The following is a 55193-nucleotide window of genomic DNA, read 5'->3' as shown; positions in this document are numbered from 1 at the left end:
GAAACCGAGCTTATGTCACGCGACACGCAAGGCTCTCCCGGGAAAAGCCCGCAGCCGCCGCTGGTCGAGCCGGTGAAGTCGCCATTGCCCCAGTAGTCGGCCGTGATGTCGGCACGGAAATAATTGTTGAACTGGTAACCGACACCACCACCAATCACCCAGGAATCATCAATATCGGCGGAGTCGAAATCCGCGATCGAGCCGCTCGGCCCCCCTTGGTAGAAATTTGCGCCGCGCAGGTGGTTCCAGGCGTAACCGACATCGCCGCGCAGGTACCAGCCGCTGGTCTGGATGACCTCGACGGCCTGCTCCGGCACCGGCTCCATAGGCGGTTGGTAGACATCCGCAGCAAAAGCTGCCGTGCCGCTGAGCAAAATTGCAACAACGCCACTCAAAATTCTCTTCATGGCCCACTCCAATACATTCCGTTGCTTGGTTCACCATGAAACCGGTGTCCAAATCCCGATGTTGGTTATGGATAATGAGGAGGAAAGGTTAAGTTCCGATTAACTACAAACGTTTACCGAGATTGTTAAGAAACCAGCCTATTCTTACGGTTGTTACGCTGCATTATTGTCCGCCGTCGAGTTCCCTTAAGGTAGAGCTAAATAAACCGGCAAGACAACGTACTAGCTCGCCCCTGAAAGACAGGAACGCTCTCCACTGCAGCCCCGCGCGTCTTATCAGACGCGCGAAGGTCGCTGTAGCACTTTCAGTTGCAGCAGGTTTTTGTCCTTTAATCGGCTACGAATAAAGGAAACATGCAGTAGGAATTCCAGTGTGGGGAATGGCCTCGTAAGATGCCTTCGCTTTCGGCGGCGGTGCCCGACAGCAGGACAAAAAAGAGGCCGATGCATCGCACCGGCCCTGGAGGGAAATCAGTCGCAGAATGCGTCAGGCAGCGTTGCGGACACTGCCGATGACATTGACCAGCTCATCGACAATACGCTCTACCTGTCCGCGGTCGTCGCCTTCCGCCATCACACGGATCAGCGGCTCGGTGCCGGAGGGCCGGATCAGCAGGCGGCCGGACTTGGCAAGCTCTGCTTCCGCGTCAGCGATCGCCTGGCGTACCGCCGCATCTTCGAGCGGCTTACCGGCAGAAATACGAACATTCTTCAGCACCTGCGGCACCGGCTCGAACCGGTGGCACACCTCGCTCACCGCCTTGCCCTGGCGCTTGACGACCGCAAGGATCTGCAGAGCGGCGACGAGACCATCACCCGTCGTGCCGAAATCGGAGAGCACGATGTGGCCCGACTGTTCGCCGCCCACGTTCAGGCCATCCTGGCGCATCTGCTCGACGACATAACGGTCGCCAACCTTCGTGCGCCGCAGGTCGATGCCGCGCCCTTTCAGATAGCGCTCAAGGCCAAGATTGGACATCACGGTCGCGGCAACGGCGCCGCCACGCAGCATGTCGTCTTCGGCCCAGCTGTCGGCGATCACAGCCATCAGCTGGTCGCCGTCAATCACCGTGCCGTTCTCATCGACAATCAGCACACGATCGGCATCGCCATCAAGCGCAATGCCGATGTCGGCGCGCACTTCGTGGACCTTTTTCGACAGCGTCACGGGATGGGTGGAGCCGCAATCGAGATTGATGTTGAGACCATTCGGTTCCGTCCCGATGGTGACGACTTCCGCGCCCAGCTCCCAAAGCGCCGTCGGCGCCACCTTGTAGGCCGCACCATTGGCGCAGTCGACGGCGATGCGCAGGCCCTGAAGCGTGACGTCACGCGGCAGCGTGCGCTTTGCGTGTTCCAGATAGCGATAGATGTCGCCATCGACGCGCTTCGCCCGGCCGATGTCTTCAGACTTTGCCAGTTGCCCCGAGAGATCCTGGTCGAGCAGCGCCTCGATCTTCTCTTCGATATCGTCGGAAAGCTTGTAGCCGTCAGGACCGAAAAGCTTGATGCCGTTGTCCTGGAAGGGGTTGTGCGAGGCGGAGATCATCACGCCGATATCGGCGCGCAGCGAGCGAGTGAGCATGGCAACGCCCGGCGTCGGGATCGGCCCGAGCAGGAAGACGTCGAGACCCGCAGCCGTAAAGCCCGCCACCATCGCGTTTTCGAGCATATAGCCCGAAAGACGGGTGTCCTTGCCGATCACCACCCGGTGACGGTGGGCACCGTTGCGAAAGATCGTCCCGACCGCAATGCCGACCCGCATCGCCAGATCCGGTGTCATCGGAAACATGTTGGACTGGCCGCGGATGCCGTCGGTGCCGAAATACTTTCGCTTCATAAGAACTCCATCGTTCTGCCGGGTCAGGGCCGGCTTGGCCAGCTCCGCCTGTCTGCGTTTTGCGCGACTGGGTTTCATTGACCGGACCTCATTCATGCCTTGGATGCCGTCTGCTTGGCGACCGGCATTCCGTTCAAGGGCAGCCATCGCAAACACGTCATGTCTTCTTTGACATAAAAGCGCAGCAAGCGGCAGCGAGCCTAACATCAGAAATCATTACATCCCGTTACCAAATGCCAGAGGCCAGGAGGCAACGAAAAGCCGCCGTTCCACTTAAGGAGCGGCGGCTCGGATCCATTGCCGACCGTGGCAGCTATTGCGGCTGCGGCTCGAATCCACCTTCGGATTCTTCGCCCTTGTTGCTCGCCGGGCCTTCCTTCTTGGAACCTGCCGAAGGAACGGCCGAGCCACGATGCGGCGGCGTGTCGTCGCCAAGGTCGCGTGCCGGTTTTTCGCCGCGGATCAGCGCCTTGATCTCGTCACCCGTCAAGGTTTCGTATTCGAGCAGGCCTTCGGCAAGCGCCACGAATTCGTGGTTCTTCTCGGTCAGGATCCTGCGCGCCGTCTCATAGGCCTCGTCGATCAGGCGACGGATCTCGTTGTCGATCTTCTGAGCGGTCGCTTCGGAAACGTTCTTCTGCTGCGCGACAGAGTGGCCAAGGAAGACTTCCTGCTGGTTCTCGCCGTAGGAAACCTGGCCGAGCTGGTCGGAGAAGCCCCATTGCGTCACCATCGCACGGGCAAGCTTCGTTGCCTGCTCGATATCCGACGATGCGCCCGAGGTGATGTTCTCCTTGCCGAAGGTCAGCTCTTCGGCAACGCGTCCGCCCATCATGATCGCAAGGCGCGAGACCATCCACTTGTAGCTCATCGAGTAGCGGTCGCCTTCGGGCAACTGCATGACCATGCCAAGCGCCCGTCCGCGCGGAATGATCGTCGCCTTGTGCAGCGGATCGGCGGAGGGAACATTGAGCGCCAGGATCGCGTGACCGGCTTCGTGATAGGCCGTCAGCTTCTTCTCGGCTTCGGTCATGGCCGAGGAGCGGCGCTCCGCACCCATCATGATCTTGTCCTTGGCATCCTCGAATTCGAGCATGGTGACAAGACGCTTGTTGCGGCGGGCGGCCATCAGCGCCGCCTCGTTGACAAGGTTCATGAGATCGGCACCGGAGAAACCGGGCGTACCGCGTGCGAGCACCTTGAGGTCGACGTTCGGCGCCAGCGGCACGTTGCGTACGTGCACCTTGAGGATGCGTTCGCGGCCGTTGATATCCGGGTTCGGCACGACGACCTGGCGGTCGAAGCGGCCCGGACGCAGCAGTGCCGGATCGAGAACGTCGGGACGGTTGGTCGCCGCGATCAGGATGATGCCCTCATTGGCTTCGAAGCCGTCCATCTCGACCAGCAACTGGTTGAGCGTCTGTTCGCGCTCGTCGTTGCCGCCGCCGAGACCGGCGCCACGATGACGGCCGACGGCGTCGATTTCGTCGATGAAGATGATGCAGGGCGCATTCTTCTTCGCCTGTTCGAACATGTCGCGCACACGGCTGGCACCAACGCCGACGAACATTTCGACGAAATCGGAACCGGAGATGGTGAAGAACGGCACGTTGGCTTCGCCGGCAACGGAGCGTGCAAGCAACGTTTTACCGGTACCGGGAGGGCCGACGAGCAGCACGCCGCGCGGAATGCGGCCGCCAAGGCGCTGGAACTTCTGCGGATCGCGCAGGAATTCGACGATTTCTTCGAGGTCCTGCTTGGCTTCGTCGACGCCGGCGACGTCGTCAAAGGTGACGCGGCCATGCGCTTCCGTCAGAAGCTTGGCCTTGGACTTGCCGAAGCCCATGGCTCCACGCGAACCGCCCTGCATCTGGCGCATGAAGAACAGCCAGACGCCGAGGATCAGAAGCATCGGGAGGAGCGTACCGATGTAGCTCAGGAAGCCGGACGAGCCGTCGGTTTCCGGGCGAACCGTGACCGTCACGTCCTTGGCTTCGAGGCGCTCGGTCAGCGCCGTATCGACCGATGGCGCGTAGGTCTGGAAAGTAGCGCCGCTTTCGGAATAGCTGCCGATCACTTTCGGGCCGGTGATCACGACTTCCTTGACGCGGCTCGCATCCACGTCCTTGAGGAATTGCGAGAACGGAATCTCGCGCGAGCCGGTGCGCTCCGTCGGCTGCTGGAACATGCTGAACAACGCGATCAGCAGAAGCGCTATGATTGCCCAAAGGGCAAGATTACGAAAATTAGGGTTCATCGAACTCCCCGGAACCTGTCACGACCCACGCATTTCGCCGGGTCGCTGTCTTGCTCCCTAACATAGGGTTCTGGCGACGCATTGCCAAGGCAAACCGCCGTCTACCATTCCATTTCTGTCAATAGACCGTGAACCGGTGGCGGCAGGTAAGGCTGGCGTCCGAACAATCCGGCGATCCTGTTTGCCATGATCCTGTCGAAACCCGGCAAAAAGGTGTCGTACAGACCGATCCGCGGCTCGACTGTGATAGGTGCGACACTTTTGACGTCGTCGTGGACGACGCGTGGCGCCGACAGTGACACCCGACCAGCAACGCCCGGTGGCAGACCTGCGACAATAAGTCTCTGCTGTTGTGGTCCGCGACCGCCTTCCACCGTCACCACCAGGGGACCGTCGCCACCATTGCGGATCAGGAAGCGGCCGTCCCAGACAGCAGTTTGCCCTGCCTGCAAGGTCAGGTCGTCGATGCCGCGCGCCTCCCGATAGAGATAGAGCCCGGTCGAGCGCCGGTCGAAGACGACGCGTCCCGCGGTCAGCCGGCCCGGCGCCCCCTGCTCCAGGGCATTCACCAGCCGCTCGACGGTGCCTGCCGCCGGCAGATGTGTACGGCCGCCGAGAACGGTCGCCAGCGTCAGCAGCGCCCGTTGCCAATCGATGTCCCGGACTTGGTCGGCCATCGCGGGAGGGATTTCCGCGACCAACCCCGCATGCACCCTTACGTGCCGTTCGAGCAGGGCGGCGGCAGCGGCCGACGATCGCGCCCGCGACCGGGCATCCCAGACGTTGCCACCGGTCGCCGGCGATGACGCCAGCGAGGCCCGCGCGCGTACTCGCTCGAAGCGAGGGTTCGTATTGCTCGGATCGTCGAACCAGCCGACATTCCTAGCCTTGAGAAAAGCGCGAATGGCGCTGCGTTCGACCGTGAGGAAAGGTCTAAGCACCCAGATGCGACGGTCATAGAGCGTGGCCTCCGCCATGCCCGCGGCACCGGGTCCCTCCCGCCGCCGTGTGCGCATCAGGATCGTCTCTCGCTGGTCGTCGAGCGTGTGACCGGTGACGATCGAGGATGCTTCGAAGCGTTGCGCAGCCTCCGCCAGCAATGCATAGCGCGCCTCGCGTGCCGCCGCCTGGATGCCGGTTCTGGGCTTCGGCCCGTCCCATCGGGTGACGAGATGCGGCACACCCAGGCGCTCGCAGAACAACGCGACACCACGCGCCTCTTCGGCTGATTCCGGCCTCAACGCGTGATCGACCGTGCAGGCGGCCAGGGAAAATTCTGTGGGCTTGGTTGCCTCGATCGCTTCCTTGAGAGCGAGAAGCAGTCCCTTCGAGTCGCTCCCGCCGGAGACGGCCACGAGGATGCGCGCTGGTCTATCGAAGGAGGCAAGAAATCGTTTTGCCGTTTCGACAACGGCCATTGGCGGGTGGGCCTCAGCAGCCAAAGCGGCTCTGCTCGCTCGTCACCTTTGCCTTTACCGCCGGCGAAGCCTTCGGGTAGCGCTTGTTGACCTCGCGCAGCGTCGCGCAGGCAGTTTCCTTGTTGTCGAGCGCACCGAGCGACATCCCGAGTTTCAGCAGCATCTCCGGCGCCTTCGGCGACTTGCCGTGGGCCTGGTGCGCGTTCAGGAAGGTCTTGGCCGCGTCGCTGTACTTGCCCTGCGAGTATTGCGCCTCGCCCAGCCAGAAGCTGGCATCGGCGGCCTTGTCGCCCTGCGGAAACGCCGCCAGATAGTCGCCGAATTCCTGCTCCGCCGTGCTGTAGTCGCCAGAAAGAACATGGCCGTAAGCCGACTGGTAGAGATCGCCGGGGTTGTCGAGCGAAGCCGTCTGCTGGTTGCCCGGGTTGCTGTTGAGGCCACCATCGTCGGCGGGCAGTCCGGCACCGGCGTCGACGCCCGGAGGTGTGGCGTTCGCGCCGGGTTGAGCATCGGTCGTGGCCGCAACCGGATTGCCGTTCTGGTCGAAGACGATCTGACCGAGCGTGGTCGGCGCCGCGCCGCCGGAACCCTGGCCACCACTGGACGGGAGCCCGGAGGAAGCAATATCATTGCCCCCGCCGGCCGGTGCCGTCGCCTGGCTATCCGTCACCCCGGGGGTGACGGACGCCTGATCGCTGGTCTTCGGCGTCTGCAACGCGCCGCTCTTCTTCGGGGAGGCCTTGCCGCTTTCCAGATCCTGGAAGCGGAATTCGTTGTCCTCCTGGAACTTCCGGATCTGCTCCTGCATCTGCAGGAGCTGGAAGCTCATTTCTTCGATACGCCCGTTGAGCGAGCGGATCTGTTCCTCGAGCTGGCCAATCCGTGCGGTCTCGGCCGACTGCACCTTCACCACGGGCAGCTTCGACTGCGCGCCGGCTTGCGTTTCAGTCGTTCGGGCCAGCAGCCCTGAAAGCGGCATGGCGTTCGCCGTCTGGCCCAGACCCACAAGGGCCGTCAGACCGATCAGTCCCGCCACGACAAATTTCTTCATTTCATTTGTCCTGTTCGAATACCGGTTGTCCCACCCTTGATTCGGGGCCCGCAATACATCTCGCCGAGTCAACTGGGTGATTGCCGCACAGTTTTCCAATTGCCCTGAAAAAGCAACGGAGTTCGGCCAAAGTGTGGTAAAAAAGCAAAGGGCGGCCGAGAGCCGCCCTTATATTTTAGCAGTCCGTGATTTCAGGAACACGCTTGTGTTCCCTGGAACACGTCATGCTACCCGACCGAACCAGGCCCGGCCGTGAGAATTACATGCCGGCGCCACCGAGAACGGTGACGGCACGACGGTTCTGCGACCAGCAGGAGATGTCGTCGCAGACGGCGACCGGCTTTTCCTTGCCGTAGGAAATCGTCTTCATGCGGTTCGCCGGAACGCCCTGGCTGATGAGGTAGTCGCGGGTGGAGGCCGCACGGCGGGCGCCGAGTGCAAGGTTGTATTCGCGCGTGCCGCGTTCGTCGGCATGGCCTTCGATCGTGATCGCGTAGTTCGGATACTTGGCGAGCCACTGGGCCTGGCGGGCCAGCGTCTGCTGCGCGTCGGCACGGATCGAGGTGGAGTCGGTGTCGAAGAAGATGCGGTCGCCGACATTGACGGTGAAGTCCTGCTGCGAACCCGGCGTTGCAGCGCCAGCGCCGCCGAGGCCGAGCTCGTTGGCGTTGTTCGGCAGGTTCTTCTTCGATGCACAGCCAGCAATAGCAAGCGTCATGACCAGAGCGATCATGACCGGGTTGCGAGCGATGGTCTGCATGCGGCCTGCGGCCGGGGTGTCAATTCGGCTCATACGCCGGTCTCCTTGGAAGTGTCTGAATTCACGGTTGCCAGACTGTAACCGGAAGCGGTTAATCGCTTTTCAACAGTTATGGTTAACAAATCGATAATTTCGGCTCGGCGCCTGCTAGACCAGCACTTTGCGGCGAGAAAGCGGCATCGCTGCCACATTTTCCCGCCGCATATTGGATCAGCCTACTCGAGCAGCGGCGACCAGGCCGGGTCGGATGCGAAGCCCTGCGTCGGGATCGCCTGCTCGTTGTAGCCGCTTAGATCGATCGAATAGAGCTGCGGACCACCGGCACCGGCGTTCTGTCGGAAGAACATCAGCACGCGGCCGTTCGGCGCCCAGGTCGGGCCTTCGTTGTGGAAGCCGGTGGTCAGGATGCGTTCGCCGGAACCGTCGGTCTTCATCACGCCGATCGAGAACTTGCCGCCCGACTGCTTGGTGAAGGCGATGAGGTCGCCACGCGGAGACCAGACCGGCGTCGAGTAGGAGCCGTCGCCGAAGGAGATGCGGCGCTGGCCGGAACCGTCGGCGCCCATGATGTAGATCTGCTGGCGGCCGCCGCGATCGCTTTCAAAGGCGATCTGGCTGCCATCAGGCGAATAGGACGGTGCCGTGTCGATCGCGGCGGTGTTGGTGAGCCGCGTCGTCGTGCGCGAGCGCAGATCCATCGTGTAGATGTTGGCGTTACCGTCCTGCTGAAGGCTCATGATGACGCGCTGGCCATCCGGCGAGAAGCGCGGCGAGAAGGTCATGCCGGGGAAGTTGCCGACGACTTCACGCTGTCCGGTTTCCAGCTGCAGCAAGTAGACGCGCGGCTGCTGGTTTTCGAACGACATGTAGGTGACTTCCTGGCGGTTCGGCGAGAAGCGCGGCGTAAGAACGATGTCGTTGGAATTGGTCAGTGCCCGGGCGTTGAAGCCGTCCTGGTCCATGATGGCGAGCTGACGCTTGCGCGCCGTCTTCGGGCCGCTCTCGGCGACGTAGACGATGCGCGTGTCGAAGTAGCCCTTTTCGCCGGTGATGCGCTCATAGATCGCGTCGGCGATGATGTGGGCGACGCGGCGCCAGTTTTCCGGCTGGGTGAAAAACTGCTGGCCGGTCATCTGCGTGCCGCCGAACGTGTCCCACAGCCGGAACTCGGCCTTCAGCCTGCCATCGCCTTCCTGCGTCACGCGGCCGGTGACGATGGCCTGGGCGTTGATGACCTTCCAGTCCTCGAAACGCGGCGTCGCATCCGGATTGCTGATCTTTTCGATGAAGGCGCTCTTGTTGATCGGCGCGAACAGGCCCGACCGCTTCAGGTCGGCGGCGACCACGTCCGAGATCTTCTGACCGAGCTCGCCCTGAAGGAAGTCGGTGATCGCGATCGGCAGGGGCTCGACGTTACCCTTGTTGATGTTGATTTCGACGACGGCGTTCGCCGGCGTTGCCGCCACGAAGGCGACGAACATGCCCGCGGCCACCATCAGGGCACGGAAAAGAGAGACCTTGATCATTGAGACAAGCCTTTCAGCTTAATACGAAGGGTTTGTGCGGTGTGTTGGCTATCCGGCATGGGTTCCAATCCCGGCAGCTCAGAGTGCGAATTCCGAGGGGTCGAAGTTCAGCACGAGGGTATTCCATCCTTTTTCGCCATCATATTTTTCAGGTGGCAGGTTCTGTAGCGGCGACGAGCGGCGGAGCGCGCGCAGCGTGCTGCTTTCGACAGCGCGACGCGTTCCTTCAGGTCCGCCGGTTGCCGTCACTTCCGGCGTGCCGACAATGTTGCCTGCCGGATCCAGCTGGACCTTGATCGTCACCCGGACTTCCTGAACGCCGGTGAGGCCGGGCGTCAGCGACCAGTTGCCCTGGATCTGACCCTTCACGCCGTCGATCTCGTTGGCGCTGAGGCCCACGCCGATCGTCTTCTTGCCGCCGAGAGCCGCCTCTTGCGTCGAGCGCTTGGCGCCACCGGCGGACGGGTCCTGCCGGTTGAGCAGCGCGGCAATCTCGTCGGCGTTGAACTTGCTTTCTTCGGTGGACGCCGCCTTCTTCTGTTCCTTCGGCGTTGCCTCGTTCTTGCGTTCAGGCGTCTTGGCACTCTGGGCCGGCTTTTCGACCTTGGGCTTTGCGGCCGGGGTCGGCACCTTTTCGGGCAGCGCCTCGGCTTCCGGGTTCTCGGCCGGCTTTTCTTCGGCCGGCGCCGGATCCGGCTTCGTCTCCGGCTTCACTTCCTGCTTCGGTTCCGGCAGCGCCGCAACTTCGGTCGCGGGCTCGGAAGCCGGCTTGGTCTCTTCGACCTTCTTGATCTCCTGCTCGACCGGATCCGGCGTCGGCTCGGGCTTTTCGTTCTTTTCCGGCGAGGCCGTGGCTTCGCTCTTCGACGGCTTGGCGTTCGGGGTCGGCGGCGTCTTCAGGTCGGTGTCGTTGTCGCCGACGTTTTCGGCAGGCTGGTTCGTCTCCGGACGCTTGGTCGGAACCGGCGACGAGGTCTCCTTCTTTGGCGCCTTCTTGTCGCCCTGCTGAACCTGTGTCATTTCCGAATAGGGAACGATGTCGACAGGCAAAGCCTCGACGTCGGCGACCTGGAAGTCAGCCGGGCTGCCAAGCGACACCAGCGCCCAGGTCAAGACCATGGCGTGGAGGACAGCAGATGTAGCGAGACTGCCCTTCATCGTGGACGATCACTTTTCCTGTTCTTGCAGCGTGACGAGGCCGAGATTCTTGAAGCCTGCGGCGGAGATGCGGGCCATGACCTTCATGACCGTGCCGTAGTCGGCATTGGTGTCGCCGCGCACGTAGATGCGTTCGTTATAGCCGGTGGTGGCGATCGCCTCGAGCTTCGGCACGACCTCATCGATCGCGATCGGCGTTTCCTGCAGATAGATCTCGCCGGAAGGATTGACCGAAACGGTGATCGGCTGCGTATCGGAATTGAGCGCCTTCGCCTGCGTTTCCGGCAGGTCGATCGGCACGCCGACCGTCATCATCGGCGCTGCCACCATGAAGATGATCAACAGCACGAGCATGACGTCTACGAAAGGCGTGACGTTGATCTCGCTCATCACGGCTTTCTTGCCGCCGCGGCGGCGACGTCCGCCGCCCGAACCCTTGGCTCCGCCAACCGACATACCCATCAGCGTGGTCTCCGTATCTCTGGCGATTATTGCGCGGCCTGGCGCGGGCTCTGCAGCTTCTCGTCGATCTGCCGCGACAGGATGGCCGAGAATTCGTCGGCAAAACCTTCCATGCGTGCCGACAGCTTGCCGGCGTCGGCCGAAAACTTGTTGTAGGCGATAACCGCCGGGATAGCGGCGAGCAGGCCGATAGCGGTGGCGAGCAGCGCTTCGGCAATACCGGGCGCGACGACCGCAAGGTTGGTCGACTTCGAGCCGGCGATCGCCTGGAACGAGGTCATGATACCGACGACCGTACCGAAGAGACCAATGAAGGGTGCGGCCGAACCGATGGTTGCGAGCGAACCGAGGCGCGCTTCCAGCGATTCCGATTCACGGGCGAGCGTCACGTCCATGGCCCGGTCGATACGCATCTGCAGGCCGATCGGCGACCGGGCACCGCGCTCGAAGCTCTTCTTCCATTCGCGCATGGCGGAAACGAAGATCGCCCCCATGCCGGCAGTCTGCCTGTCGGCCAGCGTCCGGTAGAGCTCTTCCAGCGATTGGCCGGACCAGAACACCTGCTCGAAGTTGTCGAGCTGACGGCGCACGCGGCCGTAGTTCAGCGTCTTGTCGACGACGATCGCCCAGGTCCACACCGAGGCGGAAATCAGCCCCAGCATGACCAGCTTCACGACAAAGCCCGCCTGCATGAACAGCGACCAGAGGGTCACGTCGTGCGTCGCAGCGGCCAATCCAACCTGTTCCATCGTCTTCAGTCCCCGAATCCAAACACCCGGCAAGAGCGGCTCATGCTCGTGACCGGGTAGCCCAAACGTCCTGTTTGCAAGAATGCCCGGCACCGCCGTAGATCGCACCATCGCGACCTTAATTAGCTTTAGGTTGCCTTCTTGCCGTCAATTTTGGTCAAAGGATGACGTGCACTGCACAAATCCTGATGCAGTGATTAAGACACCATTATGGTTAAACAACCGTTACCATACTGTGTCTTTGCGGTATCACCCCGCGGCCGGAACTTACCTTGGCCGGGCACGTTTCTTCGGCATGGGCCAGCAGACGACACGACAGCGCGACAAACGATCTTCCTCGCCGCATTTTGATCCGCGGGACCGGTTGATCCTTGCGCTTTATGCCGAGCTCAAAGCCGAGCGGGAGACGCGGGCCGCATTGGAGGACGCCCTTGCTCATGGCGTGCTGTCGACCGATGTCCTGCAGGCGATCATTTCCGACCCGATCCCGGTCGTCACCGGCGAGGACATCGCCCATATCGAGCGCGCTTTGGCCCAGGACAGGGCGCGAGCAACCGTAGTCGAAGATACGCCAAACATTCGGCGCCTGCGTGGAGGCCGGTGATGGCGGCGCGCGCCCTATGGAAGGGGCAGCTTCGGCTCTCGCTGGTGTCGATACCCGTCGAGCTCTTCAGCGCCACCCGCGCCAGCGCAAAGGTGGCTTTCCGCCAAATCCATGAGCCCTCCGGCAAGCCGGTGCACTACGCAAAGGTCGTCGACGGCGTCGGCCCGGTCGACACCGACGATATCGTCAAGGGATACGAGTACGAGTCCGGCAAATACGTGCTGCTCGAGCCGGAGGAAGTGGACTCCATCAAGCTCGAGACAAAAAAGACCCTCGAACTCGTGCAGTTCGTCGGCGCCTGCGACATCTCGCCGATCTACTTCGACAAGCCCTACTACGTCGTGCCTGCCGACGATCTCGCCGAAGATGCCTACCGCGTGGTTCGCGATGCTCTGAGAGCCGCGTCGAAGATCGGGCTTGGCCAGCTGACGTTGCGCGGCCGCGAATACCTGGTTGCGGTCCGGCCCTGCGGCAACGGCCTGCTGCTCGAGACGCTCCGATATGCCGATGAATTGAGAAAGGCGGAGCCGATGTTTTCCGAGCTCTCCGGCAAGAAAGCGGAAAAAGACCTGTTGGACGTCGCAACGACCCTCATCGATCGCAAGACCGCACCCTTCGACGCCGCCGCATTCAAGGACAATTACACCGCGGCGCTCACCGAGCTCGTCAAGCGCAAGATGAAGGGGAAGTCGAACCGCGTTTCGGTCGACGAGGACGAGCGTCCCGAGCGCCGCGGCGACAATATCGTCGATCTGATGTCGGCGCTGAAGCAGAGCCTTGAAGCAGGTGACGCGAAGAAGTCGGCGAAGTCCAAACCGGCGCCGTCTCGCCGACGCAAATCCGCCTGAGGTGAAGCATGGCTGCCAACCGCGATCCCCTTGCCGAATACAACAGACGCCGCAATTTCCGCGAGACCCGCGAGCCAAAGGGCAAGATCGCTCGCAGTCGTCCGAGCCAAAGGCGCTTCCTGGTACAGAAGCATGATGCCACACGCCTTCATTACGATTTCCGATTGGAATGGGACGGCGTTCTGAAAAGCTGGGCCGTAACCCGCGGACCCAGCCTCAATCCGGAGGACAAACGTCTTGCCGTTCGAACCGAAGACCACCCGCTTGCCTATGGCGATTTCGAGGGAACGATCCCCGAGAACCAATATGGCGGCGGCACCGTCATGTTGTGGGACACCGGCTGGTGGGAGCCGGAAAACGATCCCGAGGAAGGATTGCGCGAAGGCAAGCTTACGTTTCATCTTCATGGCGAGCGCATGCATGGCGGCTGGGCACTGGTCCGCATGCGGCCACGCCACGGCGAGAAGCGCGAGAACTGGCTGCTCATCAAGGAGGGGGACGATGCCGCCTCCGACGATGGTGAAACTCTCCTGGAGGACCATCAGACGAGCGTCACCACCGGCCGGACCATGGACGAGATCGCCGCCGGCAAGGGCGAACGCAGGAAGCACGTTTGGGCATCCAACAAAAGTACAGCCGCGAATCTGAAAGCGGGCGCGGTCGACGCGCAGCCGAAGAGATCGGCCAAGGGCAAGCCGCCCGCTTTTCAGAAGCCGCAACTGGCGACGCTGGTTTCGCAGGCACCAGAGGGCGACGCCTGGCTGAACGAGGTCAAGTTCGACGGCTATCGCCTGCTGGTTGCCACCGGTGGCGGCAAGGCCATCTGCCACACGCGCACCGGACTCGACTGGACCGAGAAATTCCAAAGCATCGCCAAGGCATTGGCGGAACTCGACTGCAGGTCCGCACTGATCGACGGCGAGGCCGTTGCCGTGTCCAAGGAGGGGTCATCGTTCTCCGCCCTGCAGAAAGCCCTGAAGGGCGGCGGCGAGACACGCTTCTATGCCTTCGACCTGCTTCACCTCGACGGGCGCGACCTGCGCCGCCTGCCGCTGATCGAGCGAAAGGAGACACTGAAGCGGCTGCTCAGATCCGTGCCGCCATCCAGCACCATTCAATATAGCGAACATGTGCGCGGCAACGGACCGGAAGTCTTCTCGACCATCTGCAAGGCCGGCCAAGAGGGCATCATCGCCAAACAGGCGGAGGCACCCTACAGCAACCAGCGAACTCGAAGCTGGCTCAAGATCAAATGCACAAGGCGCCAGGAATTCGTCATTGGCGGCTATTCGCCGTCGACAAAGAAAGGACGCGCCTTTGCCTCGCTTCTCGTCGGCACCTTCGACAAGGGCGAACTCATCTATCGCGGACGCGTCGGAACCGGTTTTGACGAGGAACGCATGGAGACGCTCTCGGCCGCTTTCGCCAAGCGCCGTCGCGCGACCAGTCCCTTCGCGAGCGTCCCACGCGAGATCGCTAGGGACGCGATCTGGATCAGGCCGGACATGGTCGCAGAGATCGATTTCACCGAATTTACCGATGAAGGATATATCCGCCACGGCGCCTTCGAGGGGCTGCGGGAGGACAAGGAGGCAAAGTCCGTGACACTCGAAACGCCGAAACTCGCAACGAAGTCCTCAGGCAAGTCCCAAGCGGCATCCGCGAAGGCAACGACCGCAAAAGGGGGATCAACCGCAGCGCACGAAACCGTCCTTGGCGTGCGCATCACCCATCCGGGCCGCATCCTGTTCGAAGGCCAGGGCATCAGCAAGCTCGACCTCTCTCGCTATTATGCGGTCGTCGGGGAGCGGATGCTGCCCTACGCCGCCGAACACTTGCTGTCGCTGGTGCGTTGCCCGCAGGGCGGCAAGGGACAGTGCTTCTACCAGAAGCATGCCAGCGACGGCTTTCCCGACGAGATCAAGGAGGTTCCCGTCAAGGAGAGCTCCGGCGAGACCGAGGACTATATGTACGTGCGCGACGCCAAGGGATTGGTCGCCGCCGTGCAGATGGGCACGCTGGAGTTCCACATTTGGGGTTCACGCTTCGACAAGCTCGAGACGCCCGACCGGCTGGTTTTCGACCTGGATCCCGATGAGGGGCTGGACTTCGGGGTCGTCAAGGCGGCGGCCATGGCGCTGCGTGACGCGCTCGGCGAGATCGGGCTGAAGTCGATGCCGATGGTCACGGGCGGAAAGGGCGTGCACGTCATCGTTCCGCTGACGGCCCGCGCCACCTGGTCTGAAGCCAAGGCGTTCGCCAAGACTTTTGCCCAGGGCTTTGCCGACCGCGATCCCGACAAGTTCATCGCCACCATGTCGAAGGCGAAGCGCAAGGGGCGCATCTTCATTGACTGGCTGAGGAACGAGCGTGGCGCCACCGCGATCGCGCCCTATTCGACCCGGGCACGGGCCGGCGGGCCGGTCGCCACTCCCGTTGGCTGGGACGAGCTTTCCGCGCTGGAAGCCGCCAACGGCTTCCGCATCCCGGATATTCTCGAGCGGATCGAAAGCGGCGCAGATCCCTGGCGGGATGTCGCCGGCGTGAAGCAATCGCTGACCAAGAAGATCCTGGACAAGCTCGGGGTGAACGAGGTGGATTGAGCTGCCTCTGTTAAAGCGGACCGGTCAGCCGGCGCTCTCCTTCGCGTGCTGGAACTTGTAGGCCAGCGCTTCCGGCAGCCGCCGCGGACGCCCCTGGCCGTTGATAACGGCGATGATCACCTTGGCGGCGATCAGCAATTGCTCGCCGCGGCGGATCTCCTGCTGCAGCACCATCTTGGCGCCACCGGCCTTCTCCGTGACCGTCGTAATCGTCAGGATGTCGTCCATGCGGGCAGGCAGCTTGAAGTCGATCTCCATGCGATGCACGACGAAGACCAGGCCTTCGCTGTCGCCTTCGATCGCGAGCGTCGCCTGCTCGACGCCGAGCAGCCGCAGGAAGTCGGTGCGGGCGCGCTCCATGAAGTGCAGGTAGCGGGCGTGATAGACGACACCGGAAAAATCTGTGTCTTCGTAGTAGACGCGCTGGACCAGCCGATGGCCGTTTTCGGTCAGTTCGCCTGCAAGCGAAATCAGGGACATGCTTTTCTCCGAAAGAAATTCCCGTTTCCTGTGCAGGAACAAAAAGCCATTTGCAAGCATTGCAGCGTTGTCACAATCCTACCCTATCACGTGACGGACTTCCTTCCTGAGCAGGAGAACGTGCATGAAGATTGCGATTCTCGGCGGCGACGGTTTCGTCGGCTGGCCCACGGCCCTTCACCTGTCCGATGCCGGCCACGATGTCCACATCCTCGACAATCTCTCCCGCCGCTGGATCGATACGGAGCTCGGCGTGCAATCGCTGACGCCGATGGACTCGATCCAGGAACGCACCCGTATCTGGCACGCCGAAACCGGACGCCGCATCCATTTCAATCTGATTGACCTCGCCCGCGACTACGAACTGCTCAAGAACTGGCTCGCCGAACATCGCCCGGATGCGATCGTGCATTTCGCCGAACAGCGCGCCGCGCCCTATTCCATGAAGAGCGACCGCCACAAGAACTACACGGTCAACAACAACGTCAACGCCACGCACAATCTGCTGAATGCGCTGGTCGAGCTCGAGCTCGATGCCCATCTGGTGCATCTCGGCACCATGGGCGTCTACGGCTATTCGACCGTCGGCGCGGCAATCCCCGAGGGATACCTGCCGGTCGGCATCGAGACGATGGGCGGCGAGACCGTCAGCCAGGAGATCCTCTATCCCTCCAATCCCGGCTCGATCTATCACATGACCAAATGCCTGGATCAGCTGCTCTTCCAATTTTATGCCAAGAATGACGGCCTCAGGATCACCGACCTGCACCAGGGTATCGTCTGGGGCACCCATACCGAACAGACCCGCCGCCACCCGCAGCTCATCAACCGCTTCGATTATGACGGCGACTATGGCACGGTCTTGAACCGCTTTCTGATTCAGGCGGCGATCGGCTATCCCCTGACGGTGCACGGCACCGGCGGCCAGACGCGCGCCTTCATCCACATCCAGGATTCGGTCCGCTGCATCGAGCTGGCGCTGAAGAACCCGCCGGCCCGCGGCAACCGCGTCGAGATCTTCAACCAGATGACCGAGACCCACCGGGTACGCGACCTTGCCGAGATGATCGCCGCGATCACGGGCGCGCAGATCGCCTGGCTGCCGAACCCGCGCAAGGAAGCGGCCGAGAACGAACTCGTCGTCCACAATGAGAAGTTCCTGGCGCTCGGCCTCAACCCGACGCGGCTGCAGGACGGGCTGCTGTCGGAAATCGTCGATGTCGCGAAGAAATTCGCCTATCGTGTCGATCGCACGCGCGTGCCTGCCGTCTCCGCCTGGACCAAGGACATTGCGCCGCTCATCAACCACGATCCAGAGGGCAAGCGGCTGAAATCCGTTTCATGACATCCACCGATCCTTCGGAGGGGTTGCGCCCCTCCTCGCCTCCTTCTGCCGGCCATGCCTTCGTGACGCTGGTCACCAATGCCGACTATGCGCTCGGGGCTCGCGCTTTGGCCCGCTCGCTGCGCCTCTCCGGCACCGAGGCCGATATCGTGGTGCTGCATACCGGTGGCGTTTCGCTCGACGCGCTGGCGCCGCTGGCCGAGTTCGGCTGCCGCCTGGTCGAGACCGACCTCCTGCCGCTTTCCGATGCGTTCAACGAGCGCCATCAGCGCCGGAACGTGCATGAGAAGGCGCCCTTCACCAAGGGCCGCAAACCGGCCTTTCACTCGCCGCTCGACAACTTCTGCAAGCTCAGGCTCTGGCAACTCGTCGAATACCGCCGCTGCGTCTTCATCGACGCCGACGCGATCGTGCTCAGGAACATCGACCGGCTGTTTTCCTATCCGGAGTTCTCCGCCGCGCCGAACGTCTACGAAAGCCTCGCCGACTTTCACCGGCTGAACTCCGGCGTCTTCGTCGCCGAGCCTTCGCTTGAGACATTCGGACGGATGCTCGCTTGTCTCGACGCACCCGAGGCCTTCTGGCCGCGCACCGACCAGACCTTCCTGCAGACTTTCTTCCCGGATTGGCACGGCCTGCCGGTGACGATGAACATGCTGCAATATGTCTGGTTCAACATGCCGGGGCTCTGGGACTGGCGCTCGATCGGCGTCCTGCACTACCAGTATGAAAAGCCCTGGGAAAGGGACCATCCCCGTGCCGAGGCCTTGCGGCCGCTGATCGACCTCTGGTTCGCCTTCCTGACCGGGGACGACATTCCGGAGATTGCTTCTCTCCCCAATCCGGTGCGCCGATGACACGGGTCCTGGTCTCCGGCGGCACCGGCTTCGTCGGTCGTTTCATCGTCGAGCATTTGTTGCGGAACGGATACGAGGTGATCGTCGGTGGCCGCACGCCGCCCGACCCCGGTTTTTTCAGCACCAATGTTCGCTTCGTGCCGTTGTTTCTCGATCCGGATCTCGACCAGGCCGCCCTATTCGATGGCGTTGCCGGCTTCGTCCATGCTGCATTCGAACATGTCGAGGGCAGGTATCGCGGCGGTGAAGGCGACGATCCGCAAGGCTTCTGCCGCGCGAATATCGATGGCTCGGTCCGCCTGTTCGAGACGGCACGGGCGGCCGGCGTCAAGCGCTGCGTGTTTCTGTCGAGCCGCGCCGTCTACGGCAGCCGGCTCGCCGGCCGCCTCGACGAGACATCGCCGCCGGATCCGGACACGCTTTATGGCCAGGTGAAGGTCGCGGTCGAAGACCACTTGCGGATGTTTGCAACCGAGGACTTCATCCCGGCAAGCCTGCGGGTTACCGGTGTGTACGGTGCCGCCGGTCCTGGCCGACGGCACAAGTGGGCCGACCTGTTTGCGAGCTATCTTGAAGGAAAACCGATTCAGCCGCGGATCGGCACCGAGATCCATGGCGATGACGTGGGTGCCGCGGTGCGCCTAATGCTCGAAGCGGATAGCGCCGTGGTGCGGGGTGAGGTCTTCAACGTTTCGGATCTGCTGCTCGACGTCAGGCAGATTCTCTCGCTGGTGCAGGCGCTGACCGGATGTGCGCACCCACTACCTAAGACCGTTTCGGCGGACGGCTATCTGGTCATGGCGACGGAGAAACTGCGCCAGCTCGGCTGGCGGCCTGGCGGACCGGAGCGGCTGGCGACCTCGATCAGGGATCTGCTCGAGGACATCAGGCCCGCGTAAGGCCTTCTGACCTCGGACCGGCTAACCGAGGTCGATGACGACGATTTCCGGCGGCACACCGAAACGGACCGGCGCAAGCGAGCAGCCGAGGCCTCCGGAAACGATCAGGTTGCAATCGTTCTCGACCATATGGCCATAGGCGTAGCGATCGCCGAAACGCGAGGGCACCACCGGCGCGTAGCCGAGAAGCCGCACCTGGCCGCCGTGGGTATGGCCCGACAATGTCAACGCGACGCGTGAGGGAACGCTCGGGAAGATGTCCGGCTCGTGCGCCAGCAGAATGACCGGATCGCCATCGCTCACCTGCGCCAGCGTGCCCTCGATATCGTCGAGACCTTTCATGCGCTGCCGCTGCCACTTCTTGCCCGGCACCAGGGCGAGCTGGTCTTCGAGACCGGCGATCCAGAAGCCCTGCCCTTCTTTCTCCAGCCGGATGGCCCGGTTGCTGTAGACGTTGATGCCGACATCCTGCAGAGCCTTGTGTCCGAAGGTTGGACCCCTGCCGTTTCTCTGCGCGGTCTTGTCCTCCCACCAGTCGTGATTGCCCATGACGGCATGGACGCCGAGCGGCGCCGTAAGCGTCGCAAGCGACTTCGCCCATTCGCTGGAATCGACATAGCGGGTAACGAAATTCATGCCGGCCGCGTAATCACCGAGAAGCACGGTTACGTCACCGCCGAGATTGTTGGCCTGGCGGCAAATCGAGGCGATACGGCTTGCCGGCATCCAGGGTTCGCAGGCATGGATATCGGCGAGCGCGACGACACGCAGCTTCAGCCCGGGTGTCCAGCCGGGCGGCGTCAGCGAGTAGCGAGTTACATTCAGCCGGGCCAATGGCTCGACGGCGAAAGCGTAACCGCTAAGCGCCGCCATGCTGGCAATCCCGCCGCCGATCATTTTCAACAATCCGCGGCGGGTCATCATCTATTCGTCCTCGAGTGTCAGGCGGAACTGTGTCGCCTCGACCTCTTTCGGTGGGTTGAGGCCGATATGTTTCCAGGCATTTGCGGTCAAGATACGGCCGCGCGGCGTCCGCTGTATGAAACCCTGCTGGATCAGGTAGGGCTCGATGATGTCTTCGATCGCGTCGCGCGGTTCGGAGAGACCGGCGGCGATGGTTTCTATGCCGACGGGTCCGCCAGCGAAATTCTGCGCGATCATGAAGAGATAGCGGCGGTCGAGCTGGTCGAGCCCCATATTGTCGACGAGCAGCCGCGTCAGCGCTTCGTCGGCGATCTCCTTCGTCACGGCCTCGGCGCGCGCCACTTCGGCGAAATCGCGCACCCGGCGCAGCAGCCGTCCGGCAATGCGCGGCGTGCCGCGGGCGCGTCGGGCGATCTCGCGCGCGCCGTCGTCGGTCATGCCGAGCCCCATCAGCCGGGCGCCGCGCCGGACGATCGATTCCAGTTCTTCGACCGTGTAGAAATTGAGCCGCACCGGGATGCCGAAACGGTCACGCAGCGGCGTCGTCAGCAGGCCGAGGCGGGTGGTCGCCGCCACCAGCGTGAACTTCGACAGATCGATCTTCACCGAACGCGCGGCCGGACCTTCGCCGATGATGAGGTCGAGCTGGAAATCTTCCATCGCCGGATAGAGGATTTCTTCGACCGCCGGATTGAGCCGGTGGATTTCGTCGATGAAGAGCACGTCACGCTCTTCGAGATTGGTCAGCAGTGCGGCGAGATCGCCGGCCTTGGCTATGACCGGACCGGAGGTCGAGCGGAAATTGACGCCGAGCTCCTTGGCCATGATCTGGGCCAGCGTCGTCTTGCCGAGGCCGGGCGGGCCGACGAACAGTACGTGATCCAGCGCCTCGCCGCGGTTCTTGGCCGCTTCGATGAAGATCTTCAGGTTGGCGCGCGCTTCCGCCTGGCCGGTAAACTCGTCCAGCGACTGCGGGCGCATGGTCGCGTCGAGATCCTCACCGCGCTTTTCCGGCGTTATCAGACGTGCCGCATCAGTCATGCATTCGTTCCAATTGGTCGGTCGTCATGGCGCAGGTACCCACCTGCGTCCGGCCCCTTCCGTTCTGCCTTCTGCGCCCCGCCAAGGCAAGCGCTCATCGCGCCAGTTCCTTGAGGCCGAGGCGAATGAGCTTGGCACTGTCTCCCCCCTCACCGCCATTCTTCAGCGCGGCGGCAACCGCATTGGCCGCCTGGTCGCGCGAATAGCCGAGATTGGTCAGCGCCGAAACCGCGTCCGACACCGGCGCGGAGGCGACGCCTTCGCCAAGCTCCTGCTTGAGGCCGATCGACGATGCCATCTCACCGGCAAAGGACGGCGCCTTGTTCTTGAGCTCGGTGACGATGCGCACCGCCACCTTGGGACCAACGCCTGGCGCGCGGGAGACCGAGGTCTTGTCCTGCAGTGCGATGGCATTGGCGAGTTCGCCCGGCGTCAGGGTCGAGAGCACCGCAAGCGCAACCTTGGAGCCAACGCCCTGCACGCTTTGCAGCAGGCGAAACCATTCCCGCTCGAGCGCGGTGAGGAAGCCGAAGAGCTTCAACTGATCCTCGCGCACATAGGTCTCGATGAAGAGCATCGCCGCCTCGCCAGCCGAACCGAGCTTGGACAAGGTGCGCGCCGAACAAAAGGCGACATAGCCGACGCCATGCACGTCGAGCACGACGTGATCCTCGCCGATCTCGTCGATGGTACCCTTCAATTTGCCGATCATGTGGCGTCTCTCGCGGTGAGGGATGGTCGCTCAGACCATCGGATAATATCTTCTCTACAGCGCCGCGCGGCTTATCAGACGCGCTAAGGTCGCTGTAACACTTCAGATCTGCTGCAACTACGCCATCAATGCGGCGAGCCGGCTGGTCACCGATTGCCGGTTATGGGCATGACAGATGGCAATCGCTAATGCGTCCGCCGCATCGTTGCCCTTGAACTCGACCTTCGGCATTAGAACCTTCAGCATCATATGGATCTGCTGCTTCTCGCCATGGCCGACGCCGATCACTGCTTTCTTGACCGCGTTCGGCGCATATTCGGCGACCCTTAAACCCGCGCGCGCCGGCACCAGCATGGCAATGCCGCGCGCCTGGCCGAGCTTCAGCGTTGCGGTCGCATCCTTGTTGACGAAGGTCTGCTCGACCGCCGCCTCGTGCGGCTGGTAGCTGTGCACCACTTCGGCAAGACCGTCGTGCAACTGGCAGAGCCGTGAGGCGAGATCCATCTCGCCATCGGAGGTAACCGTGCCGGAGGCAACGAAACGCAGCGAATTGCCGAGCGTCTCGATGATCCCCCAGCCGGTACGGCGGAGGCCCGGATCGATGCCGATGATGCGAATCGTATTCTGCATGAAATTCACCCTATGACTCCAGCCCGGACGCTGCCAGCAAAAAGTGAACAAAACAAAAACATACGCACAGGTGAGAAGAGGCTTCAGGATTTCTTCGCCATCGCCCTTGGATTGAGGAAACTTGAGCTTACATAGCCTTCCATCAATTTCTCTCAACGAAGGCCCGTGCCATGGTGACTTTCTCCGTCCTCGATCTCTCCCCGATCACCGAAGGCGGCAGCGTCGCCCAATCGCTCGAAAACTCCCGTCGCCTGGCGCAGGCTGCCGAGGAAGCCGGCTACAAACGCTTCTGGCTGGCGGAACATCACGGCATGAAGGGCATCGCCAGCGCCGCGACGTCCATCGTGATCTCGCACGTGGCCGCAGCCACAAAGACGATCCGCGTCGGTTCCGGCGGAATCATGCTGCCGAACCATTCGCCGCTGGTGATCGCCGAACAGTTCGGCACGCTCGCCGCGCTCTATCCGGGCCGCATCGACCTCGGCCTCGGCCGCGCGCCGGGGACCGACATGCGCACGGCCCAGGCACTTCGGCGCAACATGGAGGCAAGCGGCAACAGTTTCCCGAACGATGTCGTGGAACTGCAGGCCCTGCTCGGCCCCGTCGCCGAGGATCAGAAGATCATCGCCGTTCCGGGCGCCGACACCAACGTGCCGATCTGGCTGTTGGGCTCGAGCCATTTCAGCGCCCACCTTGCCGGCATGCTCGGCCTTCCCTTCGCCTTCGCCTCGCATTTCGCGCCGGACATGCTGCTCTCGGCGCTGGAGATCTATCGCGAACGCTTCACACCATCCGCGACGCTGGACAGGCCGCATGTCATGGTCGGTGTCATGGGTGTCGCCGCCGATACGGACGAGGAGGCGAATTATCTCTTCACCTCGATGCAGCAATCCTTCGTGGCACTACGGCGCAATGCGCGCGGGCGGTTCCCGCCGCCGGTTCAATCGATGGACGGGCTCTGGAGCTATGACGAAAAGATCTTCGTGGACCATTCGATGATGTATGCGGTCGTCGGCGGACCGGAGACGATCCGCCGGAAGATCGCAACCTTCCTCGACCAGACGAAGGCTGACGAACTGATCATCTCCATGCCGATCTTCGACATGGAGGCGCGCCTGCATTCGCTTCGCCTCTTCGCCGACGCCCAGCGCGATCTCGCGAGAGCAGCGTGAGAAGGCGCGATCAGACTACGCCGAAAGCCGGCGCGATCTCCTCCATCCGGGTGAAAAACCGATCCGGTCCGAGCTTTTGCAGGAAGACCGGATCGGCATAGCCCCAGGCCACGGCCCCCGCAGCGATCCCCGCCTTGCGGGCCGCTTCGATGTCGCGCGCTTCGTCGCCGATCGCCAGGAACCGGGTCGCGTCCAGTCCGGAATAACGGACCGCCTTTTTGAAATGCTGGTCCTTGCCGAAGAGAGCGGCACCACACTCGAAGATGTCCACGGACGCAGCCGCTTCTCCGAGCGCGGCGCGAATCCCGTCTTCCGCATTCGAGCTGACGATGGCAATGCCGATACCGGCGGCCTTCAACCGGCTGAGCAATTCGGCGACGCCCGGAAACAGCCGCACCGATGCGGCCTCGTCCGCCATGGCCCGGCGCATGAACATGGCGATCCGCGGCAACTTCCACAAAGGCACGCCGAGATGGGCGATGATCTCGCGATTGCCCATCGTCCTCAGCGACTGGAACTCCTCGACGGAAAGCTCGCGGAAGCCGTAGCGCCGTGCGGCACTGTTGCAGGCAAGCATGAAGCTCGCCGCGGTGTCGGCGAGCGTGCCGTCGAAATCGAAGATCGCAAATTCATAGGTCATCGGCACCATGCAATGAAAAACCCGTGTCCCTTCGGACACGGGTGGACAATCCGGAACCTGCCGAGCGTCCAATCAGGCCGACAGCTTCGCCAGGATCTCGTCCGACACTTCGAAGTTCGAATAGACGTTCTGGACATCATCATCGTCTTCGAGGGTGTCGATGAGCTTCATCAGCGACTGTGCCTTTTCTTCGTCGACCGGCACGGTGTTCTGCGCCTTCCAGATCGCCTTGACGGTCTCGGCTTCGCCGAGCGTGTCTTCGAGCGCCTTGGAGACTTCGCCGATCGCCTCGAAACCGCAGATGATCGTGTGGCCGTCCTCGTCGGTGGTGACGTCGTCGGCACCCGCCTCGATCGCCGCTTCCATGACCTTGTCGGCGTCACCGGCAGACAGCTTGTAGGTAATCTCGCCGACGCGGTCGAAGGAGAAGGAAACCGATCCGGTTTCGCCAAGCGCACCGCCGGCCTTGGTGAAGGTCGAGCGCACGCTGGAAGCGGTACGGTTGCGGTTATCGGTCAACGCCTCGACGATGACGGCAACGCCGCCCGGGCCGTAGCCCTCGTAGCGGACTTCTTCGTAGTTTTCCGCGTCGCCGCCGGAAGCCTTCTTGATGGCCCGTTCGATGTTGTCCTTCGGCATCGACTGTGCCTTGGCGTTCTGGATCGCCAGGCGCAGGCGCGGATTCATCGCCGGGTCCGGCATGCCGGTCTTGGCGGCAACCGTGATTTCGCGCGCGAGCTTGGAAAACATTTTCGAGCGCACCGCATCCTGACGGCCCTTGCGGTGCATGATGTTCTTGAACTGTGAATGGCCAGCCATGGCACCCTCTGCATGCATGATAATGTAGGAATGGGGCGCCTTATAGTTTTATTGCCGCTTTCCGTCCAGCCGGGGCGCGGCTTTTCAGTCGGCCGATACCTGCGCGCGGCTCAAGAGGAAGCTGTGTCCGTCATCGCGACGACAGGAAAGGCCGGTGCGTTGGGAGGCGCAGGAGAACGGTCCGCGCGCCCAGTTTTGCCCATAGTCGAGCACCGGGCCGGACGAACAGCAGCTCGGATCACCGACGGCGTGATTGAGTGTGGCCGCACCCGAGCGGCCGAGTGTGGCGCGAACGTAGCGCGGCGCGACGATATCGCAGGCAAGCTCGGGGCCGCCGTCGGCAGGCTGATAGACGGGCGTGCCGCCGGCCGGCGTGTAGACGCAGCCGATATTGCCCGACGGCATCACGAATATCTCCTGCACGCCCGCGGGCCCGACGGTCGGCTCCGGCTGGCTCTGCTGCTGTTGTCCTTCGGGAGAGGGCATGCGTGGCGGCGGCGCGCCACCCGCTTGGGCTAGTGTCGACAGTGACAGGAAAAGCGATACGCCAACCACAAGCAACTTCATCGGGCGATCCTGAACGTTCAGACGCCCTGGAGAATATAAATCAGCGGTTTGCTTGGCAAGGAACGCAATGAGACTTTGACGCTGGCACTGTCGGCGAAGCGCTTGTCGTAGTCGTCGCCGAACATGTCGAGGAAGGCGTCGATGGGCGGGCCGCGACGGTGCATCGGCAGGATCAGAGACGACCGCAGTCGATTGACGACACGGCTCATGCTTTCGGCCCCCATGGTCAGACCGCCGTCGACCGGCACCATGAGCACATCGAGCCGGCCGATCTGGCGGTAGTGGCTGTCGTCAAGCTCGTGATGAAGATGACCGAGATGGCCGATGCAAAGATCCGCGACCTCGAAAATGAAGATTGAATTACCGTCATGCTCCATTGCCCCGCCGACTGCTCGGATGTCGGTCGTGACGTTGCGGATATAGGTGTCGCCCACCACGAGGTCGTGCCGGGCGGGTCCGCCGTCATCGCCCCAGCCATGCAGCACGGTCCTGATCGCCGGGTCGGGTGTCAGCGTGTAGTGGCTCGAATGTGCCTTGTTCATCGTCGCGACCGTCAGCGGCGTCGGGGGCGCAAACCGGCCATTGTGGTCGGTGGCGATCGAGATGCCGCCGGGCGTCTCGATCAGGAAGGTGGAATGGCCGAGATAAGTGATGGTCACCGCACCGGCAGTCGCCTGTCCCTTGGCGGTGGCCGCGGGCGTGAAGCTGGCGAAGGTCGCCTGAGGTATGGCCTCGGCAATCGCCTGGCACTGACTGGCGTGTCGGGGCTGTTGCTGCGCATGCGCGACGGACGGCCAGAATGCATGGATCAGCCATATGGCGGCGAACGTGTAGACAAGGTACCGGAGCATCAGCCTTCACCTCTCTCACTTTGCTTGCTTGACCCCGGGCCTGAAGGGCGTGGGAGTTGCAGCCGTTGAACAGCGAATGCCTTTGCCTTCGCTCGGCCTGATGATGGCGTCACGGGCAGGGAGAGAATTGTTCAAGGGCCTAGCCGCGTCCAGTTACAAACGGCGGGCCCTGCTCACGTTTACGTCACCGCCCTCGACAGAGAACGAGGATTTTAGACGCTCAACGGCAAAGGCCCCGGCATCGCTGCCGGGGCATCACAGATCCTACCCTCTATTCGGCGGGGTGGGGAGCCGGTTCGGTCACCACCGCCGGTTTGCGCCGCCGGAACGACCGCAGCGCGACGTAGAAGACCGGTGTCAGGAACAGGCCGAGGAAGGTCACGCCGAGCATGCCCGAGAACACCGCGGTACCGAGCGACTGGCGCATTTCCGCGCCGGGGCCGGTGGCGATCATCAGCGGCACCACGCCGAGGATGAAGGCGAAGGCCGTCATCAGGATCGGTCGGAGACGCAATTGGCTTGCCTCCACCGCCGCCTGGACCGGTGTCTTGCCCTCGTCCTCGCCCTGTCGCGCGAACTCGACGATCAGGATCGCGTTCTTGGCCGCAAGGCCGATCAGCACGATGAGCCCGATCTGGGTCAGCACATTGTTGTCGAGCCCGCGGACGAACACGCCCACCAGCGCCGCGAGCACGCCGAGCGGCACGATCAGGATGATCGCGAGCGGCAATACCCAACTTTCATATTGCGCCGAAAGTGCCAGGAACACGAAGACGACCGACAGCGCGAAGATGAACACCGCGGTATTGCCGGTCTGGCGCTCCTGGAAGGCGAGTTCCGTCCACTCGAAGGTCGTGCCCTGCGGCAGGATCTGGGCGGCGAGCGCCTCCATCTTGTCGAGGGCCGTACCCGTCGAGACGCCGACCGCGGGATTGCCCTGGATCGGCACCGATACGTACATGTTGTAGCGCTGGACCAGCGTTGGACCGGCGGTATCGCGGATCTCGACCAACGTACCCATCGGCACGAGCGCACCGGTCGCGGAGCGAACCTTCAGCGCGAGGATATTGTCACGCTCGACGCGGTACTGCTGATCGGCCTGCGCCCGCACCTGGTAGACGCGGCCGAAGGCGTTGAAGTCGTTGACGTAGGAGGTGCCGAGGTTGATCGACAGCGCCTCGAAGATGTTGGGGATCGGCACGTTGAGCGTGCGCGCCTTGTCGCGGTCGATCGCCAGGAAGTATTGCGGGCTCGAGGCCGAGAAGGTGGTGAAGACGCCCGTCAGCCCCTCCGTCTGGTTGGCGGCACCCATCATCTGATAGGCGAGCCCCAGCGCCCGGCGCATGTCCGAACCCTGCCGGTCCATGATCTGCATCTTGAAGCCGCCGGAATTGCCGATGCCACGCACCGACGGCGGTGGCACGGCGATGATGAAGGCCTCCTGGATGCTCTGCAGGCTGCCATAGAGCTGGCCGATGATCTGGTTGGCACTCTGGCCGTGCTTCAGCCGCTCTTCGAAACTTTCGAAGGGGGCGAAGACCACGCCCGAGTTGGACGCGTTGGTGAAGGTCGCACCGTTGAATCCGGCAAAGGCGACGGCGCTCTTCACCCCAGGAACGTCCTGAATGATCTTCGACGCCCGCTTGACCACGGCGTCGGTGCGGTCGAGCGAGGCCCCGTCCGGGAGCTGAATGACGACGATCGCATAACCCTGGTCCATGGTCGGCACGAAGCCGCTCGGCACGATCTGCGCCATGTACCAGGTGGCCCCGAGCAGGCCCACAAAGACGAGGAGCGCCGCGGCTACCGCCGTCTTCGTCGACACCAGCTTGCGCACGATCCAGGCATAGCCCTCGGCCATGCGGTCGAAGCCGTTGTTGAAGCCATTGGCCATCGATCGGCCGAAACGCGTCAGCGGGTTGCCGCTCTCGTGGTGGCCGTTCTCATGCGGCTTCAACAGGATCGCCGCCAGCGCCGGCGACAGCGTCAGCGAATTGAAGGCAGAGATTACCGTCGCCACCGAGATCGTCACGGCGAACTGCAGATAGAACTGGCCAGCGATGCCCGGGATGAAGGCCGTCGGAACGAAGACGGCGGTCAAAACCAGCGAGATCGCGATGACCGCTGCACCCACCTCGTCCATGGTCACGTGCGACGCCTCGCGCGGGGTCATGCCGCGCGCGAGATTTCGCTCGACGTTCTCGACCACGACGATCGCATCGTCGACGACGATACCGATCGCCAGCACCAGGCCGAACAGCGTCAGCATGTTCAGCGAGAAGCCGAAGGCGAAGAGGAACGCGAAGGTGCCGACCAGCGATACGGGGATCGCAACGATCGGGATGATCGCCGTGCGCCAGGACTGCAGGAAAACGAGAACCACGATGGCGACGAGCAAGGCCGCCTCGCCGATCGTCTTGTAGACCTCGTTGATCGATTCCGAGATGAACTCGGTGGGGTTGTAGACGATCCGGTACTCGAGCCCCTCTGGAAAATCCCGCGAGACGTCGGTCATCACCTTCTGGATCTGCTCGGCGGCATCGAGCGCATTGGTGCCTGGCCGCGAGAAGATGCCGAGCGCCACCGCCGGGCTGCCGTCCAGATAGCTGTTGTTGACATATTCGCGTGCGCCGAGCTCGATGCGGGCAACGTCCTGCAATTGCACGAGACGGCCGGTTTCCGTCGCCTTGACGATGACATAGCGGAACTGCCGCGCATCGCTGAAGCGGCCGTCTGTGGTGACGGTGTATTGGAACGCGCTGTCGCCCGGCGCCGGCGGACCGCCGATCGAGCCGCCGGAGACCTGCACGTTCTGTTCGCGCAGCGCCTGTACGACGTCACCCGCGGTCATGCCATAGGCGGAGAGCTTTTCCGGGTCGAGCCAGACGCGCAGCGCATATTCGCGCTCGCCGAAGAGAATGACGTCGCCGACGCCGTCGAGCCGGACAAGCAGGTCGCGGATGCGCGTGCGCGCATAGTTCGAGACGTAGAGCTGGTCATAACGTTCGGTCGGCGAGAGCAGGTGCACGACCATCATCAGGTCGGGCGAGCTCTTCGCCGTCGTGATGCCGATGCGCCGGACCTCTTCCGGCAGGCGCGGTTCGGCGATGGACACGCGGTTCTGCACCAGCACCTGCGCCTGGTCCAGGTCGGTGCCGAGCTTGAAGGTGATCGTCAGCGCCATCGAGCCGTCGGCGGTCGAATAGGAGGACATGTAGAGCATGTTCTCGACGCCGTTGATCTCCTGCTCGAGCGGCGTCGCCACGGTATTGGCGACCGTGTCCGCGTCCGCGCCGGGATAGGCGGCCCGAACGACGATGGTCGGCGGGGCGATCTCCGGATACTGCGCCACCGGAAGCTGGAAATAGGCGATGCTGCCGACGATCAGGAGAACGATCGACAGCACCGATGCGAAGATCGGTCGGTCGACGAAGAAGTGAGCGAACCTCATTGCTCCGTCCCCGTCGCTTGCGCCTCAGAGGGAAGCTGAACCATTTCCGGCTTCACCTTGGTACCGGGGCGCGCCCGCATCAGGCCGTTGACGACGATGGTCTCCTCACCGGTCATGCCGCTGCGGATGACGCGATAGCCGTGCAGCTTCGGCCCGAGCCGCACGGGCTTGGTCACCACCGATCCGTCTGCCGTCACCTCGTAGACGATCCGCTCGTTCTGGTCGGCGCCGATCGCCTCATCCGGAATGAGCACGGCCTTGTAGCTGTTCGAGCCTTCGATCTGCACGCGGCCGAAGAGACCGGGCTGCAGCACCAGCTTCGGGTTTTCAAGACGGGCGCGCACGCGCATCGTACCACTCTGCGGGTCGACACGGTTTTCGGCAAAGTCGAGCTTGCCTTTGAACGGCGCCTCATTGGAGTCGGCAATGGTGACCAGCACCTCGAGCGCACCGCCCCCTTCCTGCAGCGCGCTGCCGCGTTCGCGTGCGACCCGCGCGTAGGAGAGCAGTCGCCGCTCGTCGACATCGAAATAGAAGTCGATCGGATCGAGCGAGACGATCGTCGTCAACACGGTCTGGTCGGCCTGGACAAGATTACCCGGCGACAGCAGACGCCGATCGACGCGACCGCTGAGCGGTGCGGTGATCGTGGTGTAGTCGAGATCGAGCTTGGCACGCTCGACCGCCGCTTCCGAGCCGCGTACCAGCGCCTGCGCCGAAAGTAGTTCCCGACGGTGATCGTCGAGCGTCGAGATCGACAGCGTGCCCGTGCCCGTCAGCGACTGTGTCCGCTTGAATTGCGCCTCGGCGAATTCCAGCGTCGAGCGTGCCGATTCGAGCGTCGACTCGGCCTGGGAGAGGGCCGTGCGATAGGGGCGCTGGTCGATGACGAAGAGCTTGTCACCCTTCTTCACCAGGGCGCCATCGGTGAAGTTGACCTCATCGAGATAGCCGCCGATGCGGGCGCGAACCTGCACCTCGTCGACCGGCTCGAACCGGCCGATGAATTCGTCGCTGTCGATCACGTCGCGCACGACCGGCTTGGCGACGGTCACGACGGGCAATTGCGCGTCCTGCGCATGGGCACCAACAGCGGAAAGAAGGGAAAGAGAAGCGCCGACGATCATCGGCAAATGCCACTGAGACAACATGCATGCCCTCCGAAGGCACTTTGGATCACGACGAGCAGCCCGACCGACCACCGCGATCGCTTTGAATACTTCAGAGCGGGACATGGGCCGAAAATCGCCGCATTACTCTCCCGCTCCGCACAAATCCTCGGATCGGCAGCGATCCAAGAGGCAAAATCACACAAGCAATTAAATGATACAGCGGTCTCCGCTCTCGGCCGGCGAACGCTGTTGGATCGAGGTCGCCGGGCAGAGAGCGCCTGCTCCCGATTGTCCGGTGACGGCAGCACAGGTCCGCAATCCAGGACTGCGGACGGTATTCGTTACTGGAAAACACTCGAATACATCACGCCCCGGCCCGGCGTGATTTCGCGATAACCTGCCATCATTTGATGGGGTTGTCACCTTGAAAAAAATCAATTCCCGGAAGGCGATAAGTGGCAGAGCGCGCCTCAACCAGAAGCGCGTTCGACAAGCCGGAATTGCTGCCGGCTTCGACCTAGGACCAGAAATCCGGGATCGTCTCGGCCAGCCGCGGGCCGAGGCGCAGCGGCGCGATCTTTTCGGCAAGCCCGGTGCGGTCGGAGATCTCGACGCCGAGGCCGCAGATGGTCGCGGGGCCGGAAGCGGCCTCAAAGCGCCCCTTCGGCATTTTCGAGATGAAGCGGTTGAGCGGCTCTTCCTTGTCCATACCGAGCGACGAATCGTAGTCGCCGCACATGCCGGCATCGCTCATATAGGCCGTACCGCCATTCAGGATCTGGTGATCTGCGGTCGGCACGTGCGTATGCGTGCCGACCACGAGACTGGCGCGGCCATCGACGAAGTGGCCGAAACATTGCTTCTCGCTGGTCGCCTCCGCATGGAAGTCGAAGACGATCGCATCCGCCTGCTCGCCGAGCGGGCAGGCATCGAGGATGGCCTCGGCCGACTTGAAGGGATCATCGAGCTCCGGATGCATGAAGACGCGGCCCATGATATTGGCCACCAGCACGCGGGCACCGTTGCGGGCGAAGAACAGGTTGGAGCCACGACCCGGCGTGCCGGCCGGATAGTTGGCCGGGCGCAGGAACTGGTCGTGCCGCTCGCAGAAGACGACCGCTTCCTTCTGGTCCCAGACGTGATTGCCCGTCGTCACCACATCGGCGCCGGCATTGATCGTCTCGAGAAAAATGTCTTCGGTGATGCCGAAACCGCCGGCGGCGTTCTCGCCGTTGACGATGACGAAATCGAGCTTGAGGTCACCGATCAGTCCCGGAAGCCGCTCCCAGACCGCCGTGCGGCCCGTCTTGCCCACCATATCTCCCAGAAACAGAAGCCTCATGCTCGCTCAAATCCCACCAGGGCAGCCCCGGGGCAAGCGCTTCAGCGATTGTGGCGTCCGGAACTGCGTAAAACAAAGAAATAGAGCGTCTACACGATCCCGACCGCACAGGAAACGCCTTAGATGAAATGCGGGAAAACCGGGAAGCGGCCTATCGCTCCGGCCTTTGTGATTTCAACGCGTTAGGTCATCTCACGATCTCGGCGAAATGAACTCAAAAATGCCGAAATCCACTCTCGGTGAGCACGGCGTCCAACGCGACATCGTGCGGTTCGGCCGGAATGGATGCCACTTCCTGGCAGTCGAAGGCGATGCCGATCAGCTTCGGCAGGTGACCCTTGTTGCGCAACCGGTCGATGGCGCGGTCGTAATAGCCGGCGCCATAGCCGATACGATGGCCGGTCGTATCGAACGCGGAAAGTGGTACGAGCATGATATCCGGATCGACTTCCGGTGCCTCCGGACCGGGCCCCGTGGTACCGAAGCCCGTGGCGATGACATCGGCACCGTCGAGCAATTCGCGGAAAATGATCGTCTGCTTGTCCACGATCGCGGGCAGACAGAGCCGGGCGCCGCGTTGTTTCAGCCGCGCCATCAGCGGCCGGATGTCGACCTCGGAGCGGATCGGCCAGAAGCCGGCGACGATGTGGCCGGGATCGATCGCGATGACGTCGCCGGCGTGATCGGCCATGGTCAGGCTCGCTTCGATCCGCATCTCCGGCGACATTGCATCGCGCAATGCCAGCTTCTCCTTGCGCAGTGCTGCCTTCAAATCCCTCGGTGACATCAAATCCTCGCCTGCAAACTTTCCGCCCGCCATCGTCGCCGGAGAAAATCACCTGCCGAAATGGCACAAGTCCATCATCTGTCGCCGATTCCCGGGCCGGCTACCAGCCTGTTTACGCGATCGCGCCTGTCGCTCACCCACCGGCATCGCCGCATTTGCAGCAGTTTGCGACAATCATGTCACCCCTTTCCCGGTTCGGCACAGCATTAGCTTTCCATTCATCATGGGCAAGGGTTCCGCTTTCACGAAACATGGCGCGCGTGCAAATAAGGTCACGATTTCAAATAATTAGCAGGATCTAATGCCCGTGTTCGATGTATGGACGCGCTCCTGCAGGCAGCAGTGGAAAAGCCGACGTCCATGAAGGACCAGATGAGCGAACTCGACCCGTTGGAATTGCGTTGCCTGACGCTGGCCGCACGCGGCCGCACGCGCCAGGACATGATGCGCGAGACCGACATTCCGCTCGATCGGATCGACCGGGCACTAACCGATGCCATGCGCAAGTTGCAGGCGAGCAATCTCGCCGAAGCGGTGTTTCGCGCCGCCAGGCTCGATCTCATCTCGTAATCCCCGAGCGGCGCGCAAAATCGCTCAGAGCAGCCAGTGCGACCGGTAGACGACATCCCTCGCCAGCGGTTGCATATGCGCCATGTGGGCCGCCTCCTGACAAATCCCCGCATCGCGCAGCAGCGCCGGCCTACCCGACGGAACGGCCACCGACGCCGCGGGAAACAGAAGTTCACAAGACCATTGCACCGCTCGGCGGCGGAATGCGATGGAGGTTTCGGAAAAGGCAAAGACGGCAAGCACGCTCATCGGGAAGACCCTGCGCAAGGTGATCGGATCAGCGATCTTCGCCCTCGCATTGACATCTGACAAACGAATTGCAAGCATGGCTACCATCAGAACTTCTGATGGATACAGTTATGTCCCTTGCGCTCGACAGCGATTTGCTCCGGACCTTTCTTGCGGTCGTCGACGCCGGCAATGTCACACGCGCCGCCAATATCGTCGGGCGCACGCAGTCCGCCGTCAGCATGCAGATCAAGAAGCTCGAGGACATGCTCGGCGACGCGCTGTTCGAGCGCCATTCGCGTGGCGTCGTGCTGACGCCGCAGGGAATGCGATTGCTCGACAATGCGAGACGCATCGTCACGCTGCTCGACGACACTGCCGCTGCCATGCGCCAGCCCGCTCTCGACGGCGCGGTCCGGATCGGCATACCCGAGGAATACATCAATTCCACCCTGCCGAAAGCGCTCGGAACCTTCGCCGCCATCCATCCCGGCGTCGAGGTGACCGTTCAGCAAGGCGCTTCGATGACCAACATCGCAGCACTGGAAGCCGGCGAGCTCGATCTCGCTGTCGTCTTCGAGCCCGGCGGGCGCACGAAGAACGAAGTCCTGATGATGGACCCGACCGTCTGGGTAACCTCCGAGCAGCACCGCACCGACGAGCGGCGACCGCTGCCGATCGCCACCTATACCTATCTGGAAGGCGGTTGGTGCGACGACCTCGCGCAGCGCAATCTCAGGAAATGCCGCCTGGAAAGCCGCGTGGCCTATGTCAGCCGCACGAGCGGCGGCATGATGGCAGCGGTGGTGTCGGGGCTTGCCATTGCGCCGCTCGCCCGCAGCAGCATTCCGGCCGGGTGCCGCGAACTGACGGCCGATGACGGCTATGAGGTGATCGACCACTCGAACGTCGTATTGCGGATATCGAAAGCGGGAAACGGCAAGGACCGCATCGTCGAGGCCATGGCCGACGCCATTCGCCGGGCCTTTGCCGGAGATTGAAAGGTCGCCCAAAGGGGAGAAAGTGCGATCCACACAACCGATGGATAGTTTACGATCCCGGGTGCCTACAAAGTAGGTGGGCGCCATGTGTCCAGGCCCACGAGCCCGGACAGGGACAGCTCCCTTGAGATCGAGTATGGCCCCGGGGATTGTGGTTCCTGTCGGGAAGCGCAGACCGCGGTCGATATATAAAGTGTCTCGCGGCTTCGCGCCAGAGGCTTGCCACCGAAAACCTTTAGCTTGCCGGTGTCGTGGCGCGGCCGTTCAGCTTGGCGGCAATGCTGTGAATCTGAGCGGTGACTTCGCTGAGCGCCGAGGCCAGCGCCTCCTCGCTCTTCATCTGGTCGGAAAGTGCGGCATCGCGACCATGCGTCAGATTGCCGACCTCGGCCTCGAGACTCTTCAGCCGGCGATTGACCTCGCTGAGTTCGTCCATGACCATGATGCCCGCCATGACGGTGAGGCGCAGATCGCCGATCTCGCCGAACTGGCTCTTGAGGTGCCCGACATACTGATCGAAGCTGGTGGCAAGCTCGATCAGATGATCTTCCTGCCCTTCCTCGCAGGCCATCCTGTAGGCCTTGCCGTCGATCGATACTGTCACCTGCGCCATGTCGCTTATTCCTAGCGGTCGAGCACCGCCCGAATGGTTTCCATCGCCGTCACGAGGCGACGGGAAACCTCGCGGTTGACCTCCTCGAGCCGATTTGCCCGGAACTGCGACTGATCGAGCTCCTGTGCAAGCCGCGAGCGGTCGGTGTTGACGCGCCGCACCTCGCTCTCGAACTCGCCGAAATCCCGTTCCCTGTCAAACCGACCGTCGATCGCATTCTCCAGGGATTGCACTGCGTTCCGCAGTTCATCGATCGCCGCTTTGACAGTCTTTGCCGGCATGTGTTCCGAATACCTCGCCCGTGAGGCCGAATCGCCCGAATCCCGTCCGCCGCTTCGGCTCGATCTTTTTTAAACCTATTACGTAAGTCTCAACAATGCCAAGCTCCGCAAACAACCACGGAAGCTGTGGATGGATTACGTAGCCGGCTTTCTTCAACGGCAGTGCGAAACCTCTGTTGCATTGCGAGACAAGGAGCCGAACGACCTGTCTTCAAATGGCCGCGGAAGGCCCGTATTTATTGACTCGCACGGCGCACCTGCTATGTGTCAGCCGCTTCTTGCGCGGTCTTTGGAGGATAGAGACCGTTCCCTGACCACCGAACGCAAACGGAACAGTCATGATCTCTCGCGAAAAACACGACCGGATGGCAAATGCGATCCGTTTCCTTTCCATGGATGCCGTCGAGAAGGCAAATTCCGGCCACCCCGGTCTGCCCATGGGCGCAGCCGACATAGCGACAGTCCTCTTTACGCGCTATCTGAGCTTTGACCCCAAGAACCCCTCCTGGCCGAACCGCGACCGCTTCGTGCTGTCGGCCGGCCATGGCTCGATGCTGCTCTATTCGCTGCTCTATTTGACGGGCTACGAAGACATCACCATCGACGAGATCAAGAATTTCCGCCAACTCGGGGCCCGCACCGCGGGCCACCCGGAATATGGCCACGCCGCCGGCATCGAGACGACCACCGGTCCGCTCGGCCAGGGCATTGCCAATGCCGTCGGCATGGCGATCGCCGAGCGCAAGCTGCGCGACGAATTCGGCTCCGACCTGATGGAGCACTATACCTATGTGCTCGCCGGTGACGGCTGCCTCATGGAAGGCATCAGCCAGGAAGCGATTTCGCTCGCCGGCCACCTGAAGCTCAACAAGCTGATCGTCTTCTGGGATGACAACAACATCTCGATCGACGGTCCGATCTCGATCGCCGACTCGACCGACCAGCACGCCCGCTTCCGCGCCTGCAACTGGAACACCATCTCCGTCGACGGCCATGACCCGGATGCGATCGCCGCTGCGATCGAGCAGGCCCAGAAGTCGGAAAAGCCGACGATGATCGCGGCTAAGACGACGATCGGCTTTGGCGCACCGAACAAGGCCGGCACCCACAAGGTCCACGGCTCGCCGCTCGGCGCCGAGGAAATCGCCGCCACCCGCAAGGCGCTCGGCTGGGAAGCCGAAGCCTTCGTCGTTCCCTCCGACGTGCTCGACGCCTGGCGCCTGGCCGGCCTGCGTTCGACCAAGGCGCGCAAGGAATGGGAAGAGCGCCTCGAAAGGAGCGAGGCCGAGAAGAAGGCCCAGTTCATTCGCCGCTTCTCCGGCGAGCTCGAAGGCCGTCTCGCCTCCGCCATCGACGACTACAAGAAGAAGCTCGCGGAAACCAAGCCGTCGCCGGCAACCCGCAAGGCTTCCGAAGACGCGCTCGAAGTCATCAACGGCGTTCTCGCCGAAACCATCGGCGGCTCGGCCGACCTGACCGGCTCGAACAACACCAAGACGAGCCAGACCAAGTCGATCACGCCTGATGATTTCTCCGGCCGCTACATCCATTACGGCGTGCGCGAGCACGGCATGGCCGCTGCCATGAACGGCATGGCGCTGCACGGCGGCGTCATTCCCTATTCCGGCGGCTTCCTGATCTTCTCGGACTATTGCCGTCCGTCGATCCGCCTCGCCGCGCTGATGGGCATCCGCGTCATCCACGTGCTGACACATGACTCGATCGGCCTTGGCGAAGATGGCCCGACCCACCAGCCCGTCGAGCATATGGCAGCACTTCGCGCCATCCCGAACCTCCTGATGTTCCGCCCGGCCGACGCCACGGAAACGGCGGAATGCTGGCAGCTCGCGCTCGAAAGCCACAACCGTCCGTCCGGCATTGCGCTCACCCGCCAGAACCTGATGGCTGTGCGCACCGAATATGAAGAAGAAAACCTTTGCGCCCGCGGCGCCTACGACCTGATCTCGGCCGCCGACGCCAAGGTCACGATCTTCGCCACCGGCTCGGAAGTCGAGATCGCCGTCAAGGCCTGCCAGGCGCTGACCGCCAAGGGCATTTCCACCCGCGTCGTCTCCGTTCCCTGCTTCGAGCTCTTCGCCGAGCAGAGCGAAGACTACCAGCAGGCGATCATCGGCAACTCGCCGGTCAAGATCGCCGTCGAGGCGGGCATCCGCCAGGGTTGGGATCACTTCATCGGCAGCGACGGCGCCTTCATCGGCATGTCGTCCTTCGGCGCCTCCGGTCCCTACAAGGACCTTTACAAGCACTTCGGCATCACGCCCGAGGCGGTGGTCGCCGCTGCGGAAGCGAAACTCGCCTGATCAAGTTGCGGGGCGCGCTCAAGGGCGCGCCCCGCTTTTTTCGTACCACGTCATCCAGACAGGGAGAGACCCGACATGACAGTAAAAGTCGCCATCAACGGTTTTGGCCGCATCGGTCGCAACGTGCTCCGCGCGATCGTCGAATCCGGCCGCACCGACATCGAAGTCGTTGCGATCAACGATCTCGGCCCCGTTGAAACCAACGCTCACCTGCTGCGCTATGACTCGATCCACGGCCGCTTCCCGGCCGAGGTCAAGGTCGAGGGCGACACGATCACCGTCGGCGGCGGCAAGCCGATCAAGGTCACGGCGATCAAGGATCCGGCAACGCTTCCGCACAAGGAACTCGGCGTCGACATCGCGATGGAGTGCACCGGCATCTTCACCGCGCGCGACAAGGCTGCAGCACATCTTACCGCCGGCGCCAAGCGCGTCATCGTTTCGGCTCCGGCCGACGGCGCTGACCTGACGGTCGTCTACGGCGTCAACCACGACCAGTTGACCAAGGATCACCTGGTCATCTCCAACGCTTCGTGCACGACGAACTGCCTGGTTCCGGTCGTCAAGGTTCTGAACGACGCCGTCGGCATTGACCACGGCTTCATGACCACGATCCACTCCTACACCAACGACCAGCCGTCGCTCGACCAGATGCACAAGGATCTCTACCGCGCCCGTGCTGCGGCTCTGTCGATGATCCCGACCTCGACTGGCGCCGCCAAGGCCGTCGGCCTGGTTCTGCCGGAACTGAAGGGCAAGCTCGACGGCACGTCGATCCGCGTCCCGACCCCGAACGTCTCGGTCGTCGACTTCAAGTTCGTCGCCAAGCGCAACACCTCGGTCGAGGAAATCACCAATGCCATCAAGGCTGCCGCGAACGGCGCGCTGAAGGGTGTCCTCGGCTACACGGAAGAGCCGCTCGTTTCGCGCGACTTCAACCACGACAGCCACTCCTCGATCTTCGCGATCGACCAGACCAAGGTGATCGAAGGCAACTTCGTGCGTATCCTCACCTGGTACGACAACGAGTGGGGCTTCTCGAACCGCATGGCCGACACGGCCGTCGCCTTCGCCAAGCTCATCTAACGCAGATGTTTCGCGCCCTTTCTTCAAAGACGGTCCGCTGGCGTCCGCTTGAAGGGGAAGGGCTCGAACACCTGACGCTGACATCAACCGATACTGCTGACGGCGCGGTCATCCGCGCCGTTGGCGTTCTCATCGGCAACCGCGGCGGCATGCCCTACGGCGTGCGCTACCGGATCGATTGCGACGAGACATGGCTGGTTCGGAAATTCATGGTCGACACGACCGATGGCCGTAGCCTGCATCTGCGCTCGGACGTTCCGGGCCAATGGATGACCGCGCGAGGCGCAGCCCTGCGCGAGTTCGACGGCTGCATCGATATCGACCTCGCCGGAACACCCTTCACCAACACGCTTCCGATCCGACGCCTTGGGCTCGACCGCCGTTCCGGTACCGCCAGGCTGAAGATGCTCTACGTGCCGTTCGACACGTTCGAGCCCGTCGTCGACGGCCAGCACTACACCTGCCTCGATGATTTCAGGCTCTACCGCTACGAGGCCGAGGACCGCAGCTTTGCCGCGGACCTGCCCGTGGACGAGGATGGCCTCGTCATCGACTATCCCACCCTTTTCCAGAGACTATCACCGGAGACTATCTGATGACTTTCAAGACCCTCGACGATCTGACCGACATCGCCGGCAAGCGCGTGCTGGTGCGCGTCGATCTCAACGTGCCGGTCAAGGACGGCGTGGTAACGGACGCGACCCGCATCGAACGCGTGGCGCCGACCATCCGCGAACTGTCCGAGAAGGGCGCCAAGGTCATCCTGCTCGCCCACTTCGGCCGCCCGAAGGGTGAACCCGTCGCCGACATGTCACTGAACACGATCGCGCCGGCGGTTGAAGACGTGCTCGACCAACGCGTTCATTTCGCGGCCGACTGCATCGGCGACAAGGCGAAGAACGCGATTGCCGAAATGAGCGACGGCGACGTGCTGCTGCTCGAAAACACCCGCTTCCACAAGGGCGAGGAAAAGAACGAGCCGGCCTTCGTCGAGGCGCTTGCCGCCAACGGCGACATCTACGTCAACGACGCCTTCTCCGCCGCGCACCGCGCCCATGCCTCGACGGAGGGCCTCGCCCATCACCTGCCGGGCTATGCCGGCCGCACCATGCAGGCCGAACTCGAAGCGCTCGAAAAGGGCCTCGGCCAGCCGAAGCGGCCGGTCGTCGCGATCGTCGGCGGCGCCAAGGTCTCGACCAAGATCGACCTCCTGCAGAACCTCGTGACCAAGGTCGACGCCCTCGTCATCGGCGGCGGCATGGCCAACACCTTCGTTGCCGCCAAGGGCGTCAATGTCGGCAAGTCGCTGTGCGAGCATGACCTCGCCGACACCGCCAGGGCGATCATTGCCGCCGCCGACAAGGCCGGCTGCGCCATCGTGCTGCCGGAAGACGGCGTCGTCGCCCGCGAGTTCAAGGCGGGCGCCGACAACGAAGTGGTCGACATCAATGCGATCCCCGCCGATGCCATGGTTCTCGACGTCGGTCCGAAGTCGATCGCCGCCGTCAACGACTGGATCTCCAAGGCCGAAACGCTCGTCTGGAACGGCCCGCTCGGCGCCTTCGAAATCGCTCCGTTCGACAAGGCGACGGTTGCGGTTGCCAAGCATGCGGCTGCCCGCACCCGCCAGGGATCGCTGGTCTCGGTTGCCGGCGGCGGCGACACCGTCGCGGCGCTGAACCATGCCGAAGTCGCCAATGATTTCAGCTATGTCTCGACCGCCGGCGGCGCATTCCTGGAATGGATGGAAGGCAAGCCGCTCCCGGGCGTCGACATCCTCAAGCAGAAGTAAGCCATGCAACCGGCGCGTGGGGCCATTCTCACGCGCCGGCAATGAAGAAAAAACCTTATTTATTCAATCGATTAAAAAATTTTAAATCGTTTTAGTCGATTTTCTTGCCATTTTCCTGGACAATTTTCACCTGTTACTCGCGCCCTTGTTTGGAGCGTGGCGGTTGCCCTCGTGCACCGTCGGTCCGAAACTGTTTCAGTGCTCGCCCCGATCCTGGTGATCGGCGCTGTCCAGGGAGAACAACATGAGCGAAAGACTGGAAGACATCGCTGCCGCCATGGTCGCCAACGGCCGCGGGCTGCTCGCCGCCGACGAATCCACGGCAACGATCAAGAAGCGCTTCGATACGATCGGTCTCGAATCCACCGAGACCTCCAGGCGGGACTATCGTGAGATGCTGCTGCGCGCCAGCGATGCGATGCGCAAGTACATTTCCGGCGTCATCCTCTATGAGGAAACCCTGTTCCAGCATGCGGTCGACGGCACGCCGCTCGTCGACATCATCCGCGCCGCCGGTTCTATTCCCGGCATCAAGGTCGATGCCGGCGCCAAGCCGATGACCAACTTCCCGGCCGAGACGATCACCGAGGGTCTCGACGGCCTCGCCCAACGGCTGACGAGGTATTACGAGGCGGGTGCGCGCTTCGCCAAGTGGCGCGGCGTGATCTCCATCTCCGATACATTGCCGAGCGCAGGTGCCGTTCGCGCCAACGCCCATGCGCTCGCTCGCTACGCCGCCCTTTGCCAGGACGCAGGCATCGTGCCGATCGTAGAACCGGAGGTGCTGATGGACGGTGCGCCGGGCGATCACTCGATCGACCGCGCAGAGCATGTGACGGAGTGGACGCTGCGCACCACCTTCGAAGAACTGGCCGCGATGCGCGTCAAACTCGAGGGCATGATCCTGAAGCCCAGCATGGTGATCGACGGCAAGAAGGCGCGCAAGGCTTCTGTGGCCGAAGTGGCCGAACGCACGATCAAGGTGCTGCGGCGGACCGTGCCTTCGGCCGTTCCGGGCATTGCCTTCCTCTCCGGCGGCCAATCGACCGAAGAGGCAACAGCCCATCTCTCGGCGATGAACGCGACCCGCGGCCTGCCGTGGAAACTCACCTTCTCCTATGGCCGCGCGCTGCAGCAGGAGGCGCTCGACGCCTGGCACGGCAAGGCCGACAACATTGGTGCCGGCCAGCGCGCCTTCTCGCACCGCGCCGAGATGTGCAGCCTCGCAGCCAAGGGCTCCTGGAAGAAGGATCTCGAGAAGGCCGCATAAGGCATGGTCGAGAGATGAGAAACCGAGGGGCCGCTAGTCGGCCCCTTTTCTTTTTGTGACTTTCTGCGGCTCGCAGGCCGTCTCCCGACGGTACAATGCGAACCCTAGCCACGGATAACCCAAGCGCCCAGCACAAGCAGGAGAAGCGGCGGCCCCAGCAACATTCCGCTGAAGAGCAAAGCCGCTTCTTGCACCTCCCGGCCGGATCGACGTCGCCGCCCAATCTCGTCGGGCACGACAACGCTCGGGACCCCGGCTGCGGCCGCCCTTTCCCTTATGGCGGCTGCCTCTCTCTCGGCCTTCCAGCCGTCGGTGATCACGACCCAGCCTCGGACGAAGACGGAGCCACCATCTGTCCCGTCTCTCTGCCGTCCTTCAAAATCCACATAAACGACCAGCGTCAGCACCCAAAGTGCAGACGCAATCAGCCACGCTCGAAAGAGGCCGCGTCGGATATTCATCTGTGTGCCCAGCCTATGCGCAAGGATAGCACAGCAGTCGGCTTATGCCGCTTGGGGGCTTGGACGAAAAGCGGCCAATGAGCTTAGTAATTTGAATATAAACGGTTATTTCGTTCTGCGAGCTCCAAGAATATTGTCACCGGAACAACTTGGCGCTTTTGACCGGCGCGAACGCTGGCTTAAGTCTTGGCTTCGCAGCCAACCCCAGAGAAAGCCGGTGCCATGACCTCCGCCGCTTCGCCGCAATCCATCGCTTACATCACGGTCGACGTCTTTACCGCCGAACGCTTCGCGGGCAACCAGCTCGCGGTCATCCCCGATGCCCGGGGCCTGAGCGACCGGCAGATGCAGGCGATCGCGACCGAGTTCGGCTATTCCGAAGTCACCTTCGTGTTGCCGCCGCGCGACCCCGCCAATACGGCCGAAGTCCGGATCTTCACGCCGACGATGGAGATCCCCTTTGCCGGCCACCCGAATGTCGGAACCGCGTTCGTGCTCGGTCGACAGAAGGAAATCTTCGGCCGTGTGCCTGGTAGCATGCTGCGCTTCGAGGAAAAGGCGGGGCTTGTCGAGGCAACCCTGTCGCGGGAGAGGGGCGAGGTCACTGGCGCCAGCATCGTCGTGCCGCGCAGCCTGACGGCCGGCCCGGAAATCGACGTCGGAACGATCGCTGCCTGCGCATCGCTCCCATCAGAAGCCATCGGCACAAGCACCCATACGCCAATCCGCCTTTCCGTCGGCCTGCCCTTCGCGGTCGCGGAAGTTACTGATATCGCGACACTTTCGACGGCGCGGCCGAACGTCACGGCGTTCCAGGCGGCCAATGCCCGCTACAAGCCGGAAGAAGACAGCTTCAGCCTGTTCCTTTACGTTCGCTCGGCAGAGGCGCCGTGGCAGATCCGGGCTCGCATGTTCGCGCCACTCGACAATGTCAACGAAGACCCCGCCACCGGCAGCGCCTCCGCAGCGCTCTCTGCCCATCTCGTATCGCTGCTGCCGGATCAGGATATCGATGTCGAGATCACCATAGAGCAGGGCGTCGAGATGGGCCGGCGCAGCCTCATCGGGGCGAGCGTCCGCAAGCAGGGCGGCGTCGTTCGTCAGGTCAGCCTTTCCGGCACTTGCGTCAGCGCCATGCGCGGGCTGATCGACCTGTAACAGCCTTTAGGCGGTGTCGCCGGGGTCGGGCAAAAGCGTCAGAATATCGGCGAACATATCCTGCCATTCGGCGTCGTCCATCTCGACAAAGCCGAAACCGCGCAGCAGGAAGACGCCTTCGGTGGCGAGGAAGGCGAGGCGTGCCCGGCGCCCCTCCTCCGTCGTGAGGTCGATGCCATCGAGACGGGCGCGGTACCAGGCGCGGTTCTTGGCCATATGCTCTTCCCGCTGCAGAAGCGCCGCCATCATGCCCGATGTCCGGGCTCTGTCGGCCGTGTTCATCCGGGCAGTCACCAACGCATGGGCGCGCATTGCCTTCACTGGGTCGGGGTCCTCGCCGCCCTCCGCCGCAACCGCGGTATCGAACTCGTTGAACCAACGCTCCATCATCGCGTCGATCAGACCGTCCTTGTTGCCGAAGCAATATTGCACGCCGCCCTTGGTGATACCGGCCGCCTTGGCGACCGCATCGATCGTCAGGCCGGCGGCGCCGACGGCGTTCACGATCGCCTCCGCCGCATCCAGAACCTTGTCACGATCGATTGTTCGACGTCGCCCCATCTTGACTTCCTATTTCAAATCCATACGTACGTATTTAAATATTGACCCTGACATTAACAAGATCTGGTCGCCAATTCCCTGTGGGCGGCCACCCGAGGTGTACCATGCTTCCGCAAAATCGCTGGCTCATTCTGGCCATCGTATCGAGCGCACTCCTTTTGATCGTCGTCGACATGACGGTGCTCTACACTGCCCTTCCCCGTCTGACCCATGACCTCGGCGCGAGTGCATCCGAGAAGCTCTGGATCGTCAACGCCTATGCCCTCGTCGTTGCCGGCCTTCTGCCCGGTCTCGGCACGCTCGGCGACCGGCTCGGTCACAAGAAGCCGTTCATCGTCGGCCTGGCCGTCTTCGGCGTCGCTTCGCTGGTCGCCGCCTATGCGCCCACGCCCATGATCCTGATCGGCGCCCGCGTTCTGCTTGCGGTCGGCGCCGCGCTGATGATGCCGGCAACGCTGTCGATCATCCGCCTCACCTTCACTGACGAACGCGAACGGGCGTTGGCAATCGGCGTCTGGGCCGCGATCGCCTCCGGAGGGGCTGCGATCGGCCCGGTTCTCGGCGGTTTCCTGCTCGAATATTTCTGGTGGGGTTCGGTCTTCCTGATCAACGTGCCGGTCGTCGCCATTGCCCTCACGCTCGGCATCGTCGTGCTGCCGAACAGCCCCGGCAATCCCAGGCATCCGTGGGATGCGCTCGGTTCGTTTCAGATCATGGTGGGCCTCGTTGGTCTTGCCTATGCCGTCAAGGAAACGAGCAAGCGCGAACCGTCGCTGGAAGCGGGCCTCGCTGCGGCCGTGATCGGTGCTATCGCACTCGTCCTGTTTGTCCGCCGGCAACGCCGTAGCGCGCGTCCGCTGATCGATTTCAGCCTGTTCCGCAACGGCGCGTTTTCCTCCGGCGTGGCGGCGGCACTGGTGGCGTCGGCCTCCATCGTCGGCATCGAGCTCGTCTTGAGCCAGCAGTTGCAGCTTGTTGACGGCTTTTCGCCGCTTGAAGCCGGCTTCTTCATTTTGCCGATCCCGCTCGCCGCCTTCGTTGCCGGCCCCCTGACCGGCATGCTGCTTCCGCGTCTTGGACCGGAAGTGGTACTGCGCTCCGGCCTGCTCCTCGCGGCCGCCGGTCTCACCGCTTACTTGCTGCTTCACGACATCGGCACGCTTGCCCAGATCGCCAGCCTCGTCGTTCTCGGCCTCGGGATCGGCGCCTCGATGACGGCCGCCTCCAGCGCCATCATGTTCAACGCCCCGCCCGAGCGGGCGGGCATGGCGGCATCGATCGAGGAGGTCTCCTTCGAACTCGGCGGCGCGATCGGGATTGCCGTTCTCGGCACCGTCATGTCGATCGTCTACACCGCCTTCCTCGTGCTGCCGGAAGGTGCCGCAATCTCGCCGATGGCGCGCGATAGCCTCGACGAAGCCTTGATCCTCGCCGAAAAGCTGCCGCCGGATCTGGCGGGCGAACTGGTGACGCGCGCCCAGCTTGCCTTCGAACAGGCATTCACCGTGGTGGTGATCGTTGCGACAGCCATGATGTTTGTCACCGGCTCGGCCATCTGGTGGCTGACGGGGGGCCGCAGCAGCGCCCCGACGGGTTCCCGCCAGACAAGCCACCACTGAACTGAAAGCGATCGCCGGTCCCCTCCGGCGGTCAGCGTAACCGTGCCTCACATTTCGCGATCGCCTCGAGCATCGCCTGGAAGCGCACGTGGTGCCGTACCGCGTCCAGATCGGAATCCTGCTTGAACCAAAGCAGCTGGTAACACGAGCTCTGCGGCAGCAGGGTTTCGAGAAGATCGAGCGCCACATCGATGTCGCCGAGAATGGAGTAGACGCAGGCGGTATTGTACCGCGCGACCACGTCGTCGGGGTCGATCGCCAGGGCGCGTGCCGCCCATTCCCGCGCCCGATCCGCCTCGCCCATATGGGCAAGTGCCAGTGCGCCGCGATGAGCCGGGCCGGAGTTTTCCGGGTTGAGTTCCAGCGCCCGCTCCGCTCGCGAAATGCCGATCTTCGCCCACTGCGTGCGTTCGGCGTCCCGGCCGAGCGAGCGGTAGGCGCTCATCAGGTGGATCGGCGACAGATAGTCGTCCGGCCTGATGTCCGCTGCACGCTTGAAGAACTGGATCGCCGTTTCGAAGGCACCCTGCATGAACAGGAAACGGGCATAATGGAAGTTCGCCTCGTACAGGCTGGGGTCCAAGGTCAGCGCCCGTTCGAACTCGGCGACCGCCTCGTCATCCTGGCCATCCTGATGCAGGACCAGGCCGCGGGAGGCATGCGCCTCCGCCAGGTTCGGATCGAGTTCCAGGGCTCTCGCGGTGGTGGAAAGAATGCTGTCCAGAGGGAACTCGTCCTCATGCCAGTCGCGCAGCGCCGACTCGCAATCGGCAATACCGGCATAGGCGCGCGCAAATTCGGGATCGAGCTCCACCGCCTTCAGGAACATGCGCCGGGCGAGCAGCAGATAGGACCGGGTCCAGGCATGCGAGAACTGCCGGCCGCGCAGATAGTAGGTATAGGCCTCCACGCTCGTGGTCGGGTCGCTTTCGATCGCACGCCGTTCCGCCGGCAACAGCTTGATCCTGAGCTGGTCGACGATGGAATGGGTGATCTCGTCCTGGATGGCGAAGATGTCGGTCAGGTCCCGGTCGTAGCGGTCGGCCCACAGATGCGTGCCGGTCAAGGCGTCGATGAGCTGGCCGGTGATCCGAACCCGCGAGCCGGCCTTACGCACGCTGCCTTCGAGGATGTAGCGGACGCCGAGCTCCTGCGCGACCTGCTTCACCTTCACCGACCGCCCCTTGTAGGTGAATACCGTGTTGCGGGCGACGACATGCAGTTTCGAAATCTTCGAAAGATCCGTGATGATGTCCTCGGTGATACCGTCGGAGAAATATTCCTGCTCCGGGTCATGGCTCATATTGGTGAAGGGAAGCACACCGACCGAGAGCCCGTAGCCGTCATCGAGCACGATAGGGCCGACCTCACTTGGTGCCGCCGCAACCTTCGTCGGCGCACCGAGCGCCACCGAATAGACATGCACACCGGCGGCAATGTTCTTCAGTGCGTGTTCGCCCTTGTCGATGAAGCCGACGTCCAGGCGTGAACCGACGTGATCGCGCACGGATGCGGAGACAGCGATGCCGGATGGTTCCGCCAGGCCTTCGAGCCGGGCGGCGACATTGACGCCGTCGCCGAAAATATCGCCGTCCTCGACGATGATATCACCGAGATGCACGCCGATACGCAGCTCGATGCGTTTCAGCGGCGGAACGCTTTCATTGCGGATGAGCATGCCGCGCTGAATATCGACGGCACAGGCAACCGCATTCACCACGCTCGCGAACTCGACGAGAATGCCGTCGCCGGTCAGCTTGACGATGCGCCCCTTGTGGCGGTTGATCTTGGGATCGACGAGTTCGTTCTTGTGCCGTTTCATCGCGGCCAGCGTGCCGGTCTCGTCAGCCCCGATCAGGCGGCTGTAGCCCACGACATCGGCAGCGAGAATGGCAGCGAGACGGCGTTCCAAGAAACCCTCAAATTCACTTCCCGAATGAAAGAGGTAATCTAGCGCGTTATTCCCCATCTGTCCTGCGCCCTTTTGTAGTTGTAACGAATATACGTACAACCCAATAGCATCGGGCGAGCGGCCCCGGAGTTTCCAAGGAAACGGGTCCTTAGGGGCGAAATGGGCCGGCTACGGCCGGATCAAGACGGTCACCATCATCATGACGATGGCGAAGACGGCAATCTTCCAGAAGTCCCGGCGGCGGCGCAAACCCGGGATGCCGAGCGGCCACAGAAGCTGGATGGCCATTGCCAGCAGCAGGATAAGGGCGAGCGCCTTCTGCATGTTGCCCTCTTGTTCCGGGAGGCTGCCTCAACCGGCGAAGGTTTCGCAACGCCGGCACCATTCGTCGCACGGAGCAGCGCCTTCCCCCAAGGACTAGCGATACGTTGTGCACGGCAAAAAGGGCTAGTGTTTCCGCGAACGATTTGCAATGACCGGTCTCGTTCAATCGTCACCGATTGAAGGGAAAAAACCTGCGGCAGCTCGAAACGCTGCAAAGAGAAACCGGCTGGCAATTCACCAGGCATCGCCCTAACTTGCTGACGGCAGAACGAATTTCGGATGGATAATGAGTAAGAACCTGCTCCCGGTCGCCGCCCTCCTGCTCGGTACGTTGTTTCTCTTTCTGGGCAATGGCCTCCAGGGCTTGCTTCTTCCCGTGCGTGGTACCGCCGAAGGGTATCCGACCACCATCCTTGGCCTGATCGGCACGTCCTGGGCCGCCGGCTTCGTTCTCGGCTGCTTCTTCGCCCCGAACGTCGTCAAGCGCATCGGCCATGTGCGCGCCTTCAGCGTCTTCGCTTCGCTGATCGCCATCGTCGCGCTGCTGACCGGCATCATGATCAATCCGACCTGGTGGCTGATCCTGCGCGCGCTTACCGGCTTCTCCACCGCCGGCACCTCGATGATCATCGAAAGCTGGCTGAACGAGCGCGCCACCAATGAGAGCCGCGGCGTCATCTTTTCGCTCTATATCGCCATCACGCTCTTCGGCGTCGTCGGCGGCCAGATGATGATCCCCTTCGGCGACACCTCGACCAGCATCTTCTTCATGATCTGCGGCATCCTCTATTGCCTCGCCATGCTGCCGACGCTTCTGTCCAAGGCTGCCTCGCCGCAACCATTGAAGCAGGTCCGCCTCGACCTGCGCGCGCTTTATCGCAACTCGCCGGTGTCCTTCCTCGGCATCCTTCTCGTCGGCATCGCCAACGGTGCCTTCGGCACGCTCGGCGCCGTCTTCGGGCGGCAGGCCGGCCTTTCCGACAGCACGGTTGCGGCAATGATGAGCGTGGCGATCTTCGCGGGCGCGGTGATGCAGCTCCCGGCCGGCCGCCTCTCGGACCGCATCGACCGCCGCTATGTCCTGGCAGCGCTTGCGGGCGTCGGCGCCTTCGCCGGACTGCTGATCTTCCTGATCGAGCCGAGCCGGGTCTGGATCGTGCTGACGCTGATCGCGATCTATGGTGCTGCCGCCAACGCGCTCTATCCGATCGCGGTTTCCCACGCCAACGACTTTGCGACCGCCGAAGACTTCGTGAAGGTCTCCGGTGGCCTGCTGCTGCTCTACGGCATCGGTACCATCATCGGCCCGACGATCGGCGGTCCGGTCATGACGGCGGCCGGCCCCTACGGCCTGTTCATGATTACCGCCTGTGCCCACATTTTGATCACAGCCTATGCCATCATTCGCAGCCGGATGCGCGCGCCCGTGCCGGTCTCCGACCGCGATGCCTTCTCGCCGGTCAATGCCGGCGCGCCGACGACCCCGGAGAGCCTGCAGCTTTCGCCGCGCGCTGCCCCGTTCGAGGAAGCGCGTAGTGAACCGGACAACAACCAGAGATGGGAGGATCAGAGCGATGAGCCTGTTTGACGATGACCGACCCCAGAAGAAGGTGGTGCACGAGATCGGCAGCGACCTTTCATTGCTTTCAGTCGATGAGCTCACCCAGCGCATCACCCTGTTGACGGAGGAAATCGCCCGGCTCGAAGCCGAGCGGACGCGAAAATCCGCAAGCCGCTCCGCTGCCGAGAGCCTGTTCCGCTGAACCGTTACCGCAGCGGCCGCGGCGCAGCAAAACGAAGTGCGTTTAACGGCGCATTAAGCATTATCTGCAATTGTCAGGGCATCCGGAGCTTTCCGGTTTCAGACAATTTCTCCGACTGGCGAATGGGTCTGATTTTTCTCCCTGTTTTACCTTGAGAGCCGCTTTCCGCGGCTCTTTTTTTATTTTGGCATAGCTTTCGCTAAAGAACTGTGGAGATTAACCCTTTCTTAAGAATACCCTTGCGCGAAATGCGCTATCGGATCATTCTTCGAGCATAGAGACGGGCAAGGATTTAATTCCCATAACCGTCCGCTACCTGACTGTCGTGATGCGTTTGAACCAGGGAAAACAGGTCATGTCCGAGAGAGGATTGAATACGGTCAGTTTCGCGGGACACGCGGCGTCCTCGGCACAATTCAAGACACTCTATTCGGAAGGCATGGGTCTGGTCGAGGAAACGGCCACCTATCTCGACGGCCCCGGCCGCGCCGCCTCGAAGGTTCTGCCACGCATGGCATCGGTTCTCTACGCGGCCGAGTCCATGCGGCTTACCACCCGCCTGATGCAGATGGCTTCGTGGCTGCTGCTGCAGCGCGCCGTCAACAACGGTGAGATGAGCCGCGACCAGGTGATGTCGGAAAAGAGCAAGGTGCGCCTCGACAGCTTCAACGTCGACAAATCCGCTCCGGGCTGGGCCGAACTGCCGGAATCCTTCCGCGACCTGATCGAACGCTCGCTGCGCCTGCAAAACCGCGTCGCCCTGCTCGACCGCGAAATCTATCGCCCGCACGAAGCCGCCGCCATCGTTCCGGACAACCAGAACGGCGTCAAGGCGCAGATCAAGCTGCTGCAGACGGCCTTCGGCACCAACTGACAGCCCTTCGCCTCAGCATGCGGAAGACGAACCCGGCCTTGGCCGGGTTTTTGTTTTGCATCGCTGGCGTCACGAACGCGCGCGCCGCATCTTCGCCAGTAAAAACATCACCAGTACACAGCACAGGAAGCCAAGGGCCAACGGCAGTCCCCGATGCCCGAGCCACTGCATCGCCAGTCCCGTCGTGGGCGAACCCACGATGCCGCCGAGACCCCACACAACCGCGAAGGTCGCGTTGCCGGCGATCAGGGCCTGTCCAGTGAAACGCTCGCCGAGCTGGATCAGCGACATCGTATAGATGCCGAACGAGACCCCGCCCCAGACGAAGACGAGTGGCCAGATGAGCCAGGAATTGAAGGCCCATGGCAGCAACAGGCATGCGGCCAGCGAGACCAGGACACAGAACAACATCGCCAACATCGAGCCGATCTGCTCGGCCATGCGGCCGAGAAGCACCTGCAGCAGCGCATTGCCGGCGATGAAACAGGTCATGAGGGAGGCGATTCGCTCCTCCGCGCTTCCGAACGCGGCACCATAGCTGGTGAACAGGGAAAGCAGAGTTTGCTCGAAAGCGGCAGCGGTGAAAACCGCAAACAGGAGGAGAGGCGCCAACGCCAGGAAGCCGCCGACGGAGGTTGTCTCGCCGTCATGGGGCATATCGGGCAGGCGCGGCACGACTGTCAGCAGGATCATGCCGCAGAGAAGGAAGGCCACGATGCCGATCAAGAACGGCGACCAGCCCTCCGTGCCGACGAGGCCGAGGGACAGTGGACCGACGGCGAAGCCGCCGGAAACGACCGAAGAATAGAGGCCCATGATGCGTCCCCGGCGCGAGGAAGGTGTGATCGTGATCAGCCAGGTTTCGCTGATCACGGACAGCGGATTGGCAAAGAAGCCGAGCAGGAAGCGCAGGGGCAGCCAGGCCCAGAGGTCCTGCGTCCAGGCGATTGCGATCAGGGCGAGCGCGGCGCACAGCGAGCACAGGATAGCAAGCCACGCCGCACCCAGGCGCCGAACCAGCGCCGGAATGAGGGGAGCGGAGACGATGAAGCCCAGCGGCGTCATCGCCGCCGACAGGCCAATCAGCCCGGGCGTCGTTGCCTGCCGCTCCAGAATGAAGCTGAGCAAAGGATAGGTCAGCCCCTGGGCGACAGCGAACACCGTCACGGTCGCGATCGTGCCGGCTATCGCCGCCCAGGGAATTGATTGCTCTTGCGAAAACGCTGTGTCGCGCCGTCGCTCCACTGCGACACAGGGAGGCTGCTGGTCCGATATCATTCCGCCACGCGCCTCAGGCTTGCCAGAAATGTTTGGCGATTTCGATCTCGACCTGCCATCTTGTCAGGCCGATATCGTCGATCAGATGCGGGTCGTTCCTCGAAACCTGTTCGAGGTCCCGGCGAAAGCGAGTTCGCCTGTCCCAGGTCGCGACAATGCGTCTGAGCGCTGCGAGATTGGTACGCCAGCGCAACCGGCTTTCCTCCCGCGCGGGTGCGGCCGGCCGCACCACCCGCAGCCGGGATATGGGAATGGGAACATGGTTCATGGCAGCCTCCATCGTCAGCCCGAAAGACGGATGAATTCTGCGGGAGCCGAGCCGGGGCGTAATTAAGCGCGTCCAAAAAGTTCTCAAGAACTTCCAAACGAACTATAGATGCGCCCCATGCAGGAAACGCGCTTTGCCTTTGGCCCCTTCGTGCTTGATCCGGGTGCGGGAACGCTCCTCCGGGACGATGATCCTGTTGCCATCGGCTATCGCGGACTAAAATTGCTTGCGGCGCTCGTCGGACGCCCCGGCGAAGTCCTGGGGAAGGCCGAACTGATGGACGCGGCGTGGCCGGGAACGGCTGTCGAGGAAGGCAATCTCACCGTCCAGATCGCGCAGCTCAGGAAGTTGCTTGGCCCGGCCGCCGATGGTGGCGAATGGATCTCGACGGTCCCGCGCGTCGGCTATCGCTTCATAGGAAGCACGCGGAAGCTCGGTGCGGCAAAGCGGCGGCCGCTGTCCCTGCCGGACAAACCGTCGATCGCCGTTCTGCCCTTCGTCAACGTCAGCAATGATCCCGAGCAGGAGCCCTTCACGGATGGGCTGACCGAGGACCTGATCACGGACTTGTCCAGAATTCCCGGCCTGTTCGTCATCGCGCGCAACTCGTCCTTTGTCTACAAGGGCAAGGCCGTGGACGTGCGCGCGATCGCGGATGACCTTGGCGTGCGTTACCTGCTGGAAGGCAGCGCCAGGCGCACGGCGGGACGCGTGCGCATCAATGCCCAACTGGTCGATGCATCGAGTGGCGATCATCTCTGGGCGGAACGCTTCGATCGCGAGCTGGAAGACATCTTTGCCGTTCAGGATGAGGTCACCGGCAAGATCGTGGAAGCGCTGCTCGGACAATTGCGGCCACCGCCGCTGCCACGCAAGCGGCCCGGCAACATCGACGCCTACGATCTCTGCGTGCGAGCCCGCAGGCTGATGGACGATACGCCGCAAGCGGCGCAGGAAGCGCACCTGATGCTGACGCGCGCGGTTTCGCTCGACCCTGATTACGCAGACGCCTATCGCTGGCTGGCCATGAACCACTGGATGGGATGGGTGCACTCCGGCGGACCGACGGAGGCCGCTCGCAGCCTTGCCCTGGAGCTGGCGCGCAAAGCGGTCACGATCGATCCAACCGATGCCGGCAGCCGCTGGATCCTGGCCTACCTGCTCGCCTATGAGCACAGCTTCACCGAGGCGGATGCGGAATTCGCCAAGGCGATCGAGCTCGATCCGAACGAGGCGGACACCTGGGCCGCGTTGTCCGACATCGAGGTTCTCGCCGGGCGGGTCGAGGAAGGCCTTAAGCATATCCGCAAGGCGTTCCGGCTGAACCCGTTTCCGGCAAGCTGGTACTATCTGACGCTCGGCCAGGCGCAATATGCGGCCGGCGACTACGCAGCCGCCATCGAGACGCTGCGCAGCGACGAGACCTATCGCACGAGCTCACGCCGGTTCCTGGCGGCAAGCCTCGCCCAGCTCGACGAGGCGCGCACGGAAGTGGAGCTGTTTCTCGTGGCCAACCCGGGTTTTACGATCCGCCACTGGGCCGCGACCGAGCCATTCCGTGACGACGCGATGCTCGCGCATTTCGTCGATGGCTTTCGCAAGGCCGGGCTTCCCGAATGACATGCAAGCCCAGCCTCCTCTCGATTGGTCAGCAAAAAGCCCGGCGCGATGGCCGGGCTTCGAGAATGCCGAAGAGGCGTTCGATCAGAGGCCGAGGCCTTCGAAGCGCTTCTTGAACTTGGAGACGCGGCCGCCGCGGTCCATGAGCTGCTGGTTGCCGCCCGTCCAGGCCGGGTGCGACTTCGGGTCGATTTCCAGGTTCATGGTGGCGCCTTCAGAACCCCAGGTCGAGCGGGTTTCGTATTCGGTGCCGTCAGTCATGACCACCTTGATCATGTGGTAGTCGGGATGGATGTCTGCCTTCATAACGATCTTCCTAGAGTTCCAGGGTCCAATTGTCGCAAGGCATTGCGACTTCGAGACCGAACACGTAAATGAAGCCGCGGACCGGCTGAAGGGCCACGGCTTCCCAATTCGATGCCGTGCCTATACATCAAGGTCTGCGGGATAACAAGTGCCGCGCGGAAGACTCATGGGCAAACCCTTTCCTCCGTGGTTGGCGAACGGGGGTCAAGTGTCCGAACGAGAAAACCAGGCGCCAGCGCGCAAATCCATCCGCCCGCTCGCCACGCTTCTGCCTTATCTTGCCCGCTACCGCCATCTGGTCGCCGGCGCAGGCATCTCTCTGATCCTGGCCGCGGTCACGACGCTGGCGCTGCCTCTGGCCGTCCGGCGGATGGTCGATAACGGCTTTTCCAGTTCCGATTCCGGCTTCATCAACACCTACTTCTCGATGTTGATGATGCTCGCGATCGTGCTCGCTCTCGCCAGCGCTGCGCGCTACTATTTCGTCATCACGCTGGGCGAACGCATCGTTGCCGACCTTAGGCGCAATGTCTTCGATCGCGTCACCCGGCTTTCCGCCTCCTTCTTCGACGTCA

Annotated in this window: 53 protein-coding genes and 1 other RNA gene (2 of these 54 running past the window's edge); 21 read left to right on the top strand and 33 right to left on the bottom strand. The window is 62.7% G+C overall.

Annotated features, from left to right (window positions below; all coding sequences use genetic code 11):
• The 10 genes from ACQ5BM_RS17105 to tolQ form a co-directional block, all read right to left on the bottom strand.
• Nucleotides 1–407, bottom strand: partial view of an outer membrane protein gene (locus ACQ5BM_RS17105; RefSeq protein WP_429813446.1) — the start only. 421 nt of this gene lie to the left of the window's left edge; only the first 407 of its 828 coding nucleotides appear in the window; it begins with the start codon at nt 405–407; its stop codon lies off the left edge, out of view.
• 487 nt (nt 408–894) lie between these two features.
• Entirely contained in the window at nt 895–2247 is a 1353-nt protein-coding gene (glmM, locus tag ACQ5BM_RS17100; RefSeq protein ID WP_429813683.1) for a phosphoglucosamine mutase, read from the bottom strand.
• A 313-nt stretch (nt 2248–2560) separates the two neighbouring features.
• Nucleotides 2561–4504 carry an ATP-dependent zinc metalloprotease FtsH gene (ftsH, locus tag ACQ5BM_RS17095; protein WP_173520458.1) on the bottom strand — a complete coding sequence of 648 codons (1944 nt, stop codon included), beginning with the start codon at nt 4502–4504 and terminating at the stop codon, nt 2561–2563.
• A 101-nt stretch (nt 4505–4605) separates the two neighbouring features.
• Entirely contained in the window at nt 4606–5922 is a 1317-nt protein-coding gene (tilS, locus tag ACQ5BM_RS17090) for a tRNA lysidine(34) synthetase TilS (protein WP_429813442.1), read from the bottom strand.
• 13 nt (nt 5923–5935) lie between these two features.
• Nucleotides 5936–6973, bottom strand: a complete 1038-nt coding sequence (gene ybgF / locus ACQ5BM_RS17085; RefSeq protein WP_429813439.1) for a tol-pal system protein YbgF — start codon at nt 6971–6973, stop codon at nt 5936–5938.
• Between the two features lie 259 nt (nt 6974–7232).
• Nucleotides 7233–7766, bottom strand: coding sequence for a peptidoglycan-associated lipoprotein Pal (pal, locus tag ACQ5BM_RS17080; RefSeq protein ID WP_429813436.1), 534 nt, complete (start codon nt 7764–7766; stop codon nt 7233–7235).
• Nucleotides 7767–7948: 182 nt separating this feature from the next.
• The gene (tolB, locus tag ACQ5BM_RS17075; RefSeq protein WP_429813433.1) at nt 7949–9259 is read right to left on the bottom strand and encodes a Tol-Pal system beta propeller repeat protein TolB; all 1311 of its coding nucleotides are present in this window, start codon (nt 9257–9259) and stop codon (nt 7949–7951) included.
• Nucleotides 9260–9337: 78 nt separating this feature from the next.
• Nucleotides 9338–10417 (bottom strand): hypothetical protein, encoded by a 1080-nt coding sequence (locus ACQ5BM_RS17070; protein WP_429813430.1) that lies wholly within the window; start codon nt 10415–10417, stop codon nt 9338–9340.
• A 9-nt stretch (nt 10418–10426) separates the two neighbouring features.
• Nucleotides 10427–10879 carry a protein TolR gene (tolR, locus tag ACQ5BM_RS17065; protein WP_173520452.1) on the bottom strand — a complete coding sequence of 151 codons (453 nt, stop codon included), beginning with the start codon at nt 10877–10879 and terminating at the stop codon, nt 10427–10429.
• 26 nt (nt 10880–10905) lie between these two features.
• Entirely contained in the window at nt 10906–11628 is a 723-nt protein-coding gene (gene tolQ, locus ACQ5BM_RS17060) for a protein TolQ (protein WP_173520451.1), read from the bottom strand.
• 82 nt (nt 11629–11710) lie between these two features.
• Here tolQ and ACQ5BM_RS17055 point away from each other — a divergent pair, with 82 nt between their 5' ends.
• The 3 genes from ACQ5BM_RS17055 to ligD are packed head-to-tail and all read left to right on the top strand — an operon-like array spanning nt 11711 to nt 15683.
• On the top strand, nt 11711–12232 hold the full coding sequence (locus ACQ5BM_RS17055; protein ID WP_429813428.1) for a hypothetical protein: 522 nt from the start codon (nt 11711–11713) through the stop codon (nt 12230–12232).
• Nucleotides 12232–13080, top strand: a complete 849-nt coding sequence (locus ACQ5BM_RS17050) for a Ku protein (RefSeq protein WP_429813426.1) — start codon at nt 12232–12234, stop codon at nt 13078–13080. Before ACQ5BM_RS17055 ends, ACQ5BM_RS17050 begins: the two co-directional genes overlap by 1 nt.
• An 8-nt stretch (nt 13081–13088) precedes the next feature.
• Complete coding sequence (ligD, locus tag ACQ5BM_RS17045; RefSeq protein ID WP_429813424.1) at nt 13089–15683, top strand: DNA ligase D; 2595 nt, start codon at nt 13089–13091, stop codon at nt 15681–15683.
• A gap of 24 nt (nt 15684–15707) precedes the next feature.
• Here ligD and ybgC read toward each other — a convergent pair whose 3' ends face one another.
• Nucleotides 15708–16163 (bottom strand): tol-pal system-associated acyl-CoA thioesterase, encoded by a 456-nt coding sequence (ybgC, locus tag ACQ5BM_RS17040; protein WP_429813421.1) that lies wholly within the window; start codon nt 16161–16163, stop codon nt 15708–15710.
• Between the two features lie 124 nt (nt 16164–16287).
• Between ybgC and ACQ5BM_RS17035 the strand changes: the two genes are divergently transcribed.
• From ACQ5BM_RS17035 to ACQ5BM_RS17025, 3 genes are read left to right on the top strand one after another with little or no spacing between them, the layout of a single operon-like run.
• Nucleotides 16288–17508, top strand: a complete 1221-nt coding sequence (locus tag ACQ5BM_RS17035; protein WP_429813418.1) for an NAD-dependent epimerase/dehydratase family protein — start codon at nt 16288–16290, stop codon at nt 17506–17508.
• Complete coding sequence (locus tag ACQ5BM_RS17030; protein WP_429813415.1) at nt 17505–18365, top strand: glycosyltransferase; 861 nt, start codon at nt 17505–17507, stop codon at nt 18363–18365. Before ACQ5BM_RS17035 ends, ACQ5BM_RS17030 begins: the two co-directional genes overlap by 4 nt.
• On the top strand, nt 18362–19264 hold the full coding sequence (locus tag ACQ5BM_RS17025; protein WP_429813413.1) for an NAD-dependent epimerase/dehydratase family protein: 903 nt from the start codon (nt 18362–18364) through the stop codon (nt 19262–19264). Before ACQ5BM_RS17030 ends, ACQ5BM_RS17025 begins: the two co-directional genes overlap by 4 nt.
• Nucleotides 19265–19285: 21 nt before the next feature.
• Here the strand turns inward: ACQ5BM_RS17025 and ACQ5BM_RS17020 are convergent, their stop codons facing one another.
• The 4 genes from ACQ5BM_RS17020 to ruvC form a co-directional block, all read right to left on the bottom strand.
• Nucleotides 19286–20188 carry a metallophosphoesterase gene (locus ACQ5BM_RS17020; RefSeq protein ID WP_429813410.1) on the bottom strand — a complete coding sequence of 301 codons (903 nt, stop codon included), beginning with the start codon at nt 20186–20188 and terminating at the stop codon, nt 19286–19288.
• Complete coding sequence (gene ruvB / locus ACQ5BM_RS17015; protein ID WP_173520443.1) at nt 20189–21229, bottom strand: Holliday junction branch migration DNA helicase RuvB; 1041 nt, start codon at nt 21227–21229, stop codon at nt 20189–20191.
• Between the two features lie 94 nt (nt 21230–21323).
• The gene (gene ruvA, locus ACQ5BM_RS17010) at nt 21324–21941 is read right to left on the bottom strand and encodes a Holliday junction branch migration protein RuvA (RefSeq protein ID WP_173520442.1); all 618 of its coding nucleotides are present in this window, start codon (nt 21939–21941) and stop codon (nt 21324–21326) included.
• A 117-nt stretch (nt 21942–22058) separates the two neighbouring features.
• Entirely contained in the window at nt 22059–22571 is a 513-nt protein-coding gene (ruvC, locus tag ACQ5BM_RS17005; RefSeq protein ID WP_065778622.1) for a crossover junction endodeoxyribonuclease RuvC, read from the bottom strand.
• 170 nt (nt 22572–22741) lie between these two features.
• Here ruvC and ACQ5BM_RS17000 point away from each other — a divergent pair, with 170 nt between their 5' ends.
• The gene (locus tag ACQ5BM_RS17000; RefSeq protein WP_429813407.1) at nt 22742–23743 is read left to right on the top strand and encodes an LLM class flavin-dependent oxidoreductase; all 1002 of its coding nucleotides are present in this window, start codon (nt 22742–22744) and stop codon (nt 23741–23743) included.
• Nucleotides 23744–23753: 10 nt separating this feature from the next.
• Here the strand turns inward: ACQ5BM_RS17000 and ACQ5BM_RS16995 are convergent, their stop codons facing one another.
• From ACQ5BM_RS16995 to ACQ5BM_RS16960, 8 genes are all read right to left on the bottom strand, one after another.
• Nucleotides 23754–24383: an HAD hydrolase-like protein gene (locus ACQ5BM_RS16995; RefSeq protein WP_429813404.1), complete on the bottom strand. Its 630-nt coding sequence runs from the start codon at nt 24381–24383 to the stop codon at nt 23754–23756.
• A gap of 72 nt (nt 24384–24455) precedes the next feature.
• Nucleotides 24456–25202: a YebC/PmpR family DNA-binding transcriptional regulator gene (locus tag ACQ5BM_RS16990; RefSeq protein ID WP_429813400.1), complete on the bottom strand. Its 747-nt coding sequence runs from the start codon at nt 25200–25202 to the stop codon at nt 24456–24458.
• 84 nt (nt 25203–25286) lie between these two features.
• Nucleotides 25287–25769, bottom strand: a complete 483-nt coding sequence (locus tag ACQ5BM_RS16985) for a hypothetical protein (protein WP_429813397.1) — start codon at nt 25767–25769, stop codon at nt 25287–25289.
• Between the two features lie 17 nt (nt 25770–25786).
• Nucleotides 25787–26623, bottom strand: a complete 837-nt coding sequence (locus ACQ5BM_RS16980) for an MBL fold metallo-hydrolase (protein WP_429813679.1) — start codon at nt 26621–26623, stop codon at nt 25787–25789.
• Nucleotides 26624–26891: 268 nt separating this feature from the next.
• Nucleotides 26892–30071, bottom strand: a complete 3180-nt coding sequence (locus ACQ5BM_RS16975; protein ID WP_429813395.1) for an efflux RND transporter permease subunit — start codon at nt 30069–30071, stop codon at nt 26892–26894.
• Nucleotides 30068–31222, bottom strand: coding sequence for an efflux RND transporter periplasmic adaptor subunit (locus tag ACQ5BM_RS16970; protein ID WP_429813392.1), 1155 nt, complete (start codon nt 31220–31222; stop codon nt 30068–30070). Before ACQ5BM_RS16970 ends, ACQ5BM_RS16975 begins: the two co-directional genes overlap by 4 nt.
• Nucleotides 31223–31700: 478 nt before the next feature.
• Nucleotides 31701–32525, bottom strand: a complete 825-nt coding sequence (locus ACQ5BM_RS16965) for a TIGR00282 family metallophosphoesterase (RefSeq protein ID WP_429813389.1) — start codon at nt 32523–32525, stop codon at nt 31701–31703.
• Between the two features lie 214 nt (nt 32526–32739).
• The gene (locus tag ACQ5BM_RS16960) at nt 32740–33312 is read right to left on the bottom strand and encodes a 5-formyltetrahydrofolate cyclo-ligase (RefSeq protein WP_429813386.1); all 573 of its coding nucleotides are present in this window, start codon (nt 33310–33312) and stop codon (nt 32740–32742) included.
• Between the two features lie 360 nt (nt 33313–33672).
• On the opposite strand from ACQ5BM_RS16960, the gene ACQ5BM_RS16955 reads away from it, so the two are divergent.
• Nucleotides 33673–33882, top strand: a complete 210-nt coding sequence (locus ACQ5BM_RS16955) for a transcriptional regulator (protein ID WP_173520432.1) — start codon at nt 33673–33675, stop codon at nt 33880–33882.
• Between the two features lie 24 nt (nt 33883–33906).
• Here ACQ5BM_RS16955 and ACQ5BM_RS16950 read toward each other — a convergent pair whose 3' ends face one another.
• Complete coding sequence (locus ACQ5BM_RS16950; RefSeq protein WP_429813384.1) at nt 33907–34131, bottom strand: hypothetical protein; 225 nt, start codon at nt 34129–34131, stop codon at nt 33907–33909.
• A gap of 98 nt (nt 34132–34229) precedes the next feature.
• On the opposite strand from ACQ5BM_RS16950, the gene ACQ5BM_RS16945 reads away from it, so the two are divergent.
• Nucleotides 34230–35111 (top strand): LysR family transcriptional regulator, encoded by an 882-nt coding sequence (locus tag ACQ5BM_RS16945; RefSeq protein ID WP_429813381.1) that lies wholly within the window; start codon nt 34230–34232, stop codon nt 35109–35111.
• Nucleotides 35112–35133: 22 nt separating this feature from the next.
• Here ACQ5BM_RS16945 and ssrS read toward each other — a convergent pair.
• From ssrS to ACQ5BM_RS16930, 3 genes are all read right to left on the bottom strand, one after another.
• Nucleotides 35134–35291, bottom strand: a non-coding RNA gene (gene ssrS / locus ACQ5BM_RS16940) — 6S RNA.
• Between the two features lie 55 nt (nt 35292–35346).
• The gene (locus tag ACQ5BM_RS16935; protein ID WP_429813378.1) at nt 35347–35724 is read right to left on the bottom strand and encodes a cell division protein ZapA; all 378 of its coding nucleotides are present in this window, start codon (nt 35722–35724) and stop codon (nt 35347–35349) included.
• 11 nt (nt 35725–35735) lie between these two features.
• Nucleotides 35736–36005 (bottom strand): DUF4164 domain-containing protein, encoded by a 270-nt coding sequence (locus ACQ5BM_RS16930; protein ID WP_065375262.1) that lies wholly within the window; start codon nt 36003–36005, stop codon nt 35736–35738.
• A 338-nt stretch (nt 36006–36343) separates the two neighbouring features.
• On the opposite strand from ACQ5BM_RS16930, the gene tkt reads away from it, so the two are divergent.
• From tkt to ACQ5BM_RS16900, 6 genes are all read left to right on the top strand, one after another.
• Entirely contained in the window at nt 36344–38326 is a 1983-nt protein-coding gene (tkt, locus tag ACQ5BM_RS16925) for a transketolase (protein ID WP_429813376.1), read from the top strand.
• A gap of 75 nt (nt 38327–38401) precedes the next feature.
• On the top strand, nt 38402–39412 hold the full coding sequence (gap, locus tag ACQ5BM_RS16920; protein WP_173520428.1) for a type I glyceraldehyde-3-phosphate dehydrogenase: 1011 nt from the start codon (nt 38402–38404) through the stop codon (nt 39410–39412).
• Nucleotides 39413–39417: 5 nt separating this feature from the next.
• Nucleotides 39418–40008 (top strand): putative glycolipid-binding domain-containing protein, encoded by a 591-nt coding sequence (locus ACQ5BM_RS16915; protein WP_429813373.1) that lies wholly within the window; start codon nt 39418–39420, stop codon nt 40006–40008.
• A complete protein-coding gene (locus ACQ5BM_RS16910) occupies nt 40008–41204 on the top strand; it encodes a phosphoglycerate kinase (RefSeq protein ID WP_429813371.1) in 1197 nt (398 codons plus the stop codon). The genes ACQ5BM_RS16915 and ACQ5BM_RS16910 overlap by 1 nt, the downstream gene beginning before the upstream one ends.
• A 244-nt stretch (nt 41205–41448) precedes the next feature.
• Nucleotides 41449–42474 carry a class I fructose-bisphosphate aldolase gene (locus ACQ5BM_RS16905; RefSeq protein ID WP_429813368.1) on the top strand — a complete coding sequence of 342 codons (1026 nt, stop codon included), beginning with the start codon at nt 41449–41451 and terminating at the stop codon, nt 42472–42474.
• A 683-nt stretch (nt 42475–43157) separates the two neighbouring features.
• Nucleotides 43158–44093, top strand: coding sequence for a PhzF family phenazine biosynthesis protein (locus ACQ5BM_RS16900; protein WP_429813365.1), 936 nt, complete (start codon nt 43158–43160; stop codon nt 44091–44093).
• 6 nt (nt 44094–44099) lie between these two features.
• Here the strand turns inward: ACQ5BM_RS16900 and ACQ5BM_RS16895 are convergent, their stop codons facing one another.
• Complete coding sequence (locus ACQ5BM_RS16895) at nt 44100–44654, bottom strand: TetR/AcrR family transcriptional regulator (RefSeq protein WP_429813363.1); 555 nt, start codon at nt 44652–44654, stop codon at nt 44100–44102.
• 104 nt (nt 44655–44758) lie between these two features.
• Here ACQ5BM_RS16895 and ACQ5BM_RS16890 point away from each other — a divergent pair, with 104 nt between their 5' ends.
• Nucleotides 44759–46273: an MFS transporter gene (locus ACQ5BM_RS16890; protein ID WP_429813361.1), complete on the top strand. Its 1515-nt coding sequence runs from the start codon at nt 44759–44761 to the stop codon at nt 46271–46273.
• 31 nt (nt 46274–46304) lie between these two features.
• On the opposite strand, the gene ACQ5BM_RS16885 is transcribed toward ACQ5BM_RS16890, so the two are convergent.
• Complete coding sequence (locus ACQ5BM_RS16885; protein WP_429813359.1) at nt 46305–48242, bottom strand: TPR end-of-group domain-containing protein; 1938 nt, start codon at nt 48240–48242, stop codon at nt 46305–46307.
• Between the two features lie 111 nt (nt 48243–48353).
• Entirely contained in the window at nt 48354–48509 is a 156-nt protein-coding gene (locus tag ACQ5BM_RS16880) for a hypothetical protein (RefSeq protein ID WP_173520420.1), read from the bottom strand.
• 286 nt (nt 48510–48795) lie between these two features.
• Here ACQ5BM_RS16880 and ACQ5BM_RS16875 point away from each other — a divergent pair, with 286 nt between their 5' ends.
• From ACQ5BM_RS16875 to ACQ5BM_RS16865, 3 genes are all read left to right on the top strand, one after another.
• Entirely contained in the window at nt 48796–50097 is a 1302-nt protein-coding gene (locus ACQ5BM_RS16875) for an MFS transporter (RefSeq protein ID WP_429813356.1), read from the top strand.
• Nucleotides 50084–50272, top strand: coding sequence for a DUF1192 domain-containing protein (locus tag ACQ5BM_RS16870; protein WP_173520418.1), 189 nt, complete (start codon nt 50084–50086; stop codon nt 50270–50272). Before ACQ5BM_RS16875 ends, ACQ5BM_RS16870 begins: the two co-directional genes overlap by 14 nt.
• Nucleotides 50273–50627: 355 nt before the next feature.
• A complete protein-coding gene (locus tag ACQ5BM_RS16865) occupies nt 50628–51146 on the top strand; it encodes a DUF1465 family protein (RefSeq protein ID WP_043610604.1) in 519 nt (172 codons plus the stop codon).
• A 69-nt stretch (nt 51147–51215) separates the two neighbouring features.
• Here the strand turns inward: ACQ5BM_RS16865 and ACQ5BM_RS16860 are convergent, their stop codons facing one another.
• Both ACQ5BM_RS16860 and ACQ5BM_RS16855 read right to left on the bottom strand, forming a co-directional pair.
• On the bottom strand, nt 51216–52424 hold the full coding sequence (locus tag ACQ5BM_RS16860; protein WP_429813353.1) for an MFS transporter: 1209 nt from the start codon (nt 52422–52424) through the stop codon (nt 51216–51218).
• Nucleotides 52425–52437: 13 nt separating this feature from the next.
• Nucleotides 52438–52692, bottom strand: coding sequence for a DUF1127 domain-containing protein (locus ACQ5BM_RS16855; RefSeq protein WP_429813350.1), 255 nt, complete (start codon nt 52690–52692; stop codon nt 52438–52440).
• 117 nt (nt 52693–52809) lie between these two features.
• On the opposite strand from ACQ5BM_RS16855, the gene ACQ5BM_RS16850 reads away from it, so the two are divergent.
• On the top strand, nt 52810–54312 hold the full coding sequence (locus tag ACQ5BM_RS16850) for a winged helix-turn-helix domain-containing tetratricopeptide repeat protein (RefSeq protein WP_429813676.1): 1503 nt from the start codon (nt 52810–52812) through the stop codon (nt 54310–54312).
• Nucleotides 54313–54396: 84 nt separating this feature from the next.
• Here the strand turns inward: ACQ5BM_RS16850 and rpmE are convergent, their stop codons facing one another.
• On the bottom strand, nt 54397–54618 hold the full coding sequence (gene rpmE / locus ACQ5BM_RS16845) for a 50S ribosomal protein L31 (RefSeq protein ID WP_173520415.1): 222 nt from the start codon (nt 54616–54618) through the stop codon (nt 54397–54399).
• Nucleotides 54619–54784: 166 nt separating this feature from the next.
• Here rpmE and ACQ5BM_RS16840 point away from each other — a divergent pair, with 166 nt between their 5' ends.
• Nucleotides 54785–55193, top strand: partial view of an ABC transporter ATP-binding protein/permease gene (locus ACQ5BM_RS16840; RefSeq protein ID WP_429813348.1) — the 5' end (the start) only. 1436 nt of this gene lie beyond the right edge of the window; only the first 409 of its 1845 coding nucleotides appear in the window; its start codon is at nt 54785–54787; its stop codon lies off the right edge, out of view.

The organism is Ensifer sp. B1-9, from assembly GCF_050474445.1.
Lineage (GTDB): Bacteria > Pseudomonadota > Alphaproteobacteria > Rhizobiales > Rhizobiaceae > Ensifer.
This window is presented reverse-complemented; position numbering and strand designations above follow the sequence as displayed.

What these genes read in the sequence shown, in the direction of transcription:
- gap (WP_173520428.1), top strand. Translation starts at nt 38,402, where the DNA reads ATGACAGTAAAAGTCGCCATCAACGGTTTTGGCCGCATCGGTCGCAAC.
- ACQ5BM_RS17020 (WP_429813410.1), bottom strand. Translation starts at nt 20,188, where the DNA reads ATGATGACCCGCCGCGGATTGTTGAAAATGATCGGCGGCGGGATTGCC.
- rpmE (WP_173520415.1), bottom strand. Translation starts at nt 54,618, where the DNA reads ATGAAGGCAGACATCCATCCCGACTACCACATGATCAAGGTGGTCATG.
- ACQ5BM_RS17000 (WP_429813407.1), top strand. Translation starts at nt 22,742, where the DNA reads ATGGTGACTTTCTCCGTCCTCGATCTCTCCCCGATCACCGAAGGCGGC.
- ACQ5BM_RS16975 (WP_429813395.1), bottom strand. Translation starts at nt 30,071, where the DNA reads ATGAGGTTCGCTCACTTCTTCGTCGACCGACCGATCTTCGCATCGGTG.
- ACQ5BM_RS17030 (WP_429813415.1), top strand. Translation starts at nt 17,505, where the DNA reads ATGACATCCACCGATCCTTCGGAGGGGTTGCGCCCCTCCTCGCCTCCT.
- ACQ5BM_RS16995 (WP_429813404.1), bottom strand. Translation starts at nt 24,383, where the DNA reads ATGACCTATGAATTTGCGATCTTCGATTTCGACGGCACGCTCGCCGAC.
- ligD (WP_429813424.1), top strand. Translation starts at nt 13,089, where the DNA reads ATGGCTGCCAACCGCGATCCCCTTGCCGAATACAACAGACGCCGCAAT.
- ACQ5BM_RS16915 (WP_429813373.1), top strand. Translation starts at nt 39,418, where the DNA reads ATGTTTCGCGCCCTTTCTTCAAAGACGGTCCGCTGGCGTCCGCTTGAA.
- ACQ5BM_RS17025 (WP_429813413.1), top strand. Translation starts at nt 18,362, where the DNA reads ATGACACGGGTCCTGGTCTCCGGCGGCACCGGCTTCGTCGGTCGTTTC.
- ACQ5BM_RS16865 (WP_043610604.1), top strand. Translation starts at nt 50,628, where the DNA reads ATGTCCGAGAGAGGATTGAATACGGTCAGTTTCGCGGGACACGCGGCG.
- tolR (WP_173520452.1), bottom strand. Translation starts at nt 10,879, where the DNA reads ATGGGTATGTCGGTTGGCGGAGCCAAGGGTTCGGGCGGCGGACGTCGC.
- ACQ5BM_RS16910 (WP_429813371.1), top strand. Translation starts at nt 40,008, where the DNA reads ATGACTTTCAAGACCCTCGACGATCTGACCGACATCGCCGGCAAGCGC.
- ruvB (WP_173520443.1), bottom strand. Translation starts at nt 21,229, where the DNA reads ATGACTGATGCGGCACGTCTGATAACGCCGGAAAAGCGCGGTGAGGAT.
- ACQ5BM_RS16900 (WP_429813365.1), top strand. Translation starts at nt 43,158, where the DNA reads ATGACCTCCGCCGCTTCGCCGCAATCCATCGCTTACATCACGGTCGAC.
- ACQ5BM_RS16985 (WP_429813397.1), bottom strand. Translation starts at nt 25,769, where the DNA reads ATGAAGTTGCTTGTGGTTGGCGTATCGCTTTTCCTGTCACTGTCGACA.
- ACQ5BM_RS16870 (WP_173520418.1), top strand. Translation starts at nt 50,084, where the DNA reads ATGAGCCTGTTTGACGATGACCGACCCCAGAAGAAGGTGGTGCACGAG.
- ACQ5BM_RS17035 (WP_429813418.1), top strand. Translation starts at nt 16,288, where the DNA reads ATGAAGATTGCGATTCTCGGCGGCGACGGTTTCGTCGGCTGGCCCACG.
- ybgF (WP_429813439.1), bottom strand. Translation starts at nt 6,973, where the DNA reads ATGAAGAAATTTGTCGTGGCGGGACTGATCGGTCTGACGGCCCTTGTG.
- ACQ5BM_RS16895 (WP_429813363.1), bottom strand. Translation starts at nt 44,654, where the DNA reads ATGGGGCGACGTCGAACAATCGATCGTGACAAGGTTCTGGATGCGGCG.
- ACQ5BM_RS16930 (WP_065375262.1), bottom strand. Translation starts at nt 36,005, where the DNA reads ATGCCGGCAAAGACTGTCAAAGCGGCGATCGATGAACTGCGGAACGCA.
- ACQ5BM_RS16850 (WP_429813676.1), top strand. Translation starts at nt 52,810, where the DNA reads ATGCAGGAAACGCGCTTTGCCTTTGGCCCCTTCGTGCTTGATCCGGGT.
- glmM (WP_429813683.1), bottom strand. Translation starts at nt 2,247, where the DNA reads ATGAAGCGAAAGTATTTCGGCACCGACGGCATCCGCGGCCAGTCCAAC.
- ftsH (WP_173520458.1), bottom strand. Translation starts at nt 4,504, where the DNA reads ATGAACCCTAATTTTCGTAATCTTGCCCTTTGGGCAATCATAGCGCTT.
- ACQ5BM_RS16885 (WP_429813359.1), bottom strand. Translation starts at nt 48,242, where the DNA reads ATGGGGAATAACGCGCTAGATTACCTCTTTCATTCGGGAAGTGAATTT.
- ACQ5BM_RS16955 (WP_173520432.1), top strand. Translation starts at nt 33,673, where the DNA reads ATGAAGGACCAGATGAGCGAACTCGACCCGTTGGAATTGCGTTGCCTG.
- ACQ5BM_RS16855 (WP_429813350.1), bottom strand. Translation starts at nt 52,692, where the DNA reads ATGAACCATGTTCCCATTCCCATATCCCGGCTGCGGGTGGTGCGGCCG.
- ACQ5BM_RS16890 (WP_429813361.1), top strand. Translation starts at nt 44,759, where the DNA reads ATGCTTCCGCAAAATCGCTGGCTCATTCTGGCCATCGTATCGAGCGCA.
- ruvA (WP_173520442.1), bottom strand. Translation starts at nt 21,941, where the DNA reads ATGATCGGCAAATTGAAGGGTACCATCGACGAGATCGGCGAGGATCAC.
- ACQ5BM_RS16935 (WP_429813378.1), bottom strand. Translation starts at nt 35,724, where the DNA reads ATGGCGCAGGTGACAGTATCGATCGACGGCAAGGCCTACAGGATGGCC.
- ruvC (WP_065778622.1), bottom strand. Translation starts at nt 22,571, where the DNA reads ATGCAGAATACGATTCGCATCATCGGCATCGATCCGGGCCTCCGCCGT.
- ACQ5BM_RS17050 (WP_429813426.1), top strand. Translation starts at nt 12,232, where the DNA reads ATGGCGGCGCGCGCCCTATGGAAGGGGCAGCTTCGGCTCTCGCTGGTG.
- ACQ5BM_RS16960 (WP_429813386.1), bottom strand. Translation starts at nt 33,312, where the DNA reads ATGTCACCGAGGGATTTGAAGGCAGCACTGCGCAAGGAGAAGCTGGCA.
- ACQ5BM_RS16945 (WP_429813381.1), top strand. Translation starts at nt 34,230, where the DNA reads ATGGATACAGTTATGTCCCTTGCGCTCGACAGCGATTTGCTCCGGACC.
- pal (WP_429813436.1), bottom strand. Translation starts at nt 7,766, where the DNA reads ATGAGCCGAATTGACACCCCGGCCGCAGGCCGCATGCAGACCATCGCT.
- ACQ5BM_RS16970 (WP_429813392.1), bottom strand. Translation starts at nt 31,222, where the DNA reads ATGTTGTCTCAGTGGCATTTGCCGATGATCGTCGGCGCTTCTCTTTCC.
- ACQ5BM_RS16905 (WP_429813368.1), top strand. Translation starts at nt 41,449, where the DNA reads ATGAGCGAAAGACTGGAAGACATCGCTGCCGCCATGGTCGCCAACGGC.
- tolQ (WP_173520451.1), bottom strand. Translation starts at nt 11,628, where the DNA reads ATGGAACAGGTTGGATTGGCCGCTGCGACGCACGACGTGACCCTCTGG.
- ACQ5BM_RS16965 (WP_429813389.1), bottom strand. Translation starts at nt 32,525, where the DNA reads ATGAGGCTTCTGTTTCTGGGAGATATGGTGGGCAAGACGGGCCGCACG.
- ACQ5BM_RS16950 (WP_429813384.1), bottom strand. Translation starts at nt 34,131, where the DNA reads ATGAGCGTGCTTGCCGTCTTTGCCTTTTCCGAAACCTCCATCGCATTC.
- tkt (WP_429813376.1), top strand. Translation starts at nt 36,344, where the DNA reads ATGATCTCTCGCGAAAAACACGACCGGATGGCAAATGCGATCCGTTTC.
- ACQ5BM_RS16875 (WP_429813356.1), top strand. Translation starts at nt 48,796, where the DNA reads ATGAGTAAGAACCTGCTCCCGGTCGCCGCCCTCCTGCTCGGTACGTTG.
- ACQ5BM_RS16990 (WP_429813400.1), bottom strand. Translation starts at nt 25,202, where the DNA reads ATGGCTGGCCATTCACAGTTCAAGAACATCATGCACCGCAAGGGCCGT.
- tilS (WP_429813442.1), bottom strand. Translation starts at nt 5,922, where the DNA reads ATGGCCGTTGTCGAAACGGCAAAACGATTTCTTGCCTCCTTCGATAGA.
- ACQ5BM_RS16860 (WP_429813353.1), bottom strand. Translation starts at nt 52,424, where the DNA reads ATGATATCGGACCAGCAGCCTCCCTGTGTCGCAGTGGAGCGACGGCGC.
- ACQ5BM_RS17055 (WP_429813428.1), top strand. Translation starts at nt 11,711, where the DNA reads ATGCCCGGCACCGCCGTAGATCGCACCATCGCGACCTTAATTAGCTTT.
- tolB (WP_429813433.1), bottom strand. Translation starts at nt 9,259, where the DNA reads ATGATCAAGGTCTCTCTTTTCCGTGCCCTGATGGTGGCCGCGGGCATG.
- ACQ5BM_RS16880 (WP_173520420.1), bottom strand. Translation starts at nt 48,509, where the DNA reads ATGCAGAAGGCGCTCGCCCTTATCCTGCTGCTGGCAATGGCCATCCAG.
- ACQ5BM_RS17070 (WP_429813430.1), bottom strand. Translation starts at nt 10,417, where the DNA reads ATGAAGGGCAGTCTCGCTACATCTGCTGTCCTCCACGCCATGGTCTTG.
- ybgC (WP_429813421.1), bottom strand. Translation starts at nt 16,163, where the DNA reads ATGTCCCTGATTTCGCTTGCAGGCGAACTGACCGAAAACGGCCATCGG.